Origin of the sequence: Mesorhizobium sp. ZC-5 (genome assembly GCF_025753855.1) — a bacterium.
GTDB lineage: Bacteria > Pseudomonadota > Alphaproteobacteria > Rhizobiales > Rhizobiaceae > Neomesorhizobium.
Window position 1 is genome coordinate 498,543 of the sequence record NZ_JAOWPT010000001.1, and the last position, 54,025, is coordinate 552,567.

At 63.0% G+C, this 54,025-nt stretch carries 61 protein-coding genes, 1 other RNA gene and 1 pseudogene (2 of these 63 only partly in view); 26 read left to right on the plus strand and 37 right to left on the minus strand.

The window, feature by feature from the left end; genetic code table 11:
• A protein-coding gene (locus OHD58_RS02325; protein WP_263801425.1) for a parallel beta-helix domain-containing protein crosses the window boundary here: on the minus strand, window positions 1-1,160 show its 5' portion. It extends 79 nt beyond the left edge of the window; the window shows 1,160 of its 1,239 coding nt (coding positions 1-1,160); its start codon is at window positions 1,158-1,160; its stop codon lies off the left edge, out of view.
• A gap of 61 nt (window positions 1,161-1,221) precedes the next feature.
• Here OHD58_RS02325 and OHD58_RS02330 point away from each other — a divergent pair, with 61 nt between their 5' ends.
• Window positions 1,222-1,899 carry a TetR/AcrR family transcriptional regulator gene (locus OHD58_RS02330; RefSeq protein WP_263801426.1) on the plus strand — a complete coding sequence of 226 codons (678 nt, stop codon included), beginning with the start codon at window positions 1,222-1,224 and terminating at the stop codon, window positions 1,897-1,899.
• Here OHD58_RS02330 and OHD58_RS02335 read toward each other — a convergent pair.
• Entirely contained in the window at window positions 1,856-2,749 is an 894-nt protein-coding gene (locus tag OHD58_RS02335; protein ID WP_263801427.1) for an NAD(P)-dependent oxidoreductase, read from the minus strand. The two genes, OHD58_RS02330 and OHD58_RS02335, sit on opposite strands and share 44 nt — an antisense overlap.
• Before the next feature lie 232 nt (window positions 2,750-2,981).
• Window positions 2,982-3,747 (minus strand): annotated as a pseudogene (locus OHD58_RS30560) (SDR family oxidoreductase).
• Between OHD58_RS30560 and OHD58_RS30565 the strand changes: the two are divergent.
• A complete protein-coding gene (locus OHD58_RS30565; protein ID WP_318528226.1) occupies window positions 3,700-4,368 on the plus strand; it encodes a helix-turn-helix domain-containing protein in 669 nt (222 codons plus the stop codon). The pseudogene OHD58_RS30560 and the gene OHD58_RS30565 sit on opposite strands and share 48 nt — an antisense overlap.
• 49 nt (window positions 4,369-4,417) lie before the next feature.
• On the opposite strand, the gene OHD58_RS02355 is transcribed toward OHD58_RS30565, so the two are convergent.
• A complete protein-coding gene (locus OHD58_RS02355) occupies window positions 4,418-5,410 on the minus strand; it encodes a hypothetical protein (protein ID WP_263801429.1) in 993 nt (330 codons plus the stop codon).
• A gap of 44 nt (window positions 5,411-5,454) precedes the next feature.
• Here OHD58_RS02355 and OHD58_RS02360 point away from each other — a divergent pair, with 44 nt between their 5' ends.
• Together OHD58_RS02360 and OHD58_RS02365 are read left to right on the plus strand one after the other, a co-directional pair.
• Window positions 5,455-5,820 carry a hypothetical protein gene (locus OHD58_RS02360; protein ID WP_263801430.1) on the plus strand — a complete coding sequence of 122 codons (366 nt, stop codon included), beginning with the start codon at window positions 5,455-5,457 and terminating at the stop codon, window positions 5,818-5,820.
• 421 nt (window positions 5,821-6,241) lie between these two features.
• Entirely contained in the window at window positions 6,242-6,532 is a 291-nt protein-coding gene (locus OHD58_RS02365) for a GIY-YIG nuclease family protein (protein WP_263801595.1), read from the plus strand.
• 232 nt (window positions 6,533-6,764) lie between these two features.
• On the opposite strand, the gene ftsH is transcribed toward OHD58_RS02365, so the two are convergent.
• The 9 genes from ftsH to ybgC all read right to left on the minus strand — a co-directional run bounded on the left by ftsH (window position 6,765) and on the right by ybgC (window position 16,547).
• Entirely contained in the window at window positions 6,765-8,702 is a 1,938-nt protein-coding gene (gene ftsH / locus OHD58_RS02370) for an ATP-dependent zinc metalloprotease FtsH (RefSeq protein ID WP_263801431.1), read from the minus strand.
• A 111-nt stretch (window positions 8,703-8,813) separates the two neighbouring features.
• Complete coding sequence (gene tilS, locus OHD58_RS02375; RefSeq protein ID WP_263801432.1) at window positions 8,814-10,214, minus strand: tRNA lysidine(34) synthetase TilS; 1,401 nt, start codon at window positions 10,212-10,214, stop codon at window positions 8,814-8,816.
• Complete coding sequence (gene ybgF, locus OHD58_RS02380; protein WP_263801433.1) at window positions 10,201-11,280, minus strand: tol-pal system protein YbgF; 1,080 nt, start codon at window positions 11,278-11,280, stop codon at window positions 10,201-10,203. Before ybgF ends, tilS begins: the two co-directional genes overlap by 14 nt.
• Before the next feature lie 161 nt (window positions 11,281-11,441).
• Window positions 11,442-11,948 carry a peptidoglycan-associated lipoprotein Pal gene (gene pal, locus OHD58_RS02385; RefSeq protein WP_263801434.1) on the minus strand — a complete coding sequence of 169 codons (507 nt, stop codon included), beginning with the start codon at window positions 11,946-11,948 and terminating at the stop codon, window positions 11,442-11,444.
• Window positions 11,949-12,213: 265 nt separating this feature from the next.
• A complete protein-coding gene (tolB, locus tag OHD58_RS02390) occupies window positions 12,214-13,530 on the minus strand; it encodes a Tol-Pal system beta propeller repeat protein TolB (protein WP_263801435.1) in 1,317 nt (438 codons plus the stop codon).
• Window positions 13,531-13,570: 40 nt separating this feature from the next.
• Window positions 13,571-14,623, minus strand: a complete 1,053-nt coding sequence (locus tag OHD58_RS02395) for a hypothetical protein (protein ID WP_263801436.1) — start codon at window positions 14,621-14,623, stop codon at window positions 13,571-13,573.
• A 3-nt stretch (window positions 14,624-14,626) separates the two neighbouring features.
• Window positions 14,627-15,085, minus strand: a complete 459-nt coding sequence (gene tolR, locus OHD58_RS02400; RefSeq protein ID WP_263801437.1) for a protein TolR — start codon at window positions 15,083-15,085, stop codon at window positions 14,627-14,629.
• Between the two features lie 12 nt (window positions 15,086-15,097).
• Window positions 15,098-15,808 carry a protein TolQ gene (gene tolQ, locus OHD58_RS02405; protein ID WP_263801438.1) on the minus strand — a complete coding sequence of 237 codons (711 nt, stop codon included), beginning with the start codon at window positions 15,806-15,808 and terminating at the stop codon, window positions 15,098-15,100.
• Between the two features lie 268 nt (window positions 15,809-16,076).
• Window positions 16,077-16,547 carry a tol-pal system-associated acyl-CoA thioesterase gene (gene ybgC / locus OHD58_RS02410; protein ID WP_318528227.1) on the minus strand — a complete coding sequence of 157 codons (471 nt, stop codon included), beginning with the start codon at window positions 16,545-16,547 and terminating at the stop codon, window positions 16,077-16,079.
• A gap of 57 nt (window positions 16,548-16,604) precedes the next feature.
• On the opposite strand from ybgC, the gene OHD58_RS02415 reads away from it, so the two are divergent.
• Window positions 16,605-17,855, plus strand: coding sequence for a glycoside hydrolase family 5 protein (locus tag OHD58_RS02415; protein ID WP_263801439.1), 1,251 nt, complete (start codon window positions 16,605-16,607; stop codon window positions 17,853-17,855).
• Here OHD58_RS02415 and OHD58_RS02420 read toward each other — a convergent pair.
• The 11 genes from OHD58_RS02420 to OHD58_RS02470 form a co-directional block, all read right to left on the minus strand.
• Window positions 17,839-18,354, minus strand: a complete 516-nt coding sequence (locus OHD58_RS02420; protein ID WP_263801440.1) for an NUDIX hydrolase — start codon at window positions 18,352-18,354, stop codon at window positions 17,839-17,841. The genes OHD58_RS02415 and OHD58_RS02420 overlap by 17 nt on opposite strands.
• Before the next feature lie 4 nt (window positions 18,355-18,358).
• Window positions 18,359-19,399, minus strand: coding sequence for a Holliday junction branch migration DNA helicase RuvB (ruvB, locus tag OHD58_RS02425; RefSeq protein WP_412177151.1), 1,041 nt, complete (start codon window positions 19,397-19,399; stop codon window positions 18,359-18,361).
• A complete protein-coding gene (locus OHD58_RS02430) occupies window positions 19,396-19,800 on the minus strand; it encodes a PIN domain-containing protein (RefSeq protein ID WP_263801441.1) in 405 nt (134 codons plus the stop codon). Before OHD58_RS02430 ends, ruvB begins: the two co-directional genes overlap by 4 nt.
• Window positions 19,797-20,081 (minus strand): AbrB/MazE/SpoVT family DNA-binding domain-containing protein, encoded by a 285-nt coding sequence (locus OHD58_RS02435; RefSeq protein ID WP_263801442.1) that lies wholly within the window; start codon window positions 20,079-20,081, stop codon window positions 19,797-19,799. Before OHD58_RS02435 ends, OHD58_RS02430 begins: the two co-directional genes overlap by 4 nt.
• A 54-nt stretch (window positions 20,082-20,135) precedes the next feature.
• The gene (gene ruvA, locus OHD58_RS02440) at window positions 20,136-20,756 is read right to left on the minus strand and encodes a Holliday junction branch migration protein RuvA (RefSeq protein WP_263801443.1); all 621 of its coding nucleotides are present in this window, start codon (window positions 20,754-20,756) and stop codon (window positions 20,136-20,138) included.
• 21 nt (window positions 20,757-20,777) lie between these two features.
• Window positions 20,778-21,290, minus strand: coding sequence for a crossover junction endodeoxyribonuclease RuvC (gene ruvC / locus OHD58_RS02445; protein ID WP_263801444.1), 513 nt, complete (start codon window positions 21,288-21,290; stop codon window positions 20,778-20,780).
• 71 nt (window positions 21,291-21,361) lie between these two features.
• Complete coding sequence (locus OHD58_RS02450; RefSeq protein WP_263801445.1) at window positions 21,362-21,892, minus strand: DUF1465 family protein; 531 nt, start codon at window positions 21,890-21,892, stop codon at window positions 21,362-21,364.
• A 434-nt stretch (window positions 21,893-22,326) separates the two neighbouring features.
• Window positions 22,327-22,623 carry a hypothetical protein gene (locus OHD58_RS02455; RefSeq protein WP_318528228.1) on the minus strand — a complete coding sequence of 99 codons (297 nt, stop codon included), beginning with the start codon at window positions 22,621-22,623 and terminating at the stop codon, window positions 22,327-22,329.
• A 280-nt stretch (window positions 22,624-22,903) separates the two neighbouring features.
• Window positions 22,904-24,544 carry an acyl-CoA synthetase gene (locus tag OHD58_RS02460; RefSeq protein ID WP_263801447.1) on the minus strand — a complete coding sequence of 547 codons (1,641 nt, stop codon included), beginning with the start codon at window positions 24,542-24,544 and terminating at the stop codon, window positions 22,904-22,906.
• A 114-nt stretch (window positions 24,545-24,658) separates the two neighbouring features.
• Window positions 24,659-25,822, minus strand: a complete 1,164-nt coding sequence (locus OHD58_RS02465) for an OpgC family protein (protein ID WP_263801448.1) — start codon at window positions 25,820-25,822, stop codon at window positions 24,659-24,661.
• 134 nt (window positions 25,823-25,956) lie between these two features.
• Window positions 25,957-26,727, minus strand: coding sequence for a sulfite exporter TauE/SafE family protein (locus OHD58_RS02470; protein WP_263801449.1), 771 nt, complete (start codon window positions 26,725-26,727; stop codon window positions 25,957-25,959).
• A gap of 196 nt (window positions 26,728-26,923) precedes the next feature.
• Between OHD58_RS02470 and OHD58_RS02475 the strand changes: the two genes are divergently transcribed.
• From OHD58_RS02475 to OHD58_RS02515, 9 genes are all read left to right on the plus strand, one after another.
• Window positions 26,924-27,577, plus strand: coding sequence for a thiamine phosphate synthase (locus OHD58_RS02475; protein ID WP_263801450.1), 654 nt, complete (start codon window positions 26,924-26,926; stop codon window positions 27,575-27,577).
• Window positions 27,578-27,586: 9 nt separating this feature from the next.
• Window positions 27,587-28,594 carry a tetratricopeptide repeat protein gene (locus OHD58_RS02480; RefSeq protein WP_263801451.1) on the plus strand — a complete coding sequence of 336 codons (1,008 nt, stop codon included), beginning with the start codon at window positions 27,587-27,589 and terminating at the stop codon, window positions 28,592-28,594.
• 91 nt (window positions 28,595-28,685) lie between these two features.
• Window positions 28,686-29,252, plus strand: a complete 567-nt coding sequence (gene efp / locus OHD58_RS02485) for an elongation factor P (RefSeq protein WP_263801452.1) — start codon at window positions 28,686-28,688, stop codon at window positions 29,250-29,252.
• Between the two features lie 114 nt (window positions 29,253-29,366).
• On the plus strand, window positions 29,367-30,167 hold the full coding sequence (locus OHD58_RS02490; protein ID WP_263801453.1) for an inositol monophosphatase family protein: 801 nt from the start codon (window positions 29,367-29,369) through the stop codon (window positions 30,165-30,167).
• A gap of 76 nt (window positions 30,168-30,243) precedes the next feature.
• Window positions 30,244-30,936 (plus strand): PAQR family membrane homeostasis protein TrhA, encoded by a 693-nt coding sequence (gene trhA / locus OHD58_RS02495; RefSeq protein ID WP_263801454.1) that lies wholly within the window; start codon window positions 30,244-30,246, stop codon window positions 30,934-30,936.
• Window positions 30,937-31,048: 112 nt separating this feature from the next.
• Window positions 31,049-32,071, plus strand: a complete 1,023-nt coding sequence (locus OHD58_RS02500) for a MotA/TolQ/ExbB proton channel family protein (protein WP_263801455.1) — start codon at window positions 31,049-31,051, stop codon at window positions 32,069-32,071.
• A complete protein-coding gene (locus tag OHD58_RS02505; protein WP_263801456.1) occupies window positions 32,071-33,102 on the plus strand; it encodes a peptidoglycan -binding protein in 1,032 nt (343 codons plus the stop codon). The genes OHD58_RS02500 and OHD58_RS02505 overlap by 1 nt, the downstream gene beginning before the upstream one ends.
• Window positions 33,103-33,305: 203 nt before the next feature.
• Complete coding sequence (locus OHD58_RS02510; RefSeq protein ID WP_263801457.1) at window positions 33,306-33,689, plus strand: hypothetical protein; 384 nt, start codon at window positions 33,306-33,308, stop codon at window positions 33,687-33,689.
• A gap of 162 nt (window positions 33,690-33,851) precedes the next feature.
• Window positions 33,852-35,336 carry a carboxypeptidase M32 gene (locus OHD58_RS02515; RefSeq protein ID WP_263801458.1) on the plus strand — a complete coding sequence of 495 codons (1,485 nt, stop codon included), beginning with the start codon at window positions 33,852-33,854 and terminating at the stop codon, window positions 35,334-35,336.
• 84 nt (window positions 35,337-35,420) lie between these two features.
• On the opposite strand, the gene OHD58_RS02520 is transcribed toward OHD58_RS02515, so the two are convergent.
• Together OHD58_RS02520 and OHD58_RS02525 are read right to left on the minus strand one after the other, a co-directional pair.
• Window positions 35,421-35,774 carry a DUF1304 domain-containing protein gene (locus OHD58_RS02520; RefSeq protein WP_263801459.1) on the minus strand — a complete coding sequence of 118 codons (354 nt, stop codon included), beginning with the start codon at window positions 35,772-35,774 and terminating at the stop codon, window positions 35,421-35,423.
• Window positions 35,775-35,848: 74 nt separating this feature from the next.
• Entirely contained in the window at window positions 35,849-37,648 is a 1,800-nt protein-coding gene (locus OHD58_RS02525; RefSeq protein WP_263801460.1) for an ABC transporter transmembrane domain-containing protein, read from the minus strand.
• 187 nt (window positions 37,649-37,835) lie between these two features.
• Here OHD58_RS02525 and rpmE point away from each other — a divergent pair, with 187 nt between their 5' ends.
• Together rpmE and OHD58_RS02535 are read left to right on the plus strand one after the other, a co-directional pair.
• Entirely contained in the window at window positions 37,836-38,057 is a 222-nt protein-coding gene (rpmE, locus tag OHD58_RS02530; protein WP_263801461.1) for a 50S ribosomal protein L31, read from the plus strand.
• 153 nt (window positions 38,058-38,210) lie between these two features.
• A complete protein-coding gene (locus tag OHD58_RS02535) occupies window positions 38,211-38,372 on the plus strand; it encodes a hypothetical protein (protein ID WP_263801608.1) in 162 nt (53 codons plus the stop codon).
• Between the two features lie 37 nt (window positions 38,373-38,409).
• Here OHD58_RS02535 and OHD58_RS02540 read toward each other — a convergent pair whose 3' ends face one another.
• From OHD58_RS02540 to OHD58_RS02555, 4 genes are all read right to left on the minus strand, one after another.
• A complete protein-coding gene (locus OHD58_RS02540) occupies window positions 38,410-39,486 on the minus strand; it encodes a D-alanine--D-alanine ligase family protein (protein ID WP_263801462.1) in 1,077 nt (358 codons plus the stop codon).
• A gap of 135 nt (window positions 39,487-39,621) precedes the next feature.
• On the minus strand, window positions 39,622-39,939 hold the full coding sequence (locus OHD58_RS02545; RefSeq protein WP_263801463.1) for a SelT/SelW/SelH family protein: 318 nt from the start codon (window positions 39,937-39,939) through the stop codon (window positions 39,622-39,624).
• Window positions 39,936-40,685, minus strand: coding sequence for a YebC/PmpR family DNA-binding transcriptional regulator (locus OHD58_RS02550; protein ID WP_263801464.1), 750 nt, complete (start codon window positions 40,683-40,685; stop codon window positions 39,936-39,938). Before OHD58_RS02550 ends, OHD58_RS02545 begins: the two co-directional genes overlap by 4 nt.
• 137 nt (window positions 40,686-40,822) lie before the next feature.
• Complete coding sequence (locus tag OHD58_RS02555) at window positions 40,823-43,252, minus strand: penicillin acylase family protein (RefSeq protein WP_318528229.1); 2,430 nt, start codon at window positions 43,250-43,252, stop codon at window positions 40,823-40,825.
• 272 nt (window positions 43,253-43,524) lie between these two features.
• Between OHD58_RS02555 and OHD58_RS02560 the strand changes: the two genes are divergently transcribed.
• Window positions 43,525-44,337, plus strand: coding sequence for an MBL fold metallo-hydrolase (locus OHD58_RS02560; protein WP_263801465.1), 813 nt, complete (start codon window positions 43,525-43,527; stop codon window positions 44,335-44,337).
• A 40-nt stretch (window positions 44,338-44,377) separates the two neighbouring features.
• On the opposite strand, the gene OHD58_RS02565 is transcribed toward OHD58_RS02560, so the two are convergent.
• On the minus strand, window positions 44,378-44,701 hold the full coding sequence (locus tag OHD58_RS02565) for an ArsR/SmtB family transcription factor (protein ID WP_263801466.1): 324 nt from the start codon (window positions 44,699-44,701) through the stop codon (window positions 44,378-44,380).
• Window positions 44,702-44,751: 50 nt separating this feature from the next.
• Between OHD58_RS02565 and OHD58_RS02570 the strand changes: the two genes are divergently transcribed.
• Genes OHD58_RS02570 through OHD58_RS02580 form a run of 3 tightly spaced genes read left to right on the plus strand, consistent with a single transcriptional unit; the run spans window position 44,752 to window position 46,141 of the window.
• Window positions 44,752-45,228, plus strand: a complete 477-nt coding sequence (locus OHD58_RS02570; protein ID WP_263801467.1) for an SRPBCC domain-containing protein — start codon at window positions 44,752-44,754, stop codon at window positions 45,226-45,228.
• Between the two features lie 32 nt (window positions 45,229-45,260).
• The gene (locus OHD58_RS02575) at window positions 45,261-45,623 is read left to right on the plus strand and encodes a hypothetical protein (RefSeq protein ID WP_263801468.1); all 363 of its coding nucleotides are present in this window, start codon (window positions 45,261-45,263) and stop codon (window positions 45,621-45,623) included.
• Between the two features lie 35 nt (window positions 45,624-45,658).
• Window positions 45,659-46,141 (plus strand): SRPBCC family protein, encoded by a 483-nt coding sequence (locus OHD58_RS02580; protein WP_263801469.1) that lies wholly within the window; start codon window positions 45,659-45,661, stop codon window positions 46,139-46,141.
• A 30-nt stretch (window positions 46,142-46,171) separates the two neighbouring features.
• Here OHD58_RS02580 and OHD58_RS02585 read toward each other — a convergent pair whose 3' ends face one another.
• From OHD58_RS02585 to ssrS, 4 genes are all read right to left on the minus strand, one after another.
• Entirely contained in the window at window positions 46,172-46,936 is a 765-nt protein-coding gene (locus tag OHD58_RS02585) for a TerC family protein (protein WP_263801470.1), read from the minus strand.
• Between the two features lie 82 nt (window positions 46,937-47,018).
• A complete protein-coding gene (locus tag OHD58_RS02590; RefSeq protein WP_263801471.1) occupies window positions 47,019-47,843 on the minus strand; it encodes a YmdB family metallophosphoesterase in 825 nt (274 codons plus the stop codon).
• Window positions 47,844-47,945: 102 nt separating this feature from the next.
• Complete coding sequence (locus tag OHD58_RS02595; RefSeq protein WP_263801472.1) at window positions 47,946-48,527, minus strand: 5-formyltetrahydrofolate cyclo-ligase; 582 nt, start codon at window positions 48,525-48,527, stop codon at window positions 47,946-47,948.
• A gap of 96 nt (window positions 48,528-48,623) precedes the next feature.
• Window positions 48,624-48,781: non-coding RNA, 6S RNA (ssrS, locus tag OHD58_RS02600), on the minus strand.
• A gap of 199 nt (window positions 48,782-48,980) precedes the next feature.
• Between ssrS and OHD58_RS02605 the strand changes: the two genes are divergently transcribed.
• The 6 genes from OHD58_RS02605 (at window position 48,981) to OHD58_RS02630 (ending at window position 53,419) form a co-directional block, all read left to right on the plus strand.
• Window positions 48,981-49,820, plus strand: coding sequence for an AAA family ATPase (locus OHD58_RS02605; RefSeq protein ID WP_263801473.1), 840 nt, complete (start codon window positions 48,981-48,983; stop codon window positions 49,818-49,820).
• A gap of 12 nt (window positions 49,821-49,832) precedes the next feature.
• A complete protein-coding gene (locus OHD58_RS02610) occupies window positions 49,833-50,486 on the plus strand; it encodes a hypothetical protein (RefSeq protein WP_263801474.1) in 654 nt (217 codons plus the stop codon).
• Window positions 50,386-50,832 (plus strand): GNAT family N-acetyltransferase, encoded by a 447-nt coding sequence (locus OHD58_RS02615; RefSeq protein WP_263801475.1) that lies wholly within the window; start codon window positions 50,386-50,388, stop codon window positions 50,830-50,832. The genes OHD58_RS02610 and OHD58_RS02615 overlap by 101 nt, the downstream gene beginning before the upstream one ends.
• 6 nt (window positions 50,833-50,838) lie before the next feature.
• The gene (locus tag OHD58_RS02620) at window positions 50,839-52,029 is read left to right on the plus strand and encodes a vWA domain-containing protein (RefSeq protein ID WP_263801476.1); all 1,191 of its coding nucleotides are present in this window, start codon (window positions 50,839-50,841) and stop codon (window positions 52,027-52,029) included.
• A gap of 102 nt (window positions 52,030-52,131) precedes the next feature.
• Window positions 52,132-52,533 carry a peptide-methionine (R)-S-oxide reductase MsrB gene (msrB, locus tag OHD58_RS02625; RefSeq protein ID WP_263801477.1) on the plus strand — a complete coding sequence of 134 codons (402 nt, stop codon included), beginning with the start codon at window positions 52,132-52,134 and terminating at the stop codon, window positions 52,531-52,533.
• Window positions 52,534-52,621: 88 nt separating this feature from the next.
• Window positions 52,622-53,419: an MBL fold metallo-hydrolase gene (locus OHD58_RS02630; RefSeq protein WP_263801478.1), complete on the plus strand. Its 798-nt coding sequence runs from the start codon at window positions 52,622-52,624 to the stop codon at window positions 53,417-53,419.
• Between the two features lie 6 nt (window positions 53,420-53,425).
• Here the strand turns inward: OHD58_RS02630 and OHD58_RS02635 are convergent, their stop codons facing one another.
• A complete protein-coding gene (locus OHD58_RS02635) occupies window positions 53,426-53,749 on the minus strand; it encodes a hypothetical protein (protein ID WP_263801479.1) in 324 nt (107 codons plus the stop codon).
• Between the two features lie 63 nt (window positions 53,750-53,812).
• Window positions 53,813-54,025: the 3' portion of a DUF2312 domain-containing protein gene (locus OHD58_RS02640; RefSeq protein ID WP_263801480.1), read on the minus strand. The gene runs 48 nt beyond the window's last position; only the last 213 of its 261 coding nucleotides appear in the window; its start codon lies beyond the right edge, outside the window; it ends in the stop codon at window positions 53,813-53,815.

Consider the following 54,025-nt stretch of genomic DNA (forward strand, 5'->3'; position numbering starts at 1 on the left):
GGCCACCAGCCCCAGGGCAGCATCAGTTGCGAGATCATCTTCAGATTGACGAATGTCGTGCCTTCGGCCTCGTCGACATAGACGCGGTTTTCGGCTGAGGTCCAGGAGAAGTATTCCGGGATCCGCGTCACCCCATCCCAGACGATATCCGGCACCGGCGTCCCCGATACATCGGAGATCGTCTTGCCCACCTCGCCGTCGGGCTCGCCGCCGCCTTCTCCATAGGTGTTGCCGTGGACGAAGACGCCGCGGGGGACGAACATGTAGTTGTCGTCGTCGTAGTCGTTGGGATAGGCGGCGATCAGCACATGCGCGGTGCCGTTGCCGTCGAGGCGGTTGTTGAAGACGTGCACGTTGCGGTTGGCCATCACCATGATGCCCATGCCTTTCGGCACGATCGCCACCATGTTGCCCTTCGGCGCAAAGTTCGGCGTGTCGTTGTCGACCACGTCATTGTCGAAGACGCGGATGTCGTGACCGCCCTGCACCGGCAGGTTCGGCAGATCGAAGATCAGGATGCCGCCGGTATTGTGGGTTGCCCGGTTCTTGTAGACGTCGGCCTTGAACGAATTCTCGATCTCGATGCCGGCGACATTGTATTCGGCGACCGAGTTGCGCACGACGATGTTCTCGCTCTGGCCGACATAGATGCCGGCATCGGCCGCGCCCTTCACCGTCACGCCATCGACCAGCACATTCTTCGACGACACGGGATAGACGCCATAGGCGCCGTTCTTGGCGTCGGGTCCGTTGGTCCACTCGACACGCAGGTTGCGGAAGGTGATCTGGTCCGAACCCTTGGACTTGACTCCGTCGCCCTTCGAATCCTCGACCGCGAAATCTTCGAGTACGACGCGGTCCGAGGTGACCAGCAGCCCCTCGCCGGATCCTGTCTGGCCCTTGAAGGAGAGCACGGTCGCATCCTGTCCGGCACCCTTCACCACCACGTCGTCGACGTCGAGCGACAGGCCCTCGGTCAGCTCGAAGCGGCCGGCGCCGATGGACACCGTATCGCCCGGCTGCGCCATGATCAGCGCTTCGACGAGCCGTTCCTCGGCCCCCACGCCGGCCTCCACTGAAATCTCCGCCGCATGAAGCGCACCGGCTGAAACACCCGCCAGCAGCGCCGGAAAAACCACCCGCGAAAGCCATGACCGCATCGAAAAATCCTCCCTCGTAATCGCTTGACGATGCCCGCCGGCTCCGTCAAAGTCAACGAAAATGAAACAGTTTCACTTTCCAAGCGACACGCGAACTGCCGATGCCATCGTGCCTCGGCAAGGCCGCGCCTTGCGCACCCGCGACAGACTGCTGGCGGCGGTGGAGGAACTGGTTGCCGCGGAAGGCGCCGAAGCCGTCACCACGACCCGGCTGGCCTCCGTGACCGGCGTTTCGGTCGGCACCATCTACCGCTACTTCGACGATCGTGACGCGCTTCTGCTTGCCGCCTACGACGCAACCGTGACTCGCATCGTCCAGACCTGTGGCGCCGGGCTCGCCGACCTCGCTCCGGGCCTTGCAGTAGCCGACGCAGCTCGGGAACTGCTGCGGCTCTATCTCGCCACCGCCGACGCCATTCCCGCGCATTCCGGCCTGCTTGCCGCCATGCGCGCCATCCGGCCGGTCGCGGCGGACCAGGGCGGCAACAACGAGGTCACCATCGTCGGCGATCTGCTGCGGCCTTTCCTGCAGAAATTCGCGGACGGAACCGCCATGGACCCCGCCCGCCTGCATTTCATGAACGTGCTAATGGGCACGCTAGTCGATCTCTACCTCGTCACCGCCGACCCGGCTGAACGCCTGCGGCTGCGGGAAGAGATCGAGGCGCACATGCTTCTGGCGCTCGACCGGGCGATCAGCCCGTCGCCTGCTCCTTCTGTGGCTCCGGCGGCCTCCTGATCATCTCCACCAGGCTGGCCTGATCGGCGTCGCCGTAACCGGCGGCGACGGCTTTTTTCATCAGCTGGAACATCGGCGCGATCAGTTCCGGGCTCACCTCCTGCTCCTCGCTGGCGGTGATAAAATTGTCGAACGCCGCCGCCTGCATCTCGAGGTTCGAGACGACATCGCTGCGGTAGTCGCCGCTGTCGATCCGCCGTGCCATGTCGGGCAGCCATGTCATGACCGCGCCGAGCCAGCCGGTCAGCATGGGGAGAAAAGTTTCCGCCGGCACCTTTTCCGAGCCGGTCAGGGCGAAGGCGTGGGTGACACCCGAGAACAGTCCGTACATGGCGGTGAGCAGCGCGATGTCGTGCAGCGGCGCCAGCCCCGCATCGCTGCCGAGATATTGCGCCGTGCCCAGTGCGGCCAGCGCCTTCTCGTGTGCCGTGAACGCCTGTTGCGAGCCACTGTAGAGGATCAGCGCTTCCGGCTGCCCGATCATCGGCGGCACCGCCATGATGCCGCCGTCGAGATAGTCGGCACCCTGTTTGGCCGTCCACTCCGCCATGGCGCGCGCCTGCGCCGGCGTGCCGTTGGTGAGGTTGACCAGCGTGCGGTCGGCAAGCGCGGTTTTGGCAGGTTCGAACGCCTCGTAAACCGTGTCGTAGACAAGCAGGCAGGCGACGACCAGCTTGCTCGCGGCGATGGCCTGCTGGACCGTTCCTGCCTCGACGGCGCCTTTCGCCGTAAGCGCGCCGGCCTTGCCGGAAGTGCGGTTCCAGACCGTCACTTTGAGGCCTTTCGCAAGGAAGGCTTCGGCCAATGCGGTGCCCATGGCGCCGAGACCGATAACGGATACGTCAGTCATTGTCTTCTCCATTCTTTTCGAACTAATCGCGGAAGTGGCTGGGAAATTACCCCCACCCCTAACCCCTCCCCTCAAGGGGGAGGGGGATATCTTGCCTACTGCTCGACAAAGATCGACGCGGTATGGCGGCTCCAGGAAAATCCCCCTCCCCCTTGAGGGGAGGGGTTAGGGGTGGGGGTAGCAAGCGGCGAGGCATCTTCCCGCCATGCGGTCCACCCACCCGTACAAAGCCTCACCCCATCGCAGGCGACAGATCCTGGCCAAGGCCGCCATCGACCTTGATGCGCTCGCCGGTGGTGAAGGTGGCGTCGAAGCCGAGGAACAGCACGGCGCGCGCCACCTCGTCCGTGGTGCCGTGGCGCTTCATCGGCGTGACCGCGTCGCCGATCTTCATGAACGCCGCGCGTTCCTCGGCCGAAGCGCCGGCGACGCCCATGGTCGGCGTGTCGATGAAGCCGGGGCTCACCACGTTCACCCGGATGCCGCGCGGCAGCAGCTCCGCCGCCAGCACCTTGCCGAAGGAACGCAGCGCGGCCTTGGTGGCGGAATACACCGCCATGCCCGGCGTGCCGGAATCCTCGGCGACCGACGAGGTGAAGACGATCGCGCCGCCCTCCTTGATGAGCGGGATCAGCCGCTGCGTGGTGAAGAAGGCGCCCTTCGTATTGATGTCGAACTGGCGGTCGAAGGACGCCTCGGTGACCTGGTCGAACGGCTCCAGCTCGGAAATGCCGGCGTTGACGTGCAGGAAAATCGATCTCGCCGAGCTTCTGCCCCACTTCCGCGCCGAGCACGGCGATATCGCTCATGTCGGCGATATCGGAACGCACCACGTGCACGCTGCCGTTGAGCTTCTGCCTGGCATCCGCGAGGTTCTTTTCGTTGCGCCCGGTGATCAGCACCTCGGCGCCGCCGGCAATCAGCGCCTGCGCTACCGCCAGCCCCATTCCATGCGTGCCGCCGACGATGACGGCTTTCCTGCCTTGAAATCTGCCCATGATTCATCCCTTCCCGGCGCGATTGCGGCCGTGATCTTCTCGTTGAAACCGCGGGGTACGCAACGGCCTGGCCGCCGGGCTTGCCCGGTCGGAGCACCCGTGCGACCCGTCTGTCGCGAGCACCAGCGTCCTGACCCAAAGCTAGGCAGGCACTTACGATTGCTCAAGTACAGACAAAAAAGTAAGGTACCCACCAATTCCTCAGAATTGGAGAGTTCCGTGGCAAAAAAACCGAAAAATCAGCCGGACAGTTGCGGGCTCGGTCCAGCACTCGCGGTGATCGGCGGCAAATGGAAGGCGCTGCTGCTCTGGCAGATCCACCAGGCGCAGCCCTGCCGCTTCGGCGAACTGAAGCGGTTGCAGCCGGAAATCAGCGAAAAGATGCTGATCCAGCACCTGCGCGAGATGGAAGCCGACGGCATCATCCACCGCGAGGTTTTTCACCAGGTGCCGCCGCGCGTCGAATATTCGGTGACGCCGGAGGGGGCCGAACTCGACCTAGCGCTGGCTCCGCTGGCGGAGTGGGGCAAGAAGCATCAGGAAAGGACAGAAGGCGCGAAGGCTGAAGCGATGCGGGCGACGACGGAGAAGGTGTCAGCGCCGAGGGTGACAGCGCCATAGGATCTGAGGTGGACAGATTTCCGCTCAGCAGACGATATCTCCTGTGACGTCACAGGAGATCTGCCAACATCCGGATATCGGTTTCGAGATACGCTCCATATCGGCTGTGAAGGCCTGCCTGGCGTGCCAGGTTAATGAACTGGTTCTCGGCGACAATAATATCGGCATAGGGCAACACAGTGCAGAAGGTCCGCATATCACGCATATCGTTAAGGGCAATCGGCCTATCTTGGGCTTCAAGCTTCAGGCTGATCTCGCGCTCAACGAGGAAGGCTGGGGTTTCGCGAACGACTGCCCGCAGCGTAGCGCCATTTTTATCACTCAGACAGGTATGAGGAAGTCCGAGCTCCGCCGCGATAGCGATTATGAGTTCCTGTTGTTCGATAGCCGTGATCGCGCTGTAAATTCGACGGCGCATCGAGAGAGCCTCCGCCTTGTGGCGCGATCGCCTGTCCTCAATCCCCCGACGCAAATCCTCGCAACCTTGCGTGAATTTTCGGATCGCCTCGACTCGAATATTCTCGGGCGTTTCGTGCAGATATTGGAGCAACGCTCTCTGAGGTTGGCTCCTCATCCACTCAACTGCTTTTGGAAACTCCGCAAATCCAAGGCGGCGATCTTCATATTCTGCAACCGATTCGAAGAAGAGATTCGACAGGAACCAGAGTGGCTCCGGTTCTGACCATTCGAGATCATAAAGCTGCGATAGGATGCGACCGATCTCAATCGTTATTTGCTTTTGGTGTCCGCGAAAAACTCGAGCTCCACTTAATGTCACTTGCGTATACGCGAGGTGGAAACGCTGCTCCGATCGATTGATCTTTTGTGTCTCAATGAGGTTGGTCGTTGTGAGCGGCAGGAGAACACGCCGCGCTTCAACCTCTGCACAAAGATGCTCCAAGACCTTCCGAAGCTCGGGATTTTCGCTCGGGGCGGTAGCCGCACGCGCCAAATCAATCCACTTGTTCTGATCTAGGTATATAATTGTCGAGATGCGCCCATCCTGTTTACGGCGAACTGAGTTAAGCGGCGGGCTAGTCATCTTCACAATTAATCATATTCAAGCTCGGGGCGGGAGATATTGAGATGGCAGCCGAAAACTTCGTCGTTGCTCCGGAGTATCTGAGCATCTACGTCGCGGGAAAGCGGAAGATATCGCCGCCCATTGACCTCGACTATGGAGGTATCGCCGCCAATGAAGATTGCATAACTGTGCCATGTCTTTATTGGAATGAAGGCGACACGACCGTTACGGTCGCTAATTTTGCGGAACTGCCCTCGCAATCCGCGCCCAGCTACGACGGCGTGCTCAATACGCCAGAAAAAATTCTGATGATTTCCGAGGCGAATGCCGACATCAGAGACGTGCCCGTCTCTTCAATTCGCACGCGTATCCGTATCTGGATCGATCACCCGACGCAGCCCCAAAATATCGTGATCGCGTGGGCTTAATATGACGCGCAAGGCGGTTAGGTATAAATGGCTATGCCAATCAAAGAATAACTATCGTCCTTGCACCCCTCTGGCATTTCAATGTCTCGGCATGGATTCCCGACACGCTCCGCTCCCTGCGATCGCTCACGCGGTCGGGAATGACGGATTCCATTGATGGCTTCCGCAAAATCTCCAACGGCGGCGATTGGAATGATGGCAATCCATGTTCACACCCAAACGCCGTCGGACTTTCGTCTAACGGCGCCTGCCTCCTCCGCTCACCTGCACTGGAGGTTGGTCGACATCAATACATCCGTCATTCCCGACCGCGTGAGCGAGGAACGAGCGGAGCGTGTCGGGAATCCATGCCGGAACGTCGAAGTTAACTGCCTGCGCAATCTTGCTTGCCGCCAAAAGTAGCGCCGCTACAGTCCACCGGATGAGCCGGCGGGGTTATGTCTACATTCTGGCATCGCAGAAAAACGGCACGCTCTATACGGGTGTGACATCCGATCTGGCCGGCCGGCTATTGCAACATCGATCGGGCACAGGATCAAAGTTCGTGGCGCGCTATGGCGTGGTGCGTCTTGTCTGGTTCGACGAGTATGAACTGATCACCGACGCGATCGCCCGCGAAAAGGCGATCAAGAAATGGCCGAGGCAATGGAAGATCAAGCTGATTGAGGAGCATAACCCGGATTGGCGGGACATTACCTGGCATCTGGTTTGAGGTCGCAGGCTCCTGCACCGCCCCACACTTCCGCTGCGTTCCGGCATGGATTCCCGACACGCTCCGCTCCCTGCGGTCGCTCACGCGGCCGGGAATGACGGATTTCACTGATGGCTTCCGCAAAATCTCCAACGGCGGCGATTGGACGACGGCAGTTTCTCGCCCACGAAAAAAACGCCGCCGGACTTTCATCCAGCGGCGCTTCAATCCAACCTGAGCGGGCGGGGCGAACCTACCCCTGCGGCTGCGGTTCCATGCCGCCTTCGGGCTCGCTGCCCGGCTTCTTGCGCCTGCCGCTGGCGCCGGCTTTCGGCACCGTTGAGCCACGGCTTGGCGGCGTGTCGTCGCCGAGATCGCGTGACGGCTTCTGGCCGGCGATGATCTGCTTGATCTCGTCGCCGGTCAGCGTCTCGTATTCGAGCAGGCCTTCGGCAATGGCGATCCAGGCCTTCTTGTTCTTGGTCAGGATACGCGTCGCCTCGGTGTAGGCCTCGTCGATCAGCCGGCGCACCTCGGCGTCGATGATCTGCGAGGTCTCTTCCGAGACGTTCTGCGTGCGCGCCACGGAGTGGCCGAGGAACACCTCTTCCTGGTTGTCGCCATAGGCGACGCGGCCGAGCTTGTCGGAGAAGCCCCACTGGGTCACCATCGAGCGGGCGAGCTTGGTCGCCTGGCTGATGTCGGAGGAGGCACCGGAGGTGATGTTCTCCTTGCCGAACTTCAGCTCCTCGGCGACGCGGCCGCCCATCATGATGATGAGGCGCGAGATCATCCAGGTGTAGCTCACGGAATAGCGGTCGCCTTCCGGCAGCTGCATGACCATGCCGAGCGCGCGGCCGCGCGGGATGATCGTCGCCTTGTGCAGCGGATCGGCCTGCGCCACCTTCATCGCGGTGATGGCATGGCCGGCCTCGTGGTAGGCGGTCTTGGTCTTCTCTTCCTGCGTCATCGCCGACGAGCGGCGCTCGGCGCCCATCATGATCTTGTCCTTGGCGTCCTCGAACTCGGCCATGGTGACCAGGCGCTTGTTGCGCCGCGCCGCCATCAGCGCCGCTTCGTTGACGAGGTTGGCGAGATCGGCGCCGGAGAAGCCGGGCGTACCGCGCGCCAGCACCTTGAGGTCGACATTAGGCGCCAGCGGCACGTTGCGCACATGCACTTTGAGGATCTTCTCGCGGCCGGTGATGTCCGGGTTCGGCACCACAACCTGGCGGTCGAAGCGGCCCGGGCGCAGCAGCGCGGGATCGAGCACGTCGGGGCGGTTGGTGGCGGCGATCAGGATGATGCCTTCATTGGCCTCGAAGCCATCCATCTCGACCAGCAGCTGGTTCAGCGTCTGCTCGCGCTCGTCATTGCCGCCGCCGAGGCCGGCGCCGCGATGGCGGCCGACCGCGTCGATTTCGTCGATGAAGATGATGCAGGGCGCGTTCTTCTTGGCCTGGTCGAACATGTCGCGGACACGGGACGCGCCGACGCCGACGAACATTTCGACGAAGTCCGAACCCGAGATGGTGAAGAACGGCACGTTGGCTTCGCCGGCCACCGAGCGTGCGAGCAGCGTCTTGCCGGTGCCGGGGGGGCCGACGAGAAGCACGCCGCGCGGGATCTTGCCGCCCAGCCGCTGGAACTTCTGCGGGTCGCGCAGGAACTCGACGATCTCCTCGAGGTCTTCCTTGGCCTCGTCGACGCCGGCGACATCGCCGAAAGTGACGCGGCCGTGCGCCTCGGTCAAAAGCTTGGCCTTGGATTTGCCGAAGCCCATTGCGCGCCCGGAGCCGGACTGCATCTGGCGCATGAAGAATATCCAGACGCCAAGGATCAGGATCATCGGCAGCCAGGAGAGCAGGATACCGAAGATCGAGCTCGAGCCGTCGTTTTCGGGCCGCGCGTTGATCGTCACGCCCTTGTCTTCAAGGCGCTGCACCAGCGTCGCGTCGCCCGGCGAATAGGTCTGGAAGCCGGCCGCGTTGTCGATGTAGGTGCCGGAGATGCGGTCGCCGGCGATGGTCACCGCCTTGACGCGGCCGCCGGAAAGTTCCTGTAGGAACTCCGAATAGGCGATCTCGCGCGTGGCGCCACGCTGCTGCGGGGCTTGGAAAAGATTGAAAAGGGCAATCAGGAGTACGGCTATAATCGCCCAGAGCGCGAGGTTGCGATAGTTCGGATTCATCGAATGTCCCGTTGAGGCCCCGGAAGCGGAACCCGTCCGTGTGAGGTGTTGTCCGTAACATAGGGAGAGCGCTGGTGCTTGCCAAGCACAACCCCGTGTCTCGGTTAAAGCTTATCCTTCATTGTGGCCCACGAATGGCAGGGCCGGAACTGCTTCGCAACCCAGCAATTCGGCCAAGGCCCGCGCGATCTCAATGTCGAACGACGGCAGGAAATGCGCCCAGGGCGCGGCAACCGGCACTGTACGGATACCCCGTGCGCGAGCCTCGTCGCCGGTCGCCGGCCCAAGGCAATCCTGCCCCGACCACAGCGCCAGCTGCAGCGCCAAGGCCGCGCCGACAAGGCTTTGCGGCGAGTCCAGATGCTGAAGCGCCGCCTTTCTGCCGTTCGCCGCGCCGAACGGTGCGATGGTCAGGCCTGCCGGTGCGTCGGGACAATGCAAGCGGTATCTACCGTCCCAGACTATGGCGTCGAAGACCGGCGCGGCGGCCGGCAGGCCGCGCGATTCCCGCCGCAGGAAGATGCCGCCCTTGCGCGCATCGACGACGGTCCGCGACAATGTGGCGCGAAGCGGCGATCTCCGTAGCCGCCGAAAGAGTTCGCCCGAGCGCCCCTCGTCGGGCAGATAAGCTGCGCCGCCGCAAACGGCGAGCAGGACACGCAGCGCATAAATCGCCGCGTCCACATCCATCGTCGCAGGGAAATGCGGTTCGAGCCGGATCAATCCTGGTGCGGCGAGCGCCGCCGTTTCACGAAGCAGTGTTGCGGCCCGCGCGCCAAGCGCGACGCGGCTGCGCCGCGCCAGGTCCATTGTAGCCAGCAATTCGCGCCGCTCGCCCTCAGCGGCCAGTCCGGCCCTCACGCGCGGCCGTTCATATCCGGTGTTCGTGTTGGAGGGATCGTCGGCCCAGCCGGTTGCGTTCGCGCTGAGAAAGTCGCGCAGCGCCTGCCTTCGCGCGCCGAGCAGCGGCCGCACGATCCAGGTCCTGCCGTCGAACAGGGTCGCCGGCGCCATGCCGGCCAGTCCTCGACCCTCGCCGCGCGCCTGGCGCATGGCAACGGTCTCGGCCTGGTCATCGAGCGTGTGGCCGGTAAGCACGATATCGGCGCCGGCGGACCGCGCCGCTTCGGCGAGCAGGCGATAGCGTGCCGCGCGCGCGGCAGCCGAAACGCCGCTCGCCGGCTTGTCGCCGTCCCAGCGCATGATGCGATGCGTTATGCCGTGACGGGCGCAAAGTGCTGCCACGTCGCGCGCTTCGGCGCCGGATTCCGGCCGCAGCCGGTGATCGACGGTCACGGCGACCAGCCGCACGGCCGGGAAGGACGTTTCGAGCCAGGCCTTTGCCAACAGGAGAAGCGCGACCGAATCGCTGCCGCCTGAAACTGCCACGACGATCGCTTGGCGGCCGGTCAGGGCGATGGTTAAAAAAAACTTGAGAAGGGTGTGGTCTATCCGGAAGAGCGTATCGATTCCGGCGGAAGCTGTTGCTGTTCCGGCGTCAGCACGCCGCAAGCGCCTGCTCCTGCTTGATGCGCTCCTTGAGCGCGGACGAGGTTTGGGGATACCGCTTGCCGATCTCGCTGAAGGTAGCGCAGGCGACATCGCGCTGGTTCAGGCCAACCAGCGACACGCCGAGCTTCAACAGCATTTCCGGCGCCTTCTTGGATTTCGGATAGTCCTTGTTGGCGGCGAGGAAAACTTCCGCCGCGTCGCGGTATTTCTTCTGCCCGAGCAGCGACTCGCCCAGCCAGAAATGGGCATCAGGCGCCTTTTCGTCGCCGGGAAAACGCGCGATGTGATCGCGGAAACCCGTTTCCGCCGTGCCATAGTCGCCCGACAGGATGAACTGGTAGGAATTGCGGTAGAGTTCCTCGGGGTCGTTCGTCGAGGGAAGCGCCGCCACGACGGTGCCGTCGGCGCCGCCACCGGCGGCCGGCGGGTCGATCGGATCGAGCGGCACCGAGGTCTGGCCGGCCGACGGAGCCGCGCCGCCGATTGTCGCCTGGTCGCCAACGCTGCCGCCGGTGACGTTGCCGCTCTGGTCGAAGGTGATCGTGCCGAAGGTCTTTTGGCCGCCGAACGCGGGATCCTCGCTGGGTGCCGGCGCGGTCGCGGTGTCAGCCGGCGGGTCGAGCGGCGCCGAGACGTCCGGGACGCCGCCGGAAGCGGCAGGCTCCGTCGTTCCCGTGCGCGGCGCCTCGGCGACCGCCCGGTTGGACTTGCCGGCGCCCGCGTCGGAGCGCTTGCCCTCGATTTCCTGGAAGCGGAACTCGTTGTCTTCCTGCATCTTGCGCATCTGCTCCTGCATCTGCAACAGCTGGAAATTGAGTTCCTCGAGGGTGCCGTTCAACTGGCGAATCTGCTCCTCGAGCGCGGTGACGCGCGGGTCGCCGGCCTGTGCCATCTGCACGCGCTCGCCGGCAGGCTCGCTGTCGCGCTGCCAGACTTTCGGTAGCGGCAGGAAGACGCCCGGCAGTTGAATGCCTGCTTTCGGCGCCGCCGCGCCATCGTTGGCCAACGCGGCCCCGTAAAGAAGCGGCAAAGCGACGATGCCGCCCAGTATTGATCGAAATTTCATCAGTTTCTCGCCCTGAAAGGAATAGCCATACGGCCGCAGGGAACGCGGCTCATTGGCTTTTATCAGGACCCGAGACTTCGGCCAAATTTTGTTTGCCGCCCGCCGCAACGAAAAAGGCGGCCGAAACGGCCGCCTTTTGCTGTACCTGTGGCCTGAAAAGCTCAGCTGCCGGCAGCGCCGTTGAGCACGGTGACGGCGCGGCGGTTCTGGCTCCAGCAGGAGATGTCGTCGCAGACGGCCACCGGGCGCTCCTTGCCGTAGGAGATCGTCTTCAGGCGGGAGCCGGCAACGCCGCGCGAGACTAGGAAGTCGCGGGTCGCGGCGGCACGACGTGCGCCCAGCGCCAGATTGTATTCGCGCGTGCCGCGTTCGTCGGCATGGCCCTCGATGGTGATCCGGTAGTTACCGTACTGGTTCAGCCACTGCGCCTGCTTGGACAGCGTCGCCTGGGCATCGGCACGGATCGAGGTAGAGTCCGTATCGAAGAAGATGCGGTCGCCGACATTGACGGTGAAGTCCTGTGCCGAGCCCGGCGTCGCCGCGCCGGCACCAAGGCCGAGATCGGCTGCGCTGTTAGGCGTCTTCTTCGACGCGCAGCCGGTGATCGCCAGCCCGGCGACCAACGCTATGACGAGCGGATTCGTTGTGAGTTTAGCGATGCGGCGCATACCCGCCCTCTCCTTCGCATTCGAGTGATTTCGTTGATCAACCAGTAACCACGTTGCGGTTAACCGGTGCTCAAGAAACACGGTTAATATTCTGTTGCCGCCACCCAGCCCGGCATGCCGGTGTCCCCGGCTCTGGTTGGCGCGCACCGTAGGCTGAAATGAGGCCGAAACGCGGCGTGGATGTGAAAAAGGGGCCATTTCGGCCCCTTTTTGGACTGTTTGTGCAAATGATGCGGATGCCCAGGCGGCATCCCGCCGCAGACCGTTATTCGAGCAGCGGCGACCAGGCCGGGTCCGAAGCGAAATTGGCGGTCGGGATTGCCTGTTCGTTGCGGCCTGTGAGGTCAATGGAATAAAGCCGCGGCCCGCCCGAGCCCGCCGCCTCGCGGAAGAACATCAGGACGCGGCCGTTCGGCGCCCAGGTCGGGCCCTCCTGGGCGAACCCGGTCGACAGGATGCGTTCGCCCGAACCGTCGGTCTTCATCACGCCGATCTGGAATTCGCCCCCCGACTGCTTGGTGAAGGCGATGAGGTCGCCGCGGGGCGACCACACCGGCGTCGAATAGGTGCCGTCGCCGAAGGAAATTCGGTTCTGGGCGGAACCATCAGCGCCCATCACGTAGATTTGCGCACGCCCACCGCGGTCGGAGGTGAATACGACTTGGCTGCCGTCGGGCGAATAGGATGGCGAGGTGTCGATCGAGTTGGAATTGGTCAGCCGCGTCGTCGTCCGGCTCCTCAGATCCATCGCGAAGATGTTGGAATTGCCGTCGTCGCGCAGCAGGCTCATGATCACTCGCTGGCCGTCGGGGGAAAAGCGCGGCGCGAACGTCATGCCCGGGAAATTGCCGACGAGTTCGCGCTGGCCGGTCTCGATCTGCAGCAGGTAGACCTGCGGCTGGCCGCTTTCGTAGGACATGTAGGTGATTTCCTGGCGGCTCGGCGAAAAGCGCGGCGTCAGCACGATCGAGGAACCGTCGGAAAGATAACGCTGCTCGGCACCGTCCTGGTCCATGATGGCCAGCCGCTTCTTGCGCTTGGTCTTGCCGCCGGATTCATCGACGAAGACGATGCGGGTGTCGAAATAACCCTTCTCGCCGGTCAGCCGCTCGTAGATCGCATCGGCGATGATATGCGCCACGCGCCGCCAGTTCTGCTTCGAAGCAAAGAACTGCTCGCCGGCCAGTTGCTGTCCGGCAAAGGTATCCCACAGGCGGAATTCGGCGCGCAGCCTGCCGTCGGCTTCCTGCGTCACGCGGCCGGTCACCAGCGCCTGCGCGTTGATGACCTTCCAGTCTTCGAAGCGCGGCGCGACATCGGGATTGGAGATCTTCTCGATGAAGGCGCCCTTGTCGATCGGCGCGAAAAGCCCAGAGCGCATCAGGTCGGCGGCGACGACGCCGGCGATCTGCGCGCCCATCGTGTCGCCCGAGAGAAAATCGGTGATGGCGATCGGCAGGGGCTCGATGTTGCCCTTGTTGACGTCGATCTCCACCAGCGCCCGCGCCGGCAAGGTAACCGCCGCGCTCATGCCGGCGGCCATCGCGCCAATCAGCAGGATCGTCTTCAAGAATTTCATCATTCGGTTCAGCCTCTTCAGTACCTGTCCCGGCAAGTGTTCGTCAGAACATCTCGCTCGGATCGAAATTGACAATCACGTCTGCCCAAGCGTCGTATTTTTCGGCGGGCAGGTTGTAGGGCGCACAGCGCGCCACCGCCCGGCGCGCGGCCTCGGCCGCGGCGCGTTCGACGCCGCCCGAGCCACCGCCCGAAATGATTTCCGGGCTGCCTTCGAGCGCACCGGAACGGTCGAGCTTGAATTGCACCGAAACCCTGAGGTTTCCGCCATCCGCGGCGCCGGCCGGGATGTTCCAGCAGCGCTGCACCTGGCCGCGCAGCGCGTCCATCTCGCTCTGCGACAGCTTCGAACCGCTGGTGGTCCTCTGCCCGCCAAGAGCGGCCTGTTCGGTCGAGCGCTTGGCACCGCCGCCGGAAGCCTTTTCCTTGTTCAGCAGTGCCGCCACTTCGTCGGCGTTGAATTCCTTTTCATCGGATTTCGGCTTCGCCGCCTGCTTCTCGGCGGGTTTTTCGGAATCCTTGCGGTCCGGGGCCTTGGCGGTCTCGGCCTTCGGCGGCTGTGGCCGCGCGTCGGGCGACGGCGCGTTCTCCGGCAGCTTGACGGCTTCGGCTTCCGCGTTGTCCGCGACGATGGTCTCGGCGACCGGATCGGGCTTCACTTCCTGCTTCGGCTGCGGCTGCGGCGTCACCTCGGTGGCCGGCACTGGCGTCGGCTTCGGCTCGGACTGCTTTACCGGCTCCGGTTTCGGCAGGTCGGCCGGCTTTGGAGTGGGTTCCGGCGACGGCGCGGGCGCGGCGGCCGTCTCCACGGGTTTCGGCCTGGCTTCCGGTGTGGCCGGCTTGTCGGTATCGACGTCGTTCTCGCCAATCTTCTGGGCGTCCGGCACGACATCGGGCTTTTTGGTCGGCAGCGGCGCCGGCTTCTCGGCCATCGGCGCCTTCTTGTCGCCCTGCTGGATCTGAGTGATCGAGACGATCTCCACCGGCAGCGCCTCGACATCCGAAACCTCAAACGCCTTCGGCGCGGACAACGAAAACAGTCCGAAGCCGAGCAGCGTCGCGTGCAGGATGACCGATGTGGTGAGGCCGGCCTTCATTTCCTACTGGGTTTCCTGTTCCTGCAGCGTGACCAGGCCGATCTTGTTGTAACCGGCGGCCTGGATCCGGGCCATGACGCGCATCACGGTGCCATAGTCGGCGGTCTTGTCGCCGCGCACATAGATGCGTTCCTCATAGCCGGCCTTGGCGATGGCGCCGAGCTTGGCCACGACTTCCTCGAGCGGTATCTCGGTTTCCTGGATATGTATCTGGCCCGACTCATTTATGGAGATGGTGATCGGCTGCGTTTCCGAGTTGAGCGCCTTGGCCTGCGTTTCGGGCAGGTCGATCGGCACGCCGACCGTCATCAGCGGCGCCGCCACCATGAAGATGATCAGAAGCACCAGCATGACGTCGACGAACGGCGTCACGTTGATCTCCGACATCAGGCCGTGATGGCGTCCGCGGCGCCTGTGGCCGCGGGAGCCACGCCCGCCTGTCTGTCCGGCTGACATTCCCATCGTGCTTCTACCTCACGCCTTCGGGACGACTTTTTCATCGATTTGGCGCGAGAGTATGGCGGAGAACTCGTCCGCGAACCCTTCCATGCGCACGGCGATCTTGCCCGCGTCCGATGACAGCTTGTTGTAGGCGATGACCGCTGGGATGGCGGCCAGCAGGCCGATTGCCGTGGCCAGCAGCGCTTCCGCGATGCCCGGCGCCACCACGGCGAGATTGGTCGATTTGGAGCCGGCGATGGCCTGGAACGAGGTCATGATGCCGACCACGGTGCCGAACAGGCCGATGAAGGGCGCGGCCGAGCCGATGGTGGCGAGGAAGCCGAGCTTGCCCTCGAGGCGCTCCATCTCGCGCGTCAGCGCCAGGTCCATCGCCTTGTCGATGCGCGTCTGCAGGGCGAGCGGCGACTTGGCGCCCTTCTCGAAACTCTTCTTCCACTCGCGCATCGCCGCGACGAAGATCGAGCCCATGCCGGTCGTCTTGCGGTCGGACAGCGTGCGGTAAAGTTCCTCCAACGACTGTCCCGACCAGAACACCTGCTCGAAGCGGTTGAGCGCGCTGCGCATGCGGCTGTAACCGATCAGCTTGTCGACGATGATCGCCCAGGTCCATATCGAAGCCGCGAGCAGGCCGAGCATGACCAGCTTCACGACCCAGCCGGCCTGCCAGAACAAGGCCCAGATCGACAATTGTACGCCTGGTTCGGCGAGTGCGACATTTTCCATAAAAACCGTCCTTAAAGATGCCGGGCATCGGCTCTCGGCTGGCCCATGCGCATCACCCCGAATTGGTCCGTCCGCGCGAAGCTTCCGGAAGTGCCCCAAAATGCGCCGTTGGCGGGCCTTTTCGGGGCGAAATTTGGTGAAAGGAAGGCGCGCGGAATCTCACCGACTTTCACCGATTTCTTCATGGACCGTTAAGGTTAAGGATGCGTTTAGGGACGCTGGCGTCCTGGCCCCGATGCGGACGGCGTCCGCCCGGGCTGTGAGCGCCTCAAATGCGATCGGGCATGAAGGCCGCGACCCATTCCCTGGGGAAACGCCGCGGCCGGCCGTTTTCGCCGATGATCGCCGCCTCGACCTTTGCTTCGACCAGCACCTCGTCGCCGCGCTTCAGCTGCTGCGCCATGAAAATGCGGGCGCCGGAAATCGCATCGGTCCGTGTATCGATGGTGAGCACATCGTCGATGCGCGCCGAGCCGCGGAAGTCGATTTCCATGCGGCGTACCACCCAGACCAGCTTCTCGCCATGCTTGCCTTGCGCAAGTTCGGTGTGATGAACCCCGGCGAGCCGCAGGAAATCCGAGCGGCCGCGTTCGAAGAACTCCAGGTATCGCGCGTGGTAGACCACGCCTGAAAAGTCGGTGTCGGCGAAATAGACCCGTGCCATGATGCGATGGCCGAACGGCGTCAGGACGCCGGCGAGCCCCGCCATCAGCAAGTCCGATTCACCATGATCCGCCATCGCGCTTTCCTTTTTCCGGCTGAACTGACAGGAAATTTGGGCAACAGGCCGAACCCGATGGCATTATTGGCGACCACGATCAAGAACTGTCTGCTGGCGCTGGCGCTGCTGGTCTGGCTGGCGACGCCGTCGGCGGCGGCCGCGTTCTCCATGAAGCGCGGCATCAATCTCGACATGTGGACCACCTGGCCCGGCGAAGACGGCTGGCATGATCCGACCGTCATCCTGCCCTATCCGGAATGGCGCAAATTCCTCGACGATGCGGATTTGTCGGCGTTGAAGGACGCCGGTTTCGATTTCCTGCGCATGCCGGTCGATCCGGCGCCGTTCCTGTCGGACAAGACTGAAGCATTGCGCGACGATCTTTATGCCAGCTTGCTCGAATCGGCGCGCATGATCAACCGCGCCGGACTGAAGGTGGTCGTCGACATGCATCTGGTGCCGGCCGGCGGCAACCGGACGCTCGGCATGAGCGAGGTGATGGACGACGCGGCGATGTTCGACCGCTATGTCGAGACCGTCCGCACAATGGCGCGAACGCTGTCGAAGGAAGACCCGGCGCTGGTCGCCTTCGAACTGATGAACGAACCGGTGCTCGATTGCGACGAGGATGGCACCAATCTGTGGCCGGAGCGGCTGAAGCGGCTCTACGCGGCGGCGCGATCGTCGGCGACCCGGCTGACCCTGGTGTTGAGCGGCGCCTGCCTGGCGGGTGCCGAAGCGCTGGCGAAGATCGACCCGAAGGAGTTTCCGGACGACAATGTCATCTGGACGTTCCACTCCTACTGGCCGTTCCTGCTCACCCATCAGGGCGCCACCTGGGCCGGCGATTTCATCCGCTACGTGACCGGCCTGCCCTTTCCGCCCTATGCGGTGCCGCGCGCCGAACTGGACGCGGCGCTCGAAGCCGTTCGCGAGAAGATCAGGGCGGACGCACCATGGGCACGGCGCGCCGGCATGATTGCCTATCTCGGCGAGCAGATCGCCACCATGGACACAAGGGAAAAGCTCGACGCGCTGATGGACGAACCGTTCAGGATCGTCGATGCCTGGGCGAAGAAGCACGGCGTCGCGCCGGAAAACATCTTCCTCGGCGAGTTCGGCATGATCCGCCAGGAATACGGCAACTCGTTCGTCATGCCCGCCGCCTCGCGCGCGGCTTACGTGAAGGACATGATCGACCGCGCCGAGAGCCGGGGCTATGCTTGGTCGGTCTGGTCGTATGGTGGCGCCTTCGGCGTCGTCGAGGAGTTCGAGAGCAGGAAGGCCGAGCCCAACGTGCTGGAGATGATCAGGGGGTTGAGGTAGCGCCTGGCTGTTCACGCCAGACTATATGTTCGGTGCTCGTTGGCAGTGCGGACAACCGCTGCCGCAGGAAGGCCGGCAACAGCCCGATCCTTGACAGGTTCTCTTCATCTGCCGCCTGCCAGCGGAACTCCAGTTCATTCCGTCCTTCCTTGAGAACGTGAACCGTTTTGTCTCGCGCCCGTGAAAATCCGATCGGCAGGCTCATTTCATGGATGAAGAGCAGTTCGTGATAATCACGGCCGCGATAATTGAAGAAATTCTCGACCACGAAAACCAGCTGGCTGACCTCGACGTCGAGCGCCATCTCCTCGGACATTTCGCGAGTGAGTGTAGTCGCCGAGTCCTCGCCGAGTTCGGCATGTCCTCCTGGCAGCGTCCAGAAGGACTCGTGGGTGGCGGAATGCAGTAGAACGTGGCCGTTTTCAACCGCAACTCCGGCAACCCGATAACTGAAGTGATCGCTGCCGGCGTCAAGCGTGATAAGGCGCCTTTGCGCCATCCGCTCAGTCTTCTTCCTGGAACAGGCTGATCTGGGTGACCGCCAGGTCGCGCGGCGCTTCCAGCCCGAGATGCTTCCATGCGTTCGCGGTCAGCACGCGGCCGCGCGGCGTGCGCTGGATGAAGCCCTGCTGGATCAGGTAGGGCTCGATGATATCCTCGATGGCGTCGCGCGGCTCCGACAGGCCGGCGGCGATGGTCTCGATACCGACCGGGCCGCCGCCGAAATTCATGGCGATCATCGACAGATAACGCCGGTCGAGCGCATCGAGGCCGAGCGCGTCGACCTCCAGCCTCGTCAGAGCTTCGTCAGCGATCTGCCGGTTCACATGGCCGTCGCCGGCAACGCTGGCGAAATCGCGCACCCGGCGCAGCAATCGACCCGCGATGCGCGGCGTACCGCGCGCGCGGCGGGCGATCTCCAGCGCGCCGTCGTCGCCAAGCGGCATGCCGAGGATGCGGGCGCCGCGCCGTACGATCTGCTGCAGTTCCTCGACGGAATAGAAGTTGAGCCTGACCGGAATGCCGAAGCGGTCGCGCAGCGGATTGGTCAGAAGGCCGAGCCGCGTGGTCGCGGCAACCAGCGTGAACTTGGCAAGATCGATCTTGACCGAGCGCGCCGCCGGACCTTCGCCGATGATCAGATCGAGCTGGTAGTCTTCCATCGCCGGATAGAGGATTTCCTCGACCGCCGGGTTCAGCCGGTGGATCTCGTCGATGAACAGCACATCACGGTCTTCGAGATTGGTAAGCAGTGCTGCGAGATCGCCCGCCTTGGCGATCACCGGACCCGACGTCGAGCGGAAGTTGACGCCAAGCTCGCGCGCCATGATCTGCGCCAGCGTCGTCTTGCCGAGGCCGGGCGGACCGACGAACAGCACATGGTCGAGCGCTTCGCCCCGCCCCTTTGCCGCCTCGACGAAAACTTTCAGATTGGCGCGCGCCGCCTGCTGACCGACGAATTCGTCGAGCGTCTGCGGGCGCAGCGTCGTGTCGACGTCCTCGCCGCGCTTGTCCGGGGAGATGAGGCGGGGGGAGAGGCTCACGCGAGGAGTTCCATACCGGGAACCTTCTTCGCAGCCTTCTGATCCAAAGTGACAGTGTGCAGACAGCCGAGATCGGCAGAGCGTTCCGCTATCAAAGCGTCGGCAAAATCGGCGTTGGCTTCATCAACCAGTAAGAGCGCGCGAACGACCACATCATGGCACTCGACGTCGACACCGCGAATATGAGTCAGCTTCCGTAGTGCTTCGCTGCTTTGCTGGCGGCTGAACCCGAACTGACTCCTAAGGGCCCAGTCAGCCTCCAAAAGTGCAACGAGGGTAATCACCCCTCGATGTTCATTGTTCAGCTTCGAACCGAAGCCGACAACCAGCTTTCTCTGCTCTTCATCGTCGTCGACGATAAGGCGCAGAAGGACGGTCGTGTCGATACCCAACTTGTTCATGCGGCGGTCCGCTTGGTGGTGCGTCGCAGGGGCTCGGCTGCAGCCGCGCCCCCCTCGCGGGCAACCGTCTCATCAATCTGGCCCAAAGTTGCCCGACCCTTGGGCGGCGCACCGAGGAAACCAGCCAGGTCGTTAAAATCCACATTCTTCGGCGTCACCAGAAATCTGTCTCCCACAAGGGTGTAGACGAGCTCGTCGCCTGTCTTCAGAGACAGCGCCGTTCTTAATTCACGTGGCAGCGTAACCTGACCTTTCGACGAAATTTTCAAAAGTTTCGGCATTTTCTGCATCCTTCCGACTATTGGAGAATAGTCGGAAAAGCACGACAACTCAAATTACCGCGCCAGTTCTTTCAATCCCAGCCGGATCAGCTTTGCCGAATCCGCTCCCTCTCCGGCCGTCTTCATCGCTGCCGCCACCGCGTTCGCAGCAATGTCGCGGGAATAGCCGAGGTTGGTGAGGGCCGAGACCGCATCGGCAACCGGCGCGGGTGCCACACCCTCACCGAGTTCCTGCTTCAGCCCGATCGTGCCGCTCGCCGAACCGGCAAAGGCCGGCGCCTTGTTCTTCAGCTCCGTGACGATGCGCTCCGCCACCTTCCGTCCGACGCCCGGCGCCCGGCTCACCATGGCGATGTCGCGCAGCGCGATCGCGTTGGCTAGGTCCGGCGGCGACAGCGTCGACAGGATCGCCAGCGCCACCTTGGCGCCGACGCCCTGCACGTTGTTCTGCAACAGCCGGAACCATTCGCGCTCCAGCGCGGTCTGGAAACCGTAGAGCCGGATCATGTCTTCCCGCACATAGGTCTCGATGAACAACGTCACCGCCTCGCCCGGTCCGGGCAGATTGGCCAGCGTGCGGGCCGAACAGTAGGCGACATAGCCGACGCCATGCACGTCGACGATGCAGTGATCCTCGTCGACCTCGTCCAGCGTCCCCTTCAGCTTGCCGATCATTTCCCCGCCCCTCGAATGCCTCTAATCCGCCAGCGCGGCCACCCGATAAGCCACGCTCTGCCGGTGATGGGCGTGGCAGATGGCGATCGCCAGGGCGTCGGCCGCATCGTCGCCTTCGAACGTCGCCTTCGGCATCAGCACCCTCACCATCATGTGGATCTGCTTCTTGTCGCCATGGCCGACGCCGATCACCGCTTTCTTGACCGCGTTCGGCGCATATTCGGCGACCCGCAGTCCGGCGCGCGCCGGCACCAGCATGGCAATTCCGCGCGCCTGCCCGAGTTTCAGCGTCGCCGACGCATCCTTGTTGACGAAAGTCTGTTCGACGGCGGCTTCATGCGGCACATGTAAATGAAGGATTTCGGCGAGGCCGTCATGCAACTGGCAAAGCCGGGAAGCGAGGGCGGCCTTGTCGTCCGACCTGACCGTTCCGGACGCAACGAAGCGCAGGGAATTGCCGAGGCTCTCGACGATGCCCCAGCCGGTTCGCCTCAGCCCCGGATCGATGCCGATGATGCGAATCGCGTCCCTCATATGCCCACTCTATCTGCGCTGGCCGTTGATGCCAGCGAATTGTGAACAAAACAGAAACGGAATGGGAAGTATCAGCCGCGCGCGAAAGCAGTGTTGAGCAGCGAGATCTGGTCAGAAACCGGATTGCTGGCGCGCAGCGGGCCAACCACGGTGTTGTCGCTGCCGCCATAGATCTCGTCGTCCATGCGGCGGACGACACCTTGCAAGCTGAGCGACCGCAGCACGAGGTCGCGGAAAGCTTCCGGCAGTTCGTTCCAGCCGGTGCCGTTTTCCTGCGCCGAACTGGTATCGAGACGCACCTTGGATTTTTCCGCGGCCACCTGGTCGCGGGTCATTTCACCAGAATTCGCCGCCCGCTGCAGAAGCAGCCAGGAGGCCACCTGCATCAGCCTTGTCGTCAGCCGCATCGATTCGGCCGCGTAAAGCGTCGCCGCAGGCCGCGACAGCTTCTTGGCCTCGGCGCGTCCCTGACCGTCCAGATATTCGGCCGCCTGTTCCACAAGCCGCATGCCCTCGTTGTAGAGTGGCTTGAAGGATTGCGAAAAGACCCGGCGCTCGGCCAGCTTGATGGTTTTCGCCGTCCCTTTTTCAGGCTCGATCATTCAACTGCGCCCCTGCACTTCCCTGACCCGTGGTACTTGCCGCCTTCGAGCGGTGAACCTTTTTCGGTTCCGCCACCTTAAACGACAGGGCTAAGAAAATGCTCCGCCGCGCCGGTCAAGGCAAGCGCATGTTTAACAGAAGGTTAATGGCGGGAGTGCGGCGTCCGCCGTGTGTGGCGCATTGCTTGAATGCGGACAAAAAAAGAGCCGCGGAAAAGCGGCTCTCAGGAGTTTAACAGGGAGGCGTCAAACGGAGTGGCACCAACCACTCGGTAAGAATCCAGATCACTGGATGGCCATAGTAAACACCTGTAAAGCTTAACGGACTCTTAACAGCCCGAATATTTTTTAGCTCAAGCCCGAAACAAGTGTCCCACATGCGGACACTCGTCTGGATGGGATCACCGCCGAATCGACACCTCCGCAAAAGCCGTTCAGGCCCGCCGAACGACCGGCAGCGCGATCCAGGCGAACAGGATCATCGCCGCCAGGAACCCGAGCGAGGAAATTCCGGTGACCGGCTCGAGTGCCTCGTTGCCGCCCAGCAGGAAGAACAGGGAGACGACGAGAGTGACGCCGCTGACGGCGGTAAGCCAGAAGTGCACTTGCGCCAGCCGGGTTTCCCGCGCTGCGGGAAACAGGTGATAGAAGAATGCAAATACGGCAGACATCAGCCAGCCGGCCACCATCACATGAGCATGCACCGGCATCGGCGAGTGATCATGGCTCATGCCCATATGGACACCGAGTATCATCCCGCAAATCGCGTACGCGATCGCGAGTACAAAGAAATTCCGTGCAACGCCTTGCATGCCCCACTCCATTTTTGCCGTATCCCTTCCGGGATTGGGTCGCCGCGAATCCCCATGCGGCCGACACGAACATTAGCATGTCGGCATATCCCGCAAAAGACGGTATCCGGAGCGGAGCGGTCTCTATGACGCAGCCGTTTCAGGACGGTGTCGTCCGGCCGCCGGCGGGATACATTCCCGTTACGCAGGCACCCGTTGATCAACCGTCCCGCGCCATTTCCCTCAACCGGAATTTCTGTATCTTGCCGGTCGAGGTTTTGGGGATTTCGGCGAAGATCACCGCCTTGGGGACCTTGAACCGCGCCAGCAGGCTGCGGCAGTGCTCGATGATCTCACTCTCGCTCGCCGTCCTGCCAGGCTTCAACTCGACATAGGCGACCGGCACCTCGCCCCATCTGTCGTCGGCCCTTGCGACGACACCACAGGATGCCACCGCAGGATGCTTGTAGAGCGCATCCTCGACTTCGATCGACGAGATGTTCTCGCCGCCCGAGATGATGATGTCCTTGGAGCGGTCCTTGAGCTGGATGTAGCCGTCGGCATGCATGACGCCGAGATCGCCCGAATGGAACCAGCCGCCCTCGAACGCCTCGTCGGTGGCTTTGCGGTTCTTCAGGTACCCTTTCATGACGATGTTGCCGCGGAACATGACCTCGCCGATCGTCTCGCCATCGGCCGGCGTTTTTTCCATCGTCGCCGGGTCGATCACGACCAGGCCTTCCAGAGAGGCGTAACGGACGCCCTGCCGCGCCTTCTTCGAAGCCCGTGCAGGCTTTTCGAGATCGTCCCAGTCGCCGTGCCATTCGTTGACGACGGCCGGTCCGTAGGTCTCGGTGAGGCCGTAGAGATGCGTTACCGCGAAACCGGCGTCGGCCATCCCCGACAGCATCGCTTCGGGCGGTGGTGCGGCGGCCGTATTGAAGGTCACCTGCTGCGGAAACTCGCGTTTGTCCTCGTCCTTCGCGTTGATCAGCGTCGACATGACGATCGGCGCGCCGCACAAATGCGTCACGCCATGGTCGGCGATGGCGTCGTACATTGCCTTGGGCCGCACCCAGCGCAGGCAGACATGGGTGCCCGCCTGCACCGCAAGCGTCCACGGAAAGCACCAGCCGTTGCAGTGGAACATCGGCAGCGTCCACAGATAGACGGCATGCTTGGCCATGCCGGCGTGGATCGTGTTGCTGTAGGCCATCAGCACGGCTCCGCGATAATGATAGACGACGCCCTTGGGATTACCGGTCGTGCCCGACGTGTAGTTCAGCGAGATCGCGTCCCATTCGTCGTCCGGCATCGACCATTGGAAATCGGCATCGCCGCCGGCCAAGAAATCCTCGTAGTCGATCGAGCCGATACGCGCGCCCTTGGGATAGGGTGCATCCTGCCCGTACTCGGGATCGTCGAAGTCGATCACCAGCGGCCTGACCTTGGCCAGCGCCAGGGCGTCCTTCATCACCCCGGAAAACTCGCTGTCGACGATCACCACCTTGGTCTCGGCATGGTCGAGCTGGAAGGCAATCACCGCTGCATCGAGCCTGGTGTTCAGCGAGTGCAGCACCGCCTTCACCATCGGTATGCCGAAATGCGCCTCCAGCATCGGCGGCGTGTTGGAAAGCATCACCGTCACCGTGTCGCCCTTGCCGATGCCTTTCTTGGCGAGCGCCGAGGCGAGCTTCAGCGAGCGCTGCCAGAATTCGCGGTAGCTGATGCGCTGGCGGCCATGCACCACCGCAAGATGGTCGGGATAGGTGCGCGCCGCCCGTTCCAGGAATGATACTGGCGTCAGCGGCTGGTGGTTGGCGACGTTCCGGTCAAGGTCGATGTCGTAGATGCTAGGCAAGTGCTCCCCCTCATGCGTGAGGAGGAGACTTTAGACCGGCGCTCCGCGACATTGAAGCAATCTGTTTTCAAATACGATCCCGCGCTGATGCGCCGCGTTCTGCCGGCCTGGCAATCAGGATGCCGGTTTGAGTGCGCCACCAGCCGTCGTGCGCGAAACCGCGGCGGGTTTCGGTTTCTTGCCGCCCCAGCCGATCTTCGGCAGCCAGTCGAGGTAGTAGGCGAGGGCAAACTGCAGCGCGATGCCGGCCGACATCAGGATGGAATCATAGAACAGGCCACCCGGGCTTACCGTCTTCATCACCTGCGCCACCATCGCCAGGATGGTGCCTGCGATGAACACCGGCAGCGAATGCTTGCCGAGCACCGCCAGCGGGTGGTCGGGGCCGGTCCGTGCCAGGTTGGACAGCACCGGGATCGTCACGATGAGATAGGCGATCGACAGTATATGCAGCAGCCTCGATGCCGACAGGAACGTCTTGTCGAAGCCGGTCAGCACCGTCGGCAGGCCGGAGGCGGTCTCGATACCCCACAGCGGCCATTTGACCCAGAAGAGCGCGCCGGCGAGATAGAATACCGCGGCACTTGCCATCCACCAGTTGAAGCGGATCTCGCCGCCGCGCTTCACATGCATCATGCCGGCGATGCCGATCACGAACAGGAACTGCCAGGACAGCGGATTGAGGAACCAGAACCCGTCGCCGGGATAGTTCGCCGGCGCGATCTGGTAGATGCCGGCGATAAGCCAGAGAAGGCCGGACGCCAGCACCATCAGCCGCAGGCTGACGGCGCCGATCAGCAGGAAGGCCGGCATCATCAGGAGCACCACGGCGTACATCGACAGGATATTGTTGTAGCCGACCTGGTGGCTCAGCGTCGCGATGCCGACCAGCGCTTCCGGCGTGTCATTGATGATCAGTTCGATGTTGATCAGCTTCAAAAGGTCGGGCCGCGAGAAATACAGAGCCGCGGCGGAAAATATGCCGAGTGTCGCCACCGTGGTCATGATGTGGGTTGTGTAGAGGACGCCAGCACGCCGCCAAGCCTTCAGCGTGATCAAAAGCCGGTTGCCGGGTTCGAATTTCAACCCATAGGCCAACCCGACGGCGATGCCGGAGATCAGCACGAAGGCTTCGGCCGAATCGGAGAACCCGAAATTCTTGTGCGTGAAGTGCTCGAAGATCGTCCCCGGCACGTGGTTGACGAAGATCGTCAGCAGCGCGAGCGCGCGGAAAACGTCGATGCGGGTGTCCCGCTGGGAAGGTGCATTGCTGGTCATGTTCAGTCACGGATTTTTGTTGCGAGAGGCTGGTCCGAGACGAACCGCCGGGATGATCTGTTCCCGCCCATAACGCGCAAGTACCCGAAAAGGATGACAGTTTTGCGATTTTCCCCGTCACGAATTGTTCATCGCTAAAACATTTGAACGGCGCCGTCCCACACCAGCTTGAGCGCCACGACTGCCACCGTGGCATAGGTGAAGGGGTAGAAAACCTCGGGCCGCATGCGCCTTACAAGCCATGCGCCGGCAAGCGTGGCGAGCGGTGCAACCGGCATCAGGGCAGCGGAGGCGGCGAGATTGGTCGCATCGAACTGGCCGAGCGCGAAATAGGGAATGAGCTTCACCGCATTGGTCACCGCAAAAAAGATCGCGGCGGTACCGGTGACGACCTTCGGATCGAGGCGCAGCGGCAGCGCATAGACCTGGAAGGGCGGGCCGCCGACATGCGCGATGAAGCTGGTGAAACCCGCAACAGTGCCCCAGAACGCCGCGGCGATGCGGTTCGGCTGCGCCGCGTGGTGGGAGCCATGACGGTATCTCAGGTAGAACCAGCGGCCGACGAAGACGATGGCCACCAAACCGACCATGAAACGCACCATGTCCGGTGTCACCACCGCGGCCATCAGCCAGCCCGCGCCGATGCCGACCATGGCGCCGGGCAGCATCTGCACCAGGATCTGCCGGTTGAAGACGCCGCGCCAGGTCCACAGCGACACGATGTCCATCAGCACGAGGATCGGCAGCAGGATTGCAGCCGCCTGCACCGGCGAGATCACCAGCGCCATCAGCGGGACGCCGACAAATCCGACGGCGCCGCCGAAACCGCCTTTCGACAGGCCGACCAGCACGACGGCGGGGATCGCGACCGCGTAGAATGACGGATCGGAAAGCAGTGCGTTCATGCAGGGGCGCCTTTTCGTTCCCGCGTGAGACATCGGACCCGAAAAAAGGGAACCGCTACGGCATGCCGCTTAGCCGGATTGCGCACGCATTGCGAGAGCCGCGTGGCACTGGCCTATCTGTTCAACGACCTTGCATTGTTCTATTCGCAATCCGTAGACGCCGCCGGTCCGGCGACACTTTCTGGAACAGGCTGCCATGGCTGAAGTACCCAACCGCTGCCGTATCGTGCTGATCGCGCCCTCTGGCCAACCGCCCGCCGATCTGGAGCACAAGCTCCGGCAGGCTCTGGAAGGCGGCGACGTCGCCTCGTTGATCCTGCCCTGTTACGACTTGCACGAGGCGGCGTTCCAGGCGCTTGCCGAACGCCTGGTGCCGATCGCCCAGGAAGCCGGTGTCGCCGTGGTGATCGCCGGAGATACCCGTATCGCCGCCCGCATCAAGGCCGATGGCGTCCACGTCGAATCGGGAAAGCAGGCGCTGGCCGACGCGATCGATCGGCTGCAGGACAAGATGATGGTCGGCACGGGGGGCATAAAGACGCGCGACGAGGCGCTCGAGCTTGGCGAGGTGCGGCCGGACTATGTTTTCTTCGGCCGCTTCGGTTATGACAACACGCCGGAGCCGCACCCGCGCAACCTCAATCTGGCGGACTGGTGGGCGGAGATGATCGAGATCCCCTGCATCGTTCTTGCCGGCTCAGGCATCGAATCCGTCGCAACGGTCGCGGCGACAGGTGCCGAGTTCGTCGCCCTCTCGGCGGCGGTTTTCGGCGAAGGGCTGGACCCACGCGAACAGGTCGCCAAAGGCAATTTACTGCTTGACCAAAAAGCGCCGCGTTTCGAGGCTTAGAAGCTCTCCGTGTCGTACAGATCGCGCCTCATATTCCATCTTCTGGCCGCTTTGGCCGCGGCAACGCCGGCCGCCGCGACGGATGGCGCACGCCCGGGCTCGCCCGCCGCTGCTCCACCAGCGGCCGCGGCTCCCGCAACCCCGGATGCGGGTGCGGCGGAAAAAATCGATCCCCTGCGCTTCGGTTCGAAGCCCGCCGATCCGGCCTATGGCGCGTTCCAGCGTGGACTCTACAAGACGGCGCTCAATCTGGCACTGCCACGCGCCGAGGCCGGCGAGGCTCCCGCCCAGACGCTCGTCGCCGAAATCCTGTCGCGCGGCCTCGGCGTCAAGCGCGACGAGACCGCGGCCGCGAAATGGTATCAGCTGGCGGCCGAACAGGGCGTCCCCGAAGCACAGTTCCAATATGCGCTGATGCTCATCGACGGCCGTTTCGTGACCAAAGATCCCAAGGCCGCCTTCGCGCTGATGCAGGCGTCGGCGGAAGCCGGCAACCCGCTGGCGCAGTTCAACTATGCGCAGCTGCTGGTCAAGCGCGATCGTGGCCGGCCTGGCATCGAGGCGGCGTTTCCCTATTACCAGAAAGCCGCCGAAGCCGATCTTCCCGACGCGCAATATGCGATGTCGCAGATCCTCGCCAACGGTACCGGAGGCCAGAAGCCCGACGACGTGAAGGCCCGCGAATGGCTGGTCCGGGCAGCCCGCCAGAACTACGACACCGCGCAGCTCGACCTCGGCAGCTGGCTGATCTCCGGCCGCGGCGGCGAGCGCGACCTGAAATCGGGCTTTGCCTGGCTGAAGCGTGCCGCCGAGGGCGGCAACGTCGCCGCCCAGAACAGGGTGGCTAAGCTCTACATGCAGGGTATCGGCACCGAGCCGGACAGCATCTTCGCCGCCGCCTGGTATATTCTCGCCCGCCGCGCCGGCCTGTTCGATCCGGTCATGGACGACTTCATGAACGGCCTGACACCGGAAGAATTGAAGACCGCGCTCGGCCGCGCGAACCGCCTGCGCTGATGGCCCTCTCTTGCCTCCCGGGGCGTTTTGTGGTCATGGAAGCGCCGAAACCGCCGTCCCGGCGGACAAACCTCTTCCGGAATAGCTGAACATGGCCAAGATCAACGGCAACGAAATCCGTCCCGGCAACGTCATCGAACATGATGGCGGCCTCTGGGTGGCGGTCAGGACGAACGCGGTGAAGCCCGGCAAGGGCGGCGCCTACAACCAGGTCGAACTGAAGAACCTCATCAACGGCACCAAGCTCAACGAGCGTTTCCGTTCCGCCGAGACGGTCGAGAAGGTCCGCCTCGAGCAGAAGGATTTTTCCTTCCTCTACGCGCAGGAAGACTCGCTGGTGTTCATGGATACGCAGAGCTACGAGCAGCTCGAGCTGAACAAGGATTTCGTCGGGGAGCGTGCCGCCTTCCTGCAGGATGGCATGATGGTCACCGTCGAGCTCTACGAGGAGCGCCCGATCGGCATTTCCTTGCCCGACACGGTGACGTTGACGATCACCGAGGCCGACCCGGTGGTGAAGGGCCAGACGGCCGCTTCCTCCTACAAGCCGGCAATGCTCGAAAACGGCATCCGCGTGCTGGTGCCGCCCTTCATTTCGTCCGGCGAACGCATCATCGTCGACACCAACGAGATCACCTACGTCCGTCGCGCGGACTAAAATCCGGCAGTCGGGCTTCGGCAGTCGGGCTTTGCAAGAGCCTCTGCCCATCGCCGGAATCGGTCGCGCATTTTCGATTGCCGACTGCCTACTGCCTACTGCCGAGGAACACCGATGGCCCGCTCAGCCCTTCTCAACGTAATGGTCCAGGCCGCCATGAAGGCAGGCCGCTCGCTCGCCCGCGATTTCGGCGAGGTGCAGAACCTGCAGGTCTCGCTGAAAGGCCCGGGCGATTATGTCAGCCAGGCCGACCGCAAGGCCGAAGAAGTCATCCATGCTGAACTGTCCCGGGCCCGCCCCGGCTACGCGTTCCTGATGGAGGAGCGCGGCGTTGTCGAAGGCGAGGACGAGCAACACCGCTGGATCGTCGACCCGCTCGACGGCACCACCAACTTCCTCCACGGCCTGCCGATGTTTTCGATCTCCATTGCGCTGGAGCGTCAGGGGCAGATCGTCGCCGGCGTCATTTACAATCCGGCGATGGACGAACTCTACACCGCCGAACGCGGCGGCGGCGCCTTCCTCAACGACCGCCGCCTGCGTGTCGCCGGGCGCAACAAGCTCGCCGACACGGTGATCGGCACCGGCATTCCGCATCTCGGCCGCGGCCATCATGGCAACTACCTGATCGAACTGCGCAACGTCATGGCCGAGACCGCCGGCATCCGCCGCATCGGGTCCGCCGCGCTCGATCTGGCCTATGTCGCGGCCGGCCGTCTCGACGGTTTCTGGGAAGAGTCGCTGTCGCCATGGGACATCGCCGCCGGCATTCTGATGATCCGCGAAGCGGGCGGCTTCGTCAGCGACAAGTCGGGCGGCCAGGAGATGCTGGACAGCGGCACCATCGTCGCCGGCAACGAAGCGGTCCACCGCGCACTGCTGAAAACCCTGAAGAAGCCGCTGCCGGCAAAATGATGCTGCGGCGCCAGGCCGCATGTTTCCGACGCACCGCCGTCAATAGCTTGTCACAAGGCAGTGCCAAGAAAAAAGCATGGCAGTGGAATCAAGCCAGCAACCAGCTCAGCAAATACCGTTCATCGGCCGCTTCTCCTATTCGCGCGCCGAACTGATTGCCGATGGCATCGTCCATGCGGTGGGCATCGTCCTGGCGATCGCCGCCGGCTCCGCCCTGCTCACCGTGTCGGCTTTCCACACCGGTCCCGGCGAATACGCCGCGGCGGTCTTCTATGTCGTTTCTCTTTTGACGGTGCTGTCGATCTCCTGCGCTTATAATCTCTGGCCCATTTCGCCTGCGAAATGGATTCTGCGCCGTTTCGACCACGCGGCGATCTATCTGCTGATCGCCGGCACCTACACGCCGTTCCTCGCTCAACTCGACGACATCGCGCTCGCCCGCACCATGCTCGCCGTCGTCTGGGGCGCCGCCGCGATCGGCATGTCGGTAAAACTGTTCCTGCCTGGCCGCTTCGACCGATTGGCTGTGGTCTTCTACCTGGCGATCGGCTGGAGCGGCGTCGCCATAACCGGGACGCTGCTGGAGGCGCTGCCTCATTCGACCGTCTGGCTGATGGTCGCGGGCGGCATCGTCTATTCCTGCGGCGTCGTCTTCTTCGTCTGGCGCAGCCTGCGTTTCCAGTCCGCCGTCTGGCATGGTTTCGTCGTCACCGCCGCTTGCCTGCATCTCGCAGCCGTGATCGATTGCCTGGTGATCAATCGTCTTTAGGGCCAAACACGGTGCTTTCTGCACCAAGGGCCAATGGCGCGCCTTCCAATTTCGTCACATTTCCGTTTAGACTCACGCGCAACTGGACGGCGGACAATCAGGGCACGAGCGGATGGCATTCTTCAGGAATTTCGGTTCGGACGTTTTGGCGACGAACACCAGCTACGACCCGCACAAACTGTCGAGTCCCCAGGTCTTCCTGCTTTCCATGCTGATTTTCCTTGCCATCGTCGGTTTCATCGCCGCGATCCTCTACCGGCAGATCTCCAGTGCCTTCGTCACCAACCCCGGCCTCAACGGGCTTATCGTCGGCGTCCTCGTCGTCGGCATCCTGCTCGCCTTCATGCAAGTGGTGCGCCTGTTTCGCGAGATTCGCTGGGTAAACTCGTTCCGCGCCGGCTCCGAGGATGCCGAGCCGGTGCTGCTGGCGCCGATGAAAGCCCTGCTCAGCCGCTCGTCGGCGATGTCGATGTCGACGCTCTCGATGCGCACGATCCTCGATTCCATCGCGTCCCGCCTCGACGAGAGTCGCGACGTCTCGCGCTACCTCGTCGGCCTGCTGGTTTTCCTCGGCCTGCTCGGCACCTTCTGGGGCCTGCTCGCCACGATCGGCTCGATCGGCGACACCATCCGTTCGCTCGACCCCGGTTCCGGCGACGCCAACGACGTCCTTGAATCGCTGAAATCCGGGCTTTCGGCACCGCTTGACGGCATGGGCACCGCCTTCTCGTCCTCGCTTTTCGGCCTTTCCGGCTCGCTGGTCCTCGGCTTTCTCGACCTGCAGGCCGGCCGCGCCCAGACCCGTTTCTACACCGAACTGGAAAACTGGCTGTCGTCGGTCACCGACCTGTCGTCCGACATCCCGGTCGTCGATCCCGGCAAGGCCGGCACCGCCGACGAGATCCGCCAGCTCTCCGAGCGGCTGCGCGGCATGCAGGAAAACGGCGGTTCCAACCAGCGCGTCGCCAACGCCATGGCCAACCTTGCCGACGGCATTTCCGGTCTCGTCAAGAACATGCGCTCAGAGCAGCAGATGATGCGCGATTGGGTCGAGGCGCAATCGGACGAGCAGAAGGCGATGCGCGCAACTCTGGAGAAGATCGCCGGTGCCCTGAAGAACAAGGAGCCCAACTGATGGCGCTCGCCCGCGGCCGGCGTACACAGCGCACGATCGATTACTGGCCGGGGTTCGTTGACGCGCTGTCCACGCTGCTTTTGGCCATCATGTTCCTGCTGTCGGTCTTCGTGCTGGCGCAGTTCCTGCTCTCGCGCGAAATCAGCGGCAAGGACGAGGTCCTGAACCGCCTCAATTCGCAGATCAACGAGCTGACGCAGTTACTGTCGCTCGAACGCACCAACAGCCAGGACATGGAAGATTCCCTCGCCAACCTGCAGGCGTCGCTCTCGGCGGCCGTATCCGAAAAGACGCGGCTCGAGCAGTTGCTGTCCCAGGGCGCCGGCGCCGACCAGCAGGCCACCGCGCGCATCGGCACGCTGACCGGCGAACTGGATCAGGAACGGCAGCTCAGCCAGCGCGCCATGTCGCAGGTCGAATTGCTCAACCAGCAGATCTCCGCTCTGCGAAAGCAGATCGGCGCGCTTGAGCAGGCGCTTGACGTGTCCGAAGTGCGCGACCGCGAATCCAACACCAAGATCGCCGACCTCGGCCGCCGCCTCAATGTCGCGCTTGCCCAGCGCGTGCAGGAATTGAACCGCTACCGTTCCGATTTTTTCGGCCGCCTGCGCGAGATTCTGTCCGACCGTGAAAACATCCGCATCGTCGGTGACCGTTTCGTGTTCCAGTCGGAAGTCCTGTTCCCGGTCGGCTCCGAAGTCATCAACGACGCCGGTCGCGAAGAGATGAAAAAGCTCGCCGGCGCGATCATCGAGCTGCAGAAGGAAATCCCGCCCGAGATCAACTGGGTGCTGCGTGTCGACGGCCACACCGACAACGTGCCGCTGTCCGGTTCAGGGCGCTACCGGGACAATTGGGAGCTGTCCTCCGCGCGTTCCACGTCGGTGGTTAAATTCCTCATCGAGAACGGCGTGCCGGCCAACCGGCTGGTCGCCGCTGGTTTCGGCGAGTTCCAGCCGCTCGACGCCGCCGACACTCCGGAAGCCCGCGACAGGAACCGCCGCATCGAACTGAAGCTCACCGAGCGGTGATCGCCGCATTCGGCATCGGATTGTGATCGCGGGAACGTGTTGAAGGTTACCTTTTCTTAATTTGGTTCCCTTCGGCACTCGATCTAGATTCCGGGAACGGTCCGGGAATCGCCGGCGATGATCTTCCATCGCGACACGACGGGATCAGACGGGCCGCAAAACGCGGGGCGCCCTGTCGCTCCGCCAGGTTCGGGAGACGCAAAATGCGCTCTTTAACGATCAAGGCGGCACTTGCCGCACTCCTCCTTTCCACCCTCTCGACGACAGCCTTCGCGGCCACGGGCGATCATTTCCAGGGCCGTTCTCCGAACATCGCCGGAGGTGATGCCAGCCCCGGCTATTCCACCTATGCGCCCAATGGCCAGCTTGATGCGGTTCTTGCGGATCTGCGCGACGCCAACACCCGCATCGCCTATGACCGCAGCCACGGCCTGATCACCGCACATCAGGCCAACCGCTTGCACGCCGAGGACGCGATGATCCGCCGCGAAGCTGTCGCCATGAATGCCAGGGATGGCGGCGCCATACCCATGGGGCAATATCACCGGCTGATGTCGCAGGTCGACACACTCCAGCACCAGCTGTAGTCGCGTTCCAGCCGATCGCGGCAACGACGCTCCCGGGGCAATACGGGGGCGTCGTTGCGATTGAGATGGCGCGTATGGAATGCTTCGAACACGTTGACTGCACTTGCGATTGCCCGCCAGTTGGTATCCTCTCGCCCGGTTTTTGCAAAAGCAGGATTCGCCATGTCGTTCGCCAAGCTCGATGACCATCTCCACAAGATCGAGGCGCTGGAGCACGCGCTGGCCATTCTCGGCGCCGATGAGGCGACCCACATGGCGGTCGGCGGCGGCGAGAAGCGGGCCGAGGCGATGTCGACGCTTGCCGGCATCCATCATCGGCAGGCGACGGCGCCGGAGATCGCCGACTGGATCGCCGCGGCGGAGGAGGAGACGCTGAACGAAGAGCAGCAGGCAGCGCTGCGCGAACTGAAGCGCGACTACATCAATCATACCTGCCTGCCGGCGGAGTTCGTCGAGCGCCAGACCATCGCGCGCATGCGTTCCGAGCAGTTGTGGCGCGACCTGCGTGCCAAGAACGACTGGGCCGGTTTCCTGCCGGCGCTCGAAGGCGTCATCGCCCTGGTGCGCGAGGAGGCCGAATTGCGCGCCGGCGTGCTCGGTCTCGATCCCTACGACGCGCTGATGGAGCAATACGACCCCGGCAACCGCGCCGCCGACATTGCTCCGGTGTTCGACGAGTTGAAGACATTTCTGAAGGGGTTCGTGCCGGAGGCGCTGGCGGTGCAGGAAGAGCGGCTGGCCAAGGCGCCCGGGCGCCCGCTTGCCGGACCTTATGCGATCGACAGGCAGCGTGAGCTCGGCCTTGCCATGATGGGCGCCATCGGCTTCGACTTCACCCACGGCAGCCTGTCGGTGTCGCACCATCCGTTCTGTGGCGGCGTGCCCACCGATGTGCGCATCACCACACGCTACAAGACCAGCGATTTCCTGTCTGCCCTGATGGGCGTGCTGCACGAGACCGGGCACGCACTTTATGAGCAGAACCTGCCGAAGCAGTGGTCGCACTGGCCTCTCGGGAAGGCACGCGGCATGGCGATGCACGAGAGCCAGAGCCTGTTCGTCGAGAAGCAGATCGGCCGCAATCCGGCCTTCTGGCAATGGGCGCTGCCGCTGGTCGGCCAGCATCTCGGCGAGACATGGAGTCTGGAAGACATCCTGCCGCACGTCCATCACGTCGAGCGCGGGCTGATCCGTGTCGATGCCGATGAGGTCACCTATCCGCTACACGTCATCCTGCGCTTCGAACTCGAGCGCGACCTGGTTGCTGGCCGGCTCAACGCCGTCGACCTGCCGGAGGCCTGGGATGCCAAGATGCGCGACTATCTCAGCCTCTCGACCATCGACAATCCCGCCGACGGCCCGATGCAGGACGTCCACTGGCCGGGCGGCGCCTTCGGCTATTTCCCGTCCTATACGCTCGGCGCCATGATGGCAGCCCAGCAATGGGCTGCGCTGAAGAAGGAGCATCCCTCGGCCGACGACGGTCTCGCCAACGGCAGGTTCGAGCCGATAGCCGACTGGCGGCGGCAGAAGATCTGGTCGCAGGCGTCGCGCCATTCGACGCCGGAGCTGCTCGAGCGCGCCACCGGCGAAAAACTCGACGCCGCACACTTCACCGCGCATCTCAAGGCGCGCTACGGCGCTTAGTTGATTGATGTTCGGCACGCTTGCTCCGTCGACACTCATCGGCAGCATTCCATCGCCCGTCGTAACAGGCGTTTCCGCGCGCGATCAGAATCCCGCACACAGCGCCAGCAAGGCGAGCGCGGCCGGCAGCGCCTGCACGAACAGGATGCGCCTACTCACGGTCGCGGCGCCGAACACGCCCGCGACGATGACGCAAGCGAGGAAGAACACCTTCACCGCAAATCCGCCCTCGCCGAGATAAAGTCCCCAGGCCAGTCCTGCCACGAGAAAACCGTTGTAGAGCCCCTGGTTGGCGGCAATCGCCTTCGATGCTGCGGCGAATTCAGCGGTGGTGCCGAACGTCTTGCGCCCGAGCGGCTGATCCCAGGCGATCATTTCCAGATACATGAAATAGAGATGCAGGACGGCGACCACGCCAATCAGGACATTCGCGAGCATTTTCCCCTCCCCAGTGCATCTTCAGCTTTCCGCATCAGTGCACACCGAGCAACTTTGCAGCAAGTAGGGAATGACTACTCCGCCGCGCCCTGAAAGGCGCTGGCGCCGGTGTCGAACTGCAGCTTGGCCAACCGCGCATAGATGCCGCCCTTCTTGACCAGGCTGCGGTGGGTGCCTTCCTCGACGATGCGCCCGTCCTCGATCACCAGGATGCGGTCAGCCTTGAGCACGGTCGCAAGCCGGTGCGCAATCACGATGGTGGTGCGCCCTTGCATCAGGTGCTCCAGCGCCGTCTGCACCAGCGTCTCGCTTTCGGCGTCGAGAGCCGAGGTTGCCTCGTCGAGCAGCAGGATCGGCGCGTCGCGCAAGATGGCGCGGGCGATCGCGACGCGCTGCCGCTGGCCGCCGGAAAGCGTCACGCCCTTTTCGCCGACCTGCGTGTCGTAGCCTTTTTCGAGTTTCAGGATGAATTCGTCGGCAAGTGCGGCCTTGGCCGCCGCTTCGATATCGGCGCTGTCCGCGCCCGGCCGGCCGAAGCCGATGTTGTCGCCAGCCGTCGCGGCGAAAATGGTGACGTCCTGCGGCACGATCGCCACGCGGTCGCGCACCACCTCCGGATCCGCCTCGCGCACGTCGACGCCGTCGACGAGGACGGCGCCCGAATCCGGGTCATAGAAGCGCAGGATCAGCGAGAAGATGGTGCTTTTTCCGGCGCCTGACGGGCCGACGATGGCAACCGTCTCGCCAGGTTTCACAGAGAAGCTAAGCCCATGCACCGCGGCGCGGTCGGGCCGTACCGGATAGGAGAAGGAGACGCCGCGGAATTCGACTGCGCCTTTTGCGGTCGTCGGCAACGGTTTCGGCTGCGCGGGTGCTGCGATCGCAGGTTGTTCGGCCAGCAGTTCGGTCAGCCGCTCGGCGGCACCCGCGGCCTGGCTGAGTTCGCCCCAGACCTCCGACAAAGCGCCCAGCGCTCCCGCCGCGAACACCGAATAGAGCAGGAACTGGCCGAGCGTGCCCGGAGAGATCGCACCCGAAAGCACGTCGCGCGACCCGAACCACAACACGGCGACGACCGACGCGAAAATTGTGAAGATGGCGAAGAAGGTGAGGAACGAGCGGGCGAACACCGATTGCCGCGCCGCCTGGAAGGCCTGCTCCACCGCGCCGCCGAACTTGTCCGTCACCAGTCTCTCGTTGGTGAACGCCTGCAAGGTGCGCACCGAGCCCACCTGCTCGCTTGCATAGGCTGCGGCATTGGCGAGCGTGTCCTGCGCCAGCCGCGATTTTCGCCGCACCGAGCGCCCGAACGCGACCAGCGGCAGCACGATTACCGGGATGGCGGCGATCACCAGGCCGGAGAGCTTGGGGCTGGTCACCACCATCATGGCGACCGCGCCCAGCCCGAGGATGATGTTGCGCAGCGCGACCGACGCGGTGGCGCCCACCGCCGACTTGATCTGCGTCGCGTCGGCGGTCAGTCGCGAGACGATCTCGCCGGATTGCGTATGGTCGAAGAAGGCGGGCGAAAGCCGCGTCACATGGGCGAACACATCGCGGCGCAGATCCGCCACCACCCGCTCGCCGAGCGTGATGACGAAATAGTAGCGCCCGGCCGACGCCAGCGCCAGCACCGCGGCAATCACCACCAGCATGGAGAAATAATTGGCGATGAAGGTCGAATCCGACGTCGAGAACCCGTGGTCGATCATCCGGCGCACCGCCAGCGGCAGCGTCAGCGTCGTTGCGGCGGCAAGCACCAGGAAGACGACGGCCCACGCCACCATCGCGCGATAGCGCATCAGATAGGGCAGCAGCCGTTGCAGCGGCCGCAGCGAGCGTCGCCGTTCGTCCTCAGCCTTGGCGTCTGCCATCCCGGTTTCCCTGGGCCATTGTCGCACGTTCGAAATGCGGCAGCGGCCTTGTGCTTCATTTTAGGCTGATGTATAGGCCAGCCAACCGATTTTGAAGCCGTACCTTCCTACAGGCGCGGCTTCAAGTTTTTGAGAGTGGGTGACATCGCCGCAGGCGCGTCTCGCCCGGAGCTTCAGGACAAGACCGATGAAAGCCGACATCCATCCGAACTATCACACCATCAAAGTCGTCATGACCGATGGCACCGAATACGAGACCCGCTCCACCTACGGCAAGGAGGGCGATACGCTCAACCTCGATATCGACCCGAACACGCATCCGGCCTGGACCGGCGGCCAGCAGAACCTGCTCGACCGCGGCGGCCGCCTGTCGAAGTTCAAGAAGCGCTACGAAGGCCTCAGCATGTAGGCCAAGCGGCCAAGATCGTTCCGCGATTTTAGAGAAACCCGCCATTTTGGCGGGTTTTTTGTTAAGCAGCGCGTCGATTCCTGCCCGTTTGTTCGATGGCTCCGGCCTCGCATCCGCAGGCAGCGCCCTTATATGCGTCGCAGGAGGTGCATTATGAAAGATCCATATTCCGGCATGGCGACGGGCATCGCGGTCGGCATCGGCTTGGGTGCGGCCATCGGCGCGGCGATGGACAATGTTTCGATGGGCATAGCGATCGGTATTGCCATCGGTGCCGGGCTGGGCGGCGCGTTCAACGCCTACCGCGACCGCTGATCAGCCGGAGCCTGTTCTCTCCGGCCGCACCAAAACCTCACAACGCCTGTCGCTTTGCCCGCTCGATGGCATGTTCGATCAGGTGGTCGACCAGCGTTCCATAGGCAACGCCGCTGGCGTCAAGCAGCTTGGGATACATGCTGATATTGGTGAAGCCGGGAATGGTGTTGACCTCGTTGACCAGAGCGCTGCCGTCGGTGCGCACGAAGAAATCGACCCGCGCCATGCCTTCGCAGCCGAGCGCCAGAAAAGCCCGTCGCGACATGTCCTGCAGCTGCCGCGTCAGGCTGTCGGGCAATTCGGCGGGAATGCGCAGCGCCGCCCCGTCAGCGTCGATATATTTGGCCTCGTAGGTGTAGAAGCCGTGGCTGGCGGCAGGCGCGATTTCGCCCGCTACGGACACGGTCAGCGTGCCGTCGAGGTTCTCCAGCACACCGAGTTCGATCTCGCGGCCCGCCACGAACTCTTCGACCAGCACCTTGCGGTCGTGGCGCAGCGCTTCGGCCAATGCTGCCTGGAACGCGTCGGCGCTCGCGGCCTTGCTCACGCCGACCGATGATCCCTGGCGTGCCGGCTTGACGAAGACCGGCGAACCCAGCTCCTGCGTTATGGCCTCGAAGGACACGGCATCACCCGCCCGCACGGTCACGGATCTCGCCACCGGCAACCCGGTCTCGCGCAGCAGCCGCTTGGCCACGTCCTTGTCCATCGCCGCAGCCGAGCCCAGCACGCTCGACCCTACGAAGGGCACCCCAGCCACTTCCGCGAGCCCCTGTACGGAACCGTCCTCGCCGAACGGTCCATGCAGCACCGGGAACAGCACATCTATCCTGGGCAATTCGTGCGCCGTTCCATTCTTCGGCAAAGCCAGAAGGCGTCCGTTGCCGCCGGGCAGCAGGCTGATTTCGGTTCCGCCGTCCGGAACGGCCGGCAGCGTGCCGTCATCGCCAAGCTCGGCCAGAAACCATTGGCCGCGTCGGTTGATGCCGATCGGCGCGATCTCATATTTCGAGGCGTCGATTGCCTTGACGACGTTGCTCGCGGAAAGAATGGAAACGTCATGCTCGGCGGAACGTCCGCCGAAAAGCACCGCGATGCGTCGTCTCGTCGTCATGGATGTTTTTCCCCCTGCGTTGGACGTACCCGCCACCCCACGGCGCGATTCACCCGTCCTGATTGCTCATGAAATCGAACTTATCTGTGGCGGCGCTTCAAGGGTCGCGGAACAGAACAATTTTGCAGGCGGTCGTCAGGCTTGGTCGTTGGACTTATGGCCCTTGCGATCGGAATGGCCGAGATCGCGCGTCGGATCGATGACGTCACGCACCAGTTGTTTCAGCTGGGCGGCTTCGGGAAAACCGCCGTCGCGCTTGCGCTCCCAGATCAATTGATCGTTGCAGGTGACGGTGAAGACGCCACCGGTGCCCGGCACCAGCGTGACCTCGCCGAGCTCCGTGCCAAAGGTCGACAGCAGCTCCTGTGCCATCCAGGCTGCACGCAGCAACCATATGCACTGCGTGCAATAGGTGATGCGGATCTGCGGCAAACCTTGGGCGGCGTCGCTCATGCCGCGCTGAGCTTGGCCAGCGTCTCGTCGTCGACCTCGAAATTGGCATAGACGTTCTGCACGTCGTCGTCGTCTTCGAGCGTGGCGACCAGCTTCATCAGCGACTGCGCGCGGTCCTCGTCGACCGGCACGTTGTTCTGCGGCCGCCAGATCACCTTCACCGTCTCGGCCTCGCCGAGCGCGGCTTCCAGCGCCTTCGACACGTCGCCGATGTTTTCGAAGGCGCAGATGATGGTGTGCCCGTCCTCGTCGGACGAAACGTCGTCGGCGCCGGCCTCGATCGCCGCGTCCATCACCTTGTCGGCGCTGCCGGCCTTGGGCAGATAGTGGATCTCGCCGACGCGGTCCCACATGAACGACACCGAGCCGGTTTCGCCCATCGCCCCGCCGGCCTTAGTGAAGGCGGCGCGCACATTGGAGGCGGAGCGGTTGCGGTTGTCGGTCAGCGCCTCGACGATGACGGCGACGCCGCCCGGGCCGTAACCCTCATAGCGCACTTCTTCGTAATTTTCCGCATCACCGCCGGTCGCCTTGTTGATGGCGCGCTGGATGTTGTCCTTCGGCATCGACTCCGCCTTGGCGTTCTGGACGGCGAGGCGCAGGCGCGGGTTCATCGCCGGGTCGGGCAGGCCCTGCTTGGCGGCTACGGTGATTTCACGCGCAAGCTTGGAAAACATCTTCGAGCGGACGGCATCCTGCCGCCCCTTGCGGTGCATGATATTCTTGAACTGTGAATGGCCGGCCATGGAGCCCCTGTAACGAAAATCGGGAGGTTCGGGATGGCGCGCTATATAAATAAATCGCCGGCAAAGGTCCAGCCGGACACGCCTCGCGAAAGCGCAGTTATGCTTTCGCGAGGCGTCGTCGATATTTCCTGGACCGATCAGTCGTTGCCGGGTGTCAGGGTGATGCGCGTGCTCGCGGCCCTTTCGATCGCCTCGCGCGAATAAAGCAGCGGCACGTAATCGCCGGTCAGCCAGTAGGGCGCCAGGTCCCTGTAGTGCGGGCTGAACGGGTCGCCGGACTGTCCGGGCGTGTTGATCGTCCGGCTGTTGTCCCAATCGCCTACATCCAGGACCATGCGGAATGACGCTCCCGATCTCAGCGAGAAGTCCGGATAGTAGCTCGCCGCATGGGGCGTGGTCGAAGACCCGGACATCGCCCACGGACCGACGGTCAGTTGCTCCTGCATCGGCTTCGAGACGATGGGCGCCAGCTCGTGGCGGAAGACGGCACGGTGCAGATCGCCCCAGCGCCAGCTGGCAACCTCGTTGCCGAGCAGCCCCTTGAGCTCCTCAACCGCCGCGGCAAGGCTCTCGGTGACGATCTTGTTCCTGGCATTCTCCGCGTCGTCGCCCAGTCTCCTGTCGGGCGACGAAAGCAGATCCACGGCTGCGGTGGCACTCCCCTTGCCCATGGTGTCGCGGGCGTCTTCCGGCACGACATAGGAGATGACGGTCTTGGCCAGATGCCTGTCGATCCACATCTCGTAGATCGCGGCTGCCGCGCTGTCGATGTCAGCGGAACCGTTCCAGGCTTTCAGCAGTTCCACCGCCTTGCGCAGGTCCGGATTGGCGTTGTCCGGCTCAGGCAGCACCTTGACCAGATCGAGCGCCCGCACGGCGAGCTTGTTCATGTCGTCGTTCTGGAGCTTCATCGAATCGGCGAGCGTTACCTTGTCGTTGCCGCTCAGCACTTCGGCGATGCGCTCATACCGGGACGGATCGGCCCATTCGAAACCGACCTTGCGTTCCTTCACCGGATAATCGTCCGGAAGGTTCATCTGGTTCGCGGTGGCGAACCATCCTTTTTCCGGATTGTAGCTGCTGGGCAGATCCTCCCGCTTGAGGAAACCCCATTCATAGCGGCCGTCGCCTGGAACCGGCAGCAATCCGTCCCAGTTCTTGCGGGCCGGCGTCATCGCCGCCGCAACCCAGCCGATATTGCCCTGCGTATCGGCATAGACCTGGTTCTCGGAAGGTGCCGAGAACCTGTCCATGGCGGATAGAAAATCATCCCAGTTCTTTGCCGTCATGTAATCGGACGAGCCGAAATAGGCGGAGGTGCCGGCTTCTGCCCAGACCGAACGCAATGCAAACGCGCGGCCGTTTTCCTCATCCACCTGCAGGATCGGGCCGTGCCTGGTGAACTTCATGGTCACCTTCCTGGGTTCACCGTCCTTGACCGGTATCGTGTCCTCGACGACCTCCATGTCCGCCCAGCCGCCATTGTATTTGTACTGGTTGGGATTTTCGGGATTGAGCTCGTAGACGTAGACATCCTCCTGATCGACCGAAAAGATGGTCAGGCCGAAGGCGATCGTGCCGTTGTGCCCGATGGAAATGCCCGGCAGCGCGGGTTCGCCGGCGCCGATCACCGACATGTTCGGGGTGTTCAGGTGAACGATGTAGCGCAGCGAAGGCGCGCTGTGATTGCGGTGGGGGTCGTTGGCCAGTATCGGCCGGCCCGTTGCCGTGCGCGACGGCGCGACGACCCAGTTGTTCGAACCGATATTGTCCGTATTCCACTCAGCCTGGTCCAGGAACGGCCATGGATCGTAAACATCGGTGCGCTTTTCCGGCGCTTCGAATTTCACCGGCTGGGTGGCGAGATCGTAATCCTTGAGGACATCGGCCGGAATGACGCAAGGGTCGAGACCCTCCGGAACCTGCGGCTGCCAATCCGGCTCCAGCTTGCTGCGCAGCCGGTCGGCATCGACGCTCGACTTGCAGGTGACCAATGCCCTTTTCACTTCCGAGCTGGCGTTGCGCGTCAGCCCGTGACTGCGAATGCGCACGACATCTTCCGGGCCCCACAGGACCGGCCTGGAACCACTCAGCGAGAATTCGATCGGCGTCGGTTTCTCGCCGGCCAGGACTTCGCCCACATAGGCGTTGACGCCGGCAACAAACGCTTCTGCAAAGCCCTTTGCGTTGGGGCCGTAGGATGCCCATTCCTTGTCGATGTCGCCCCGATACAGGAAAAGCCGTGCGGCGCGATCCTGATCGGTATAGGCTTCGCCAAAACTTTCGGAGAGGAGCCCAAGGCCGCGCTTGCGCCACAGATCGATCTGCCACAGGCGATCGCGCGCCGCGTTGTATCCTTGCAGGAACAGCGCGTCCTGGTCGCTTTTCGCGTAGATATGGGCAATCCCCCAATGATCTACGATGATCTCGGCGGGTTCCTTCAGTCCGGAGACTTCACCCGATTCCGCGCGGACCGCGCTTGAGAAATCAGCAAGGGCCGGCTTGGTCAGTCCACCTGTCAAACCCAGCGCCAGAAGCGCGGTTGCAACGATATCAAGAGAGCGCACGGTTCCTCCCGGTCTCCCCCCGTATTCCGGCGTATCCGACGATCCCCGACGTTTCAACACGAATGCGGGCGTGGGCCTACAGGCTCGAAGTTCTGGCCTACTTCTGATTGAAGCCGCGAGAAGCCTTTTGGGCCTACCTCGGACTTATGCCAGTGTGGACCTGGCGCCTCGCGAAAACGTGACTACGCGCTTTCCGCGCTTCACGGCAATACTCGCAGGAGCCCGGTCGCCGCGGTCGGGCGGACATGCCGCCTCTCGCGCCGGAGACCGCCATGCAGATTGCCCGCCTTGTCTTTGCCGCACTTGCCCTGCTTTTCGTCCAGGCGGTCACCGCCCTCGCCCAGGGCGAACCGGTTCCCAGCCGGTGCCTGGCCATCGCGCAAGCTCTGCCGGAGGTCACCTATGCAAACTTCACTCCCGCTCAGGCAACCGTCGAGGGCGAGGTGAAAATCACCTATGCCGGCCACTCGACCTACATCATCGAGACACCGGCCGGCGTCCGCATCGCCACCGATTTCAGCGGCGTCTATGGCGGCGATCCGCTGCCGCGTGTCGTCACCATGAACAAGGCGCACCGCACCCACTATTCCGACATGCCCGACCCCGGCATCGAGTATGTGCTGCGCGGCTGGAACCCGGAAGGCGGGCCGGCAAAACACGCCGTGGTGATCGACGATGTCTACATCCGCAACGTGCCGACCGACATCCGCGACTGGGGCGGCAATCTCGAGCGTGACGGCAATTCGATCTTCATCTTCGAGGTCGCCGGCTTGTGCATCGGTCATCTTGGCCACCTTCACACCAGGCTGAGCGATGCACAGTATGGCACCATCGGCCGCCTCGACGTTCTTATGGTGCCGATCGACGGCGGCATGACGCTGTCGCTGCCGACCATGTCGGAGATCGCCAACCGCCTGCATTCCTCCGTCGTGCTGCCGATGCACCGCCATTCGACGCCGATCGGCGAGTTCACCGGGATGATGGGCGATGAATTCGCCGTCGAGTTCCGCGACAGCCGTTCGCTTGACGTGTCGCTGCGCAACCTGCCCAGCCGCCCGACCATCATCGTGCTGCAGGGCGTTTGAAGCAGCGGACACCGCTGCTGGCTCGATCCCTGCGGAAGCTCTAACCATCCAGATCGGCTTTCAGTTTATCCAGCACGCTCACAGCGTGGCTCGCATATTCGCTGATCCAGCGGTCGTGGATCTGCTTGATGGGCATCGCGTTGAGATGGTTCCAGCGTTCGCGGCCCTCGCGGCGCGCGATGATCAGGTCGGCCTCCTCCAGCACCTTCAGGTGCATCATCACCGTGCAGCGATCCATTTCCGGGAATGCCTCGACAAGCATGCCTGTGGTGCGCGGCTCGTCCTTCAACCGGTCCAGCATCTGCCGCCGTTTCGGATGGGCGAGCGCCTTGAAAACATTGTCGTCTTTTGCGTCGCTTGACATGTTACCTTTTTATAACATATCGTTTGGCCACGCAAGCGAAAGGAACGGCCATGAAACCGGAATTCAGAGTTTCTGCACGCATTTCGAAGCCGGTCGGCGAGGTTTTCGACGCGGTCGTCAACCCGAAAAAGCTCTCCGGCTATTTCACCACCATCCGCGGCGCCAGCGCGCCTCTGGTCTCCGGCACGACAGTGACCTGGTGGGGCGAAGTTCCCGTCGAGGTGGATGAGGTGGAGACGGATAAACGCATCGTGCTGCGTTGGGATGGCGCGGGCGCCGAGGCGCCCTACAAGACGCGCATCGACATGGATTTCGAGCCGCTCGAGGACGGCGCGACGCTGGTCACCATCGCCGAGACCGGTTGGCTCGAGGATGCCAAGGCGGTCGGCCGCTCCTACCTCAACTGCGAAGGCTGGTCTCAGATGCTCTGCTGCATGAAGGCCTATCTCGAATACGGCATCAACCTGCGCGAAGGCTATTACCTGAGCGAATTGAAGGGCGAGCCCGCCCGCGAACCGAACGTCTGACCCGGACAGGGACGACCCGAAAGGAGAACGATATGGCCGAGAAAATCTATGGCGGCATCAACATCGCCATGAAGATCCCGTCCCATCAATACGACGCGACGGTTCGCTTCTATCGCGATGTCATTGGCTTGAAGCCCTTCACCGCGAAGGCTCCGGCGATCGGCTTCGAATTGGGGCCGAACCGCCTGTGGCTCGACGAGGACCCGACAATGAGCCAGGCGGAAGTCTGGCTGGAACTCTTCACCGACGACCACCGCGGTGCGCTTGACCACCTCGCAAAAGCGGATGTCGTACGTTGCGACGCGATCGAACCGCTCGGCGAGGATTTTCGCGGCGGCTGGATCATGAACCCGGCCAACATCGTTCACATGGTGCGCGAACCGGATGCCTGGTGAGTGCCCGCCGGTCGCATACTCCGAAGTAGGACAATATGGAAATCGAGAAAGCGCCGGCAGCAATTGCCGAAATGCTGATCCGGCGTCCGTCTCACGAGGTCTTTGAGGCTTTCGTCGACCCGGAAATCACCTCCAAATTCTGGTTCACCCACGGCAGTGGCCGACTGGATAAAAACAGCGAGGTGACTTGGGAGTGGCGCATGTACGGAGTCTCGACGCCCGTCAAAGTCCGTAAAATCGTCAAGGATGAGAAGATCGCCGTCGAATGGAACGATCCGCCGAGCACTGTCGCCTGGACCTTTACGTCGTTGCCCGACGGCGCGACCTTCGTCAGCATCCGCAATTCCGGATTTTCCGGCGAACCCGATGACCAGATCGACGAGGCGATTGCCTCGACCGAAGGTTTCACCCTCGTGCTGGCCGGCGCCAAAGCCTGGCTGGAACGAGGTCTGACGCTAGGCCTGATCGGCGACCGCCATCCGAAGGGCATCGGGTCGGTAGCAACTTCTCCTTCATGACGGCCGATTTCGCGGCCGCCATTCAGCGCCTCAGTGGTCGGCCGGCTTTCCGGCCCGTGTCTTCTTGCGCCTTGCCAGCATGTTGAGGCCTTCGACCAGCGCCGAGAAACCCATGGCGGCGTAGATGTAGCCTTTCGGCACATGGAAGCCCATGCCGTCGGCGATCAGCGTCATGCCGATCATCAACAGGAAGCCCAGCGCCAGCATCACGATGGTCGGGTTCTTGGCGATGAAATTGGCGAGCGGCGTGGCAGCCAGCATCATCACCGTCACGGCAACGATGACGGCGATGTACATGATGGCGATCTCGTCGGTCATGCCGACCGCGGTGATGATGGAATCGATCGAGAAGACAAGGTCGAGCAGCAGAATCTGGAAGATCGCCGCGCCCATGGTCATCGACACGGCATTGCCGACCATCGAATCCTTGTGATCGTCGGGATCGACCGTGTGGTGGATTTCCTTGGTCGCCTTCCAAACCAGGAACAGGCCGCCGGCGATCAGGATGAGGTCTCGCCACGAGAAGCCGTGGCCGAACAGCGTGAAAAGTGGTGCGGTCAGTTGCACGATGATCGAAATCGTCGCCAACAACACAAGCCGCATGATCAGCGCGGCGCTGATGCCCAGCCGCCGGGCGCGCGCCTGCTGCTCCTTCGGCAGCTTGTTGGTTAGGATCGAAATGAAGATGAGGTTGTCGATGCCAAGCACGACCTCGAGCACGATGAGCGTCAGCAACGCCACCCACGCCGTCGGATCGTTGACGAAGGCGAAATACGGCGCCAGGAATTCGAGCATTACGGTCGTCCCCTCGGAATTTCTCTAACAATTGCTGACATGTTTCGCCGGCAAGTAGGCATAACCTCGCACCGCGTCAACGTCATGACCAGAACGACGGCGCAGTTTCTTCAAGTCTCGGCCCCAGTCGCAGCGGCGCGATGCGCTCGGCAAGACCGGTCCGGTCGGAGATGTCGATGCCCACGCCGCAGATTGTCGCAGGCCCTGTCGCCGCCTCGAAACGCCCCTTCGGCACCTTGGACAGGAACCGGTTGAGCGGTTCTTCCTTGTCCATGCCGAGCGAGGAATCGTAGTCGCCGCACATGCCGGCGTCGGTGATATAGGCGGTGCCGCCGTTGAGGATCTGGTGGTCGGCTGTCGGCTGATGGGTGTGCGTGCCGACAACCAGGCTGGCACGCCCGTCGACGAAATGCGCGAAGCACATCTTTTCGCTCGTTGCCTCGGCATGGAAGTCGATCACCACGGCGTCGGCCTGTTCGCCGAGCGGACAGGCTGCCAGTTCGCGTTCGCCGGCCTGGAACGGGTCGTCCAGTTCGGGATGCATGAAAACCCGGCCCATGATGTTCGAAACCAGCACCCGGGCGCCGTTCCTCGCGATGAAGACGCCGGAACCCCGCCCTGGCGTGCCCTTCGGAAAATTCGCCGGTCGCAGGAACCGCTCCTCGCGCGGCGCAAAGACAAGTGCATCGCGCTGGTCCCAAACATGGTTGCCGGTGGTCACCACATCGGCGCCGGCCGCCAGCGTCTCGCGAAAGATCTCTTCGGTGATGCCGAAACCGCCGGCGGCGTTCTCGCCGTTGACGATGACGAAATCGAGCTTGAAGTCTGAAATCAGGCCGGGCAGCTTTTCCCACACCGCCGTGCGGCCGGTCTTGCCGACCATGTCACCCAGAAAAAGAAGTCTCATTCATCTTCCGTACAGCCAAAGAGACTTCTTTCCCAGCCCGCAAGCCTGTCCGTCAAGCAGCGTTTGCTCGACCTTGTCGCAAAGCGCCTGAAAAGCAGCGCTTCAACTCCCGAACCGCCGCAGCCCGCTCTCAGTAAGTATCTCCGGAAGAATCACGTCGTGTTTCTCGTCCGGCACCTGCGGCACTTCCTGGCAGTTGAAGGCGACGCCGATCAGCCGTGGCGCAAGGCCCTTGTTGGCCAGCCTGGCGATCGCCCGGTCGTAATAACCGGCACCGTAGCCGATGCGATGGCCGCGTCCATCGAAGGCGGCGAGCGGGATCAGCATGACCGAAGGGTCGAGCACCGGCGCTTCCTCGCCTGGACCGGCGGTGCCGAAGCCCATTTCGACCAGCGCCGCCCCGCGCACCAGCTCGCGGAACACGATTGTCGTCTTGTCGAGGATGGCAGGCAGGCAGAGCCTCGCGCCCTTTTCGCGAAGCGCGAACATCAAAGGCCGCACGTCGACTTCCGAACGCATCGGCCAGAAACCGGAGACGATGGCCCCCGGCACGAAGTCGACATACTCTTCCGCGGTCTCCGCCATCTCCAGCGCCGCTTCGACACGCCAGAACGGGTCGAGCGCATCGCGGCGGGCGAGCGCTTCCTTGCGCAACTGGCGTTTGAGGGTGCGGCGGTCGGTCATCGCGCTTTTATGGAGCGCTGCGGCGCAAAAGGCCAGATTGAGACGCGGCGTTCGGGCGAACGGAAACGACCTTGGCGTCCCTAGCTGAAAAGGAAAGTGCGATCCATGACAACCGGTGAAGAAGTCGATCCCGGGACCTACATAAGTAGGTGGGCGCCGTGTGAGAAAACCCACGGGTCTTCCCAGGGACAGCTCCCTAAGGATCGTTAAGGCCCCGGGGAATATGTCTCTCCTGCCGCGAAGCACAGATCGCAGGTTCAATATAGGACTGGCCTCGTGAATCCGCCATCAAATTCGCGGCGGTTTTGCCTGCTATTTGCATTGGCCGGCCAACGAGCAAAGCGGATGCTGCTGGACCCGACCCAACCCCGAATATGTCCGGCACCGGGTTGACGGACTTGCACCCAAAAACCGCACTCCGTAGGGTCGGTTCCGAATTGAAAAGGATTTCGCATGCGCTTTGAAGGAACAGCGGCCTATATCGCCGACAAGGATCTGATGGTGGCGGTCAATGCGGCGATCGCGCTGGAGCGGCCCCTGCTGGTCAAGGGCGAGCCCGGCACCGGCAAGACCGAACTTGCCCGGCAGGTCGCCGCCGCCCTCGACCTCGACCTGCTCGAATGGAACGTCAAGTCGACCACCAAGGCGCAGCAGGGCCTCTACGAATACGATGCCGTCTCGCGCCTGCGCGACAGCCAGCTCGGCGACGACCGCTTCAACGACATCCGCAACTACATCAAGCGCGGCAAGCTCTGGGATGCCTTCACCGCCGGCAGGAAGGTCGTTCTTCTGATCGACGAGATTGACAAGGCCGACATCGAGTTCCCCAACGACCTCTTGCAGGAACTCGACCGCATGGAGTTCTTCGTCTACGAGACCGGCGAGACGATCCGCGCCGAGCACCGGCCGATCGTCATCATCACCTCCAACAACGAGAAGGAATTGCCGGACGCGTTCCTGCGCCGCTGCTTCTTCCATTACATCCGCTTCCCCGACGTCGACACGCTGCACCGGATCGTCGAGGTGCACTATCCCGGCATCAAGCAGAATCTCGTTCGCGCGGCTCTCACCCAATTCTACGAGATCCGTGACGTGCCCGGCCTGAAGAAAAAGCCCTCTACCTCCGAAGCACTCGACTGGATCCGGCTGCTGGTCGCCGACGACATTGCGCCCGAGGATCTGCGTGCCGACCCCAAGAACGCGCTGCCCAAGTTGCACGGCGCGCTCCTGAAGAACGAGCAGGACGTGCACGTGTTCGAGCGCCTGGCCTTCATGGCGCGCCGGCAGGGGTAAAGGCGTCAGGTCATGCCGCCGATGGACATTTTCGTACCCGAGCCACCAGGCGGCTGCGAATGGGTCGTCGCACAGGGATACGATCAGTCGGAGGCGCTTATCGCTGCAGGCGCGCGGCCCGTAGCCCGGAAGTGGGTGCCGATCCGCTGTTATTCACTGCTGGAGAACGACCTGGAGCAGCCGCTTCGACTGGTGGACGCGCCTTGGATGGGCAGCCACGGCCTTGTCCTGAAACCGGCTGCCCGTAAAGTATTGGAGAGCCTTCTGGGCGACGCGGTGGACTACCTGCCAACCGTCGGATCGGATTACGACGAACTCCATTATGTTCATGTCCGCAACCTGACCAAGGCCATCGATCTGGAGAAATCACGGATCGTGCGGTTCGATTCCGGAGACATCCTCGACATCGAAAAGCATGAATTCCTGCCCGGGATCGTTGACGCAGGGCCAATCTTCAAGCTTGCGGCCCTGCCACGTGGCAGCATTTACCTGACCGGCGAATTGGTTGAGGTTATCAAGGACTCCGGCCTCACCGGATTTCAATTCAACAAGGTATGGAGCGGTGATGTCCCCGATTCGGATAAGGCGCCTCGCCAAAACAGATCAGGCGGATTGGCGAAAGCTTTGGACCGCCTATCTCGCATTCTACGAAACCACGGTTCCTGAGGAAGTCTATGAAACCACCTGGAAGCGCCTGTTCACTGACGGCGAGTTCGAGCCCAAGGGGTTTCTGGCGCTGCTCGACGACAAGCCGGTCGGGCTCACCCATTTCATCTACCATCGCACCTGCTGGTCGCTCACCAACAACTGCTACCTGCAGGACCTCTTCACCGATCCGGATGCCCGCGGTTCCGGCGCTGGCGCCGCACTCATCGCCGCGGTTCGGGAGGATGCGGCAGCCAAAGGCATCAAGAACGTCTACTGGATGACCCACGAAACCAACGCCACGGCGCGCAGGCTCTACGACCGCGTGGCAAGGCGGACGGGGTTCATCGAGTATGATTTGATGTAGATCGCCATGTTCATCCCGTTCTTCCTCGAGCTGAAAGCCGCCCGCGTTCCGGTCTCGCTGCGCGAGTATCTGGCGTTGCTCGAAGGTCTGGACGCCGATCTCGTCACCTATGACGTCGAAGGCTTCTACTATCTTGCCCGCGCGACGCTGGTGAAGGACGAGCGCCACATCGATCGTTTCGACCAGGTCTTTTCGCACATCTTCAAGGGCGTCGAGGCAGTGTCCGGCGAAAGCGCCGTCGACGTCGCCAACATTCCGGAGGAATGGCTGCGGCGGCTTGCCGAAAAGCATCTCTCCGACGAGGAGAAAAAGCTGGTAGAGGCGCTTGGCGGCTTCGAAAAGCTGATGGAGACGCTGAAGAAGCGGCTGGAGGAGCAGAAGGGCCGCCACCAGGGCGGCTCGAAATGGATCGGCACCGCCGGCACCTCGCCCTTCGGTGCTTATGGCTACAATCCCGAAGGCATCCGCATCGGGCAGCATGAAAGCCGGCATCGCCGTGCCGTAAAGGTCTGGGACAAGCGCGAATTCAGGAATTTCGACGATTCGGTCGAACTCGGCACCCGCAACATCAAGGTGGCGATGAAGCGATTGCGCCGCTGGGTGCGCGAAGGCGCCGAGGAGGAGTTCGACCTGCCCGGCACCATCCACGCCACTGCCGAGCACGGCTATCTCGACGTGCAGACGCGGCCCGAACGCCGCAACGCCGTCAAGCTCCTGATGTTCTTCGATGTCGGCGGCTCGATGGACGACCACATCAAAGTCGTTGAAGAACTGTTTTCGGCGGCGCACACCGAGTTTCGCCACCTCGAATATTTCTACTTCCACAACTGCCTCTACGAAGGCGTCTGGAAGGACAATCGACGACGCCATTCCGAGACCATGGCGACCTTCGACGTGCTCCACAAATACGGCCATGACTACAAGGTCATCTTCGTCGGCGACGCCGCGATGAGCCCCTACGAAATCGCCTATGCCGGTGGCTCGGTCGAACACTGGAACCCCGAACCCGGAGCAGTGTGGCTGCAACGCGTGATCCAGCAATGGCCGAACGCGGTGTGGATCAACCCGACGAATGAGAAACACGGGGGCTACACCCATTCGACCGGCATGATCCGCGAGATTTTTGGCAACCGCATGTACCCGCTGACACTATCCGGGTTGGAAATGGCGACGAAGGAACTGTCACGCAAACATTGAACCGCCCGATAAAGCGCCTCTCGCGCAACAGTGATCCGCGGCGATGGCGGGTGGCGGCGCGAAACCCTATATTGCAGGAATTCCAAAATCAGGAGGGCAGACATGGAAGCCAATACCTATCCCGTCACCCGCACCGACGCCGAATGGCGCGCCCGGCTGACGCCGGAGCAATACGCGGTCATGCGCAACCACGGCACCGAGCGTCCCGGCAGCTGCGCGCTGCTTTACGAAAAGCGCGCCGGCACCTTCGAATGCGCCGGCTGCGACCAGCCGCTGTTCGAATCCAAGCTGAAATTCGAGAGCGGTACCGGCTGGCCGAGCTTCAACGACCCGGTACCGGGTTCCGTCGAGAACACAGTCGACCGCAGCTACGGCATGGTGCGCACCGAATGCCATTGTTCGCGTTGCGGCAGCCATCTCGGCCATGTGTTCGAGGACGGCCCGCCGCCCACCGGCCTGCGCTATTGCATCAACGGCGTCGCGCTGAATTTCAAACCGGCCTGAGTGCCGCAAGCATAACTGATATCTGGCTCTTTCGATCGACGGTCATTCCTCTACGTCGACTACGGGAGTTTTGACTGGAGAGAGCCGGATGATTTGCTTCATGTGCCTGCAGTGCGGCGTGCAGTTTGCCGAAAGCGAAACCCCGCCTGACGCTTGCCCGATCTGCAGCGACGATCGCCAATATGTGCGCTGGGCGGGGCAGGCCTGGACGACCAGCCAGGAACTCGCGCAAACCCACAAGCTTGCCATGAAGGAAGACGCCGGCGTGCTTGCCTTCGGCGTCGAGCCGCGTTTTGGCATCGGCCAGCGCGCTTTGCTTGCCGAGACGCCGGGGGGCAACGTGTTGTGGGATTGCGTCAGCCTGGTCAGCGACGAGGCCGTTACCGAGATCAACCGTCGCGGCGGTTTGCAGGCTATCGCCATCTCGCACTGTCATTATTATTCGGTGATGGTGGAGTGGAGCGAAGCATTCGGCGGGGTGCCGATCTATATCCACGCCGACGACCGCCAGTGGGTGATGCGGCCGCATGCTTCGGTCAAATTCTGGGAGGGCGAAACGCTGGCGCTCAACCCCTCGCTCACCCTGATCCGCTGTGGCGGCCATTTCGACGGCGGCCAGGTGCTGCACTGGAAGCGCGACGGCGGCAACGCCATCCTCTCCGGCGACATCCTGCAGGTGGTGGCGACCCGCCGGCATGTCTCCTTCATGTACAGCTATCCGAACCACATTCCGCTCAACGCGAAAGCCGTCCGGAAAATCGCTCGGGCTGTCGAGCCGTTCGACTACGATGACATCTACGGCGCCTGGTGGAACACCAACATCATCGGCGGCGCCAGAGAAGCGATGCGGGTTTCCGTGGACCGCTATCTTGCGGCCATCGCCTGACCGGCTTCACACCACCGCGGCCAGGATCAGCCAGACGGCCGCGAGAATCTGCGCCAGCGAGCCCATCAGGCCGGGCTGCGCGGCTGCCGTTCTCCATACCGCGAGAAACAGGAAGACATTGTAAGGGACCGGCGCGAAATGCACGGCCAGCGAGGCGCCAAGCGGCATCTTCATGCCCAGCATCACCAGCGCGGCCACTGCTGCTACAGCGTTGATGCAGGTTCCGACCAGCATCATGTCCCACCAGAACAGCCGGTCGAGCGGGACGAGACCGCGCCAGCGCGCCAGGAAAAATCCCGGTTTCGCTTCGGCTGCCTTGGACTCGCTCACGCTCCCGTTGCTCCCGTGGCTTCATCGGAGCGCCGCCCGCCATAAAGCGGCGGCGCTACGGCGTCACTCCATGCCGAGCGCGGCCTTGTAAAGATCGAGGATGGCTTCCTCTTCCTGGCGCTCGGCCTGGTCCTTCTTGCGCAGGCGGATGATCGCGCGCACCGCCTTGGTGTCGAAGCCCGTGCCCTTCATTTCGGCGAAGACTTCCTTGATATCGTCGGAGATCGTCTTCTTTTCTTCTTCCAGCCGCTCGACGCGCTCGATGAAGGCACGCAA

Bases quoted from the DNA above. Each gene is read 5' to 3' on its own strand.
- ybgC (WP_318528227.1), bottom strand. From the start codon at position 16,547: ATGGCGGATCATGGTGAATCGGACTTGCTGATGGCGGGGCTCGCCGGC.
- OHD58_RS02490 (WP_263801453.1), top strand. From the start codon at position 29,367: ATGGCCCGCTCAGCCCTTCTCAACGTAATGGTCCAGGCCGCCATGAAG.
- OHD58_RS02365 (WP_263801595.1), top strand. From the start codon at position 6,242: ATGAGCCGGCGGGGTTATGTCTACATTCTGGCATCGCAGAAAAACGGC.
- OHD58_RS02360 (WP_263801430.1), top strand. From the start codon at position 5,455: ATGGCAGCCGAAAACTTCGTCGTTGCTCCGGAGTATCTGAGCATCTAC.
- OHD58_RS02595 (WP_263801472.1), bottom strand. From the start codon at position 48,527: ATGACCGACCGCCGCACCCTCAAACGCCAGTTGCGCAAGGAAGCGCTC.
- OHD58_RS02535 (WP_263801608.1), top strand. From the start codon at position 38,211: ATGAAAGATCCATATTCCGGCATGGCGACGGGCATCGCGGTCGGCATC.
- OHD58_RS02455 (WP_318528228.1), bottom strand. From the start codon at position 22,623: ATGAGCCATGATCACTCGCCGATGCCGGTGCATGCTCATGTGATGGTG.
- OHD58_RS02615 (WP_263801475.1), top strand. From the start codon at position 50,386: ATGTCCCCGATTCGGATAAGGCGCCTCGCCAAAACAGATCAGGCGGAT.
- OHD58_RS02565 (WP_263801466.1), bottom strand. From the start codon at position 44,701: ATGTCAAGCGACGCAAAAGACGACAATGTTTTCAAGGCGCTCGCCCAT.
- OHD58_RS02585 (WP_263801470.1), bottom strand. From the start codon at position 46,936: ATGCTCGAATTCCTGGCGCCGTATTTCGCCTTCGTCAACGATCCGACG.
- OHD58_RS02525 (WP_263801460.1), bottom strand. From the start codon at position 37,648: ATGGCAGACGCCAAGGCTGAGGACGAACGGCGACGCTCGCTGCGGCCG.
- OHD58_RS02610 (WP_263801474.1), top strand. From the start codon at position 49,833: ATGCCGCCGATGGACATTTTCGTACCCGAGCCACCAGGCGGCTGCGAA.
- OHD58_RS02580 (WP_263801469.1), top strand. From the start codon at position 45,659: ATGGAAATCGAGAAAGCGCCGGCAGCAATTGCCGAAATGCTGATCCGG.
- OHD58_RS02620 (WP_263801476.1), top strand. From the start codon at position 50,839: ATGTTCATCCCGTTCTTCCTCGAGCTGAAAGCCGCCCGCGTTCCGGTC.
- OHD58_RS02505 (WP_263801456.1), top strand. From the start codon at position 32,071: ATGGCGCTCGCCCGCGGCCGGCGTACACAGCGCACGATCGATTACTGG.
- ruvA (WP_263801443.1), bottom strand. From the start codon at position 20,756: ATGATCGGCAAGCTGAAGGGGACGCTGGACGAGGTCGACGAGGATCAC.
- OHD58_RS02355 (WP_263801429.1), bottom strand. From the start codon at position 5,410: ATGACTAGCCCGCCGCTTAACTCAGTTCGCCGTAAACAGGATGGGCGC.
- OHD58_RS02430 (WP_263801441.1), bottom strand. From the start codon at position 19,800: ATGAACAAGTTGGGTATCGACACGACCGTCCTTCTGCGCCTTATCGTC.
- OHD58_RS02540 (WP_263801462.1), bottom strand. From the start codon at position 39,486: ATGACGACGAGACGACGCATCGCGGTGCTTTTCGGCGGACGTTCCGCC.
- OHD58_RS02475 (WP_263801450.1), top strand. From the start codon at position 26,924: ATGGCTGAAGTACCCAACCGCTGCCGTATCGTGCTGATCGCGCCCTCT.
- efp (WP_263801452.1), top strand. From the start codon at position 28,686: ATGGCCAAGATCAACGGCAACGAAATCCGTCCCGGCAACGTCATCGAA.
- OHD58_RS02515 (WP_263801458.1), top strand. From the start codon at position 33,852: ATGTCGTTCGCCAAGCTCGATGACCATCTCCACAAGATCGAGGCGCTG.
- OHD58_RS02570 (WP_263801467.1), top strand. From the start codon at position 44,752: ATGAAACCGGAATTCAGAGTTTCTGCACGCATTTCGAAGCCGGTCGGC.
- OHD58_RS02335 (WP_263801427.1), bottom strand. From the start codon at position 2,749: ATGACTGACGTATCCGTTATCGGTCTCGGCGCCATGGGCACCGCATTG.
- OHD58_RS02470 (WP_263801449.1), bottom strand. From the start codon at position 26,727: ATGAACGCACTGCTTTCCGATCCGTCATTCTACGCGGTCGCGATCCCC.
- OHD58_RS02560 (WP_263801465.1), top strand. From the start codon at position 43,525: ATGCAGATTGCCCGCCTTGTCTTTGCCGCACTTGCCCTGCTTTTCGTC.
- OHD58_RS02550 (WP_263801464.1), bottom strand. From the start codon at position 40,685: ATGGCCGGCCATTCACAGTTCAAGAATATCATGCACCGCAAGGGGCGG.
- OHD58_RS02395 (WP_263801436.1), bottom strand. From the start codon at position 14,623: ATGAAGGCCGGCCTCACCACATCGGTCATCCTGCACGCGACGCTGCTC.
- tolR (WP_263801437.1), bottom strand. From the start codon at position 15,085: ATGGGAATGTCAGCCGGACAGACAGGCGGGCGTGGCTCCCGCGGCCAC.
- OHD58_RS02575 (WP_263801468.1), top strand. From the start codon at position 45,261: ATGGCCGAGAAAATCTATGGCGGCATCAACATCGCCATGAAGATCCCG.
- OHD58_RS02520 (WP_263801459.1), bottom strand. From the start codon at position 35,774: ATGCTCGCGAATGTCCTGATTGGCGTGGTCGCCGTCCTGCATCTCTAT.
- ftsH (WP_263801431.1), bottom strand. From the start codon at position 8,702: ATGAATCCGAACTATCGCAACCTCGCGCTCTGGGCGATTATAGCCGTA.
- tolQ (WP_263801438.1), bottom strand. From the start codon at position 15,808: ATGGAAAATGTCGCACTCGCCGAACCAGGCGTACAATTGTCGATCTGG.
- OHD58_RS02420 (WP_263801440.1), bottom strand. From the start codon at position 18,354: ATGGCGCAAAGGCGCCTTATCACGCTTGACGCCGGCAGCGATCACTTC.
- ruvC (WP_263801444.1), bottom strand. From the start codon at position 21,290: ATGAGGGACGCGATTCGCATCATCGGCATCGATCCGGGGCTGAGGCGA.
- tolB (WP_263801435.1), bottom strand. From the start codon at position 13,530: ATGATGAAATTCTTGAAGACGATCCTGCTGATTGGCGCGATGGCCGCC.
- OHD58_RS02500 (WP_263801455.1), top strand. From the start codon at position 31,049: ATGGCATTCTTCAGGAATTTCGGTTCGGACGTTTTGGCGACGAACACC.
- OHD58_RS02630 (WP_263801478.1), top strand. From the start codon at position 52,622: ATGATTTGCTTCATGTGCCTGCAGTGCGGCGTGCAGTTTGCCGAAAGC.
- trhA (WP_263801454.1), top strand. From the start codon at position 30,244: ATGGCAGTGGAATCAAGCCAGCAACCAGCTCAGCAAATACCGTTCATC.
- OHD58_RS02435 (WP_263801442.1), bottom strand. From the start codon at position 20,081: ATGCCGAAACTTTTGAAAATTTCGTCGAAAGGTCAGGTTACGCTGCCA.
- OHD58_RS02510 (WP_263801457.1), top strand. From the start codon at position 33,306: ATGCGCTCTTTAACGATCAAGGCGGCACTTGCCGCACTCCTCCTTTCC.
- OHD58_RS02590 (WP_263801471.1), bottom strand. From the start codon at position 47,843: ATGAGACTTCTTTTTCTGGGTGACATGGTCGGCAAGACCGGCCGCACG.
- OHD58_RS02330 (WP_263801426.1), top strand. From the start codon at position 1,222: ATGAAACAGTTTCACTTTCCAAGCGACACGCGAACTGCCGATGCCATC.
- OHD58_RS02415 (WP_263801439.1), top strand. From the start codon at position 16,605: ATGGCATTATTGGCGACCACGATCAAGAACTGTCTGCTGGCGCTGGCG.
- OHD58_RS30565 (WP_318528226.1), top strand. From the start codon at position 3,700: ATGCGTGCCGCCGACGATGACGGCTTTCCTGCCTTGAAATCTGCCCAT.
- OHD58_RS02465 (WP_263801448.1), bottom strand. From the start codon at position 25,822: ATGACCAGCAATGCACCTTCCCAGCGGGACACCCGCATCGACGTTTTC.
- OHD58_RS02450 (WP_263801445.1), bottom strand. From the start codon at position 21,892: ATGATCGAGCCTGAAAAAGGGACGGCGAAAACCATCAAGCTGGCCGAG.
- OHD58_RS02605 (WP_263801473.1), top strand. From the start codon at position 48,981: ATGCGCTTTGAAGGAACAGCGGCCTATATCGCCGACAAGGATCTGATG.
- OHD58_RS02545 (WP_263801463.1), bottom strand. From the start codon at position 39,939: ATGAGCGACGCCGCCCAAGGTTTGCCGCAGATCCGCATCACCTATTGC.
- pal (WP_263801434.1), bottom strand. From the start codon at position 11,948: ATGCGCCGCATCGCTAAACTCACAACGAATCCGCTCGTCATAGCGTTG.
- ybgF (WP_263801433.1), bottom strand. From the start codon at position 11,280: ATGAAATTTCGATCAATACTGGGCGGCATCGTCGCTTTGCCGCTTCTT.
- rpmE (WP_263801461.1), top strand. From the start codon at position 37,836: ATGAAAGCCGACATCCATCCGAACTATCACACCATCAAAGTCGTCATG.
- msrB (WP_263801477.1), top strand. From the start codon at position 52,132: ATGGAAGCCAATACCTATCCCGTCACCCGCACCGACGCCGAATGGCGC.